Source organism: Variovorax sp. Varisp36 (assembly GCF_047304235.1).
In the GTDB taxonomy this organism is placed as follows: domain Bacteria; phylum Pseudomonadota; class Gammaproteobacteria; order Burkholderiales; family Burkholderiaceae_C; genus Variovorax.
The window spans coordinates 1-50,446 of the sequence record NZ_JBGLYU010000047.1 but is presented as its reverse complement, the minus strand read 5'-3'; the positions used below and the strand labels follow the sequence as shown (position 1 = coordinate 50,446).

The 50,446-nt window shown below is 67.1% G+C and carries 48 protein-coding genes and 1 riboswitch; of the genes, 29 read left to right on the top strand and 19 right to left on the bottom strand.

Going from position 1 to position 50,446, the window contains the following annotated elements:
- Positions 1–113: 113 nt before the first annotated feature.
- The 5 genes from ACCD11_RS23110 to hppD all read right to left on the bottom strand — a co-directional run bounded on the left by ACCD11_RS23110 (position 114) and on the right by hppD (position 5,716).
- The gene (locus tag ACCD11_RS23110; RefSeq protein ID WP_413315586.1) at positions 114–1,046 is read right to left on the bottom strand and encodes an MBL fold metallo-hydrolase; all 933 of its coding nucleotides are present in this window, start codon (positions 1,044–1,046) and stop codon (positions 114–116) included.
- On the bottom strand, positions 1,047–2,738 hold the full coding sequence (locus ACCD11_RS23105; RefSeq protein ID WP_413315585.1) for an AMP-binding protein: 1,692 nt from the start codon (positions 2,736–2,738) through the stop codon (positions 1,047–1,049).
- A 120-nt stretch (positions 2,739–2,858) separates the two neighbouring features.
- Complete coding sequence (phhA, locus tag ACCD11_RS23100) at positions 2,859–3,734, bottom strand: phenylalanine 4-monooxygenase (RefSeq protein ID WP_413315584.1); 876 nt, start codon at positions 3,732–3,734, stop codon at positions 2,859–2,861.
- A 19-nt stretch (positions 3,735–3,753) separates the two neighbouring features.
- Positions 3,754–4,557: a transporter substrate-binding domain-containing protein gene (locus tag ACCD11_RS23095; RefSeq protein ID WP_413315583.1), complete on the bottom strand. Its 804-nt coding sequence runs from the start codon at positions 4,555–4,557 to the stop codon at positions 3,754–3,756.
- Between the two features lie 31 nt (positions 4,558–4,588).
- Positions 4,589–5,716, bottom strand: coding sequence for a 4-hydroxyphenylpyruvate dioxygenase (hppD, locus tag ACCD11_RS23090; RefSeq protein WP_413315582.1), 1,128 nt, complete (start codon positions 5,714–5,716; stop codon positions 4,589–4,591).
- A 142-nt stretch (positions 5,717–5,858) separates the two neighbouring features.
- Here hppD and ACCD11_RS23085 point away from each other — a divergent pair, with 142 nt between their 5' ends.
- The 4 genes from ACCD11_RS23085 to lnt all read left to right on the top strand — a co-directional run bounded on the left by ACCD11_RS23085 (position 5,859) and on the right by lnt (position 9,716).
- Positions 5,859–6,332, top strand: a complete 474-nt coding sequence (locus ACCD11_RS23085) for an Lrp/AsnC family transcriptional regulator (protein WP_007836115.1) — start codon at positions 5,859–5,861, stop codon at positions 6,330–6,332.
- A 109-nt stretch (positions 6,333–6,441) separates the two neighbouring features.
- Positions 6,442–7,170: an N-acetyltransferase family protein gene (locus ACCD11_RS23080; protein WP_413315581.1), complete on the top strand. Its 729-nt coding sequence runs from the start codon at positions 6,442–6,444 to the stop codon at positions 7,168–7,170.
- A 99-nt stretch (positions 7,171–7,269) separates the two neighbouring features.
- Positions 7,270–8,148: an HlyC/CorC family transporter gene (locus ACCD11_RS23075; protein WP_007836122.1), complete on the top strand. Its 879-nt coding sequence runs from the start codon at positions 7,270–7,272 to the stop codon at positions 8,146–8,148.
- Positions 8,148–9,716 carry an apolipoprotein N-acyltransferase gene (gene lnt / locus ACCD11_RS23070; protein ID WP_413315580.1) on the top strand — a complete coding sequence of 523 codons (1,569 nt, stop codon included), beginning with the start codon at positions 8,148–8,150 and terminating at the stop codon, positions 9,714–9,716. The genes ACCD11_RS23075 and lnt overlap by 1 nt, the downstream gene beginning before the upstream one ends.
- 3 nt (positions 9,717–9,719) lie before the next feature.
- Here lnt and ACCD11_RS23065 read toward each other — a convergent pair whose 3' ends face one another.
- The 6 genes from ACCD11_RS23065 to ACCD11_RS23040 all read right to left on the bottom strand — a co-directional run bounded on the left by ACCD11_RS23065 (position 9,720) and on the right by ACCD11_RS23040 (position 15,963).
- Positions 9,720–11,090 (bottom strand): FAD-binding oxidoreductase, encoded by a 1,371-nt coding sequence (locus ACCD11_RS23065; protein ID WP_413315578.1) that lies wholly within the window; start codon positions 11,088–11,090, stop codon positions 9,720–9,722.
- Positions 11,091–11,098: 8 nt separating this feature from the next.
- A complete protein-coding gene (locus tag ACCD11_RS23060) occupies positions 11,099–11,908 on the bottom strand; it encodes an ABC transporter permease (protein WP_007836125.1) in 810 nt (269 codons plus the stop codon).
- Positions 11,905–12,735, bottom strand: coding sequence for an ABC transporter ATP-binding protein (locus ACCD11_RS23055; protein ID WP_413315577.1), 831 nt, complete (start codon positions 12,733–12,735; stop codon positions 11,905–11,907). Before ACCD11_RS23055 ends, ACCD11_RS23060 begins: the two co-directional genes overlap by 4 nt.
- Positions 12,736–12,747: 12 nt before the next feature.
- Complete coding sequence (locus ACCD11_RS23050; protein ID WP_007836129.1) at positions 12,748–13,731, bottom strand: ABC transporter substrate-binding protein; 984 nt, start codon at positions 13,729–13,731, stop codon at positions 12,748–12,750.
- Between the two features lie 71 nt (positions 13,732–13,802).
- Complete coding sequence (locus ACCD11_RS23045) at positions 13,803–14,666, bottom strand: creatininase family protein (RefSeq protein ID WP_413315575.1); 864 nt, start codon at positions 14,664–14,666, stop codon at positions 13,803–13,805.
- 25 nt (positions 14,667–14,691) lie between these two features.
- Positions 14,692–15,963: an amidohydrolase family protein gene (locus tag ACCD11_RS23040; protein WP_413315574.1), complete on the bottom strand. Its 1,272-nt coding sequence runs from the start codon at positions 15,961–15,963 to the stop codon at positions 14,692–14,694.
- Between the two features lie 416 nt (positions 15,964–16,379).
- Here ACCD11_RS23040 and ACCD11_RS23035 point away from each other — a divergent pair, with 416 nt between their 5' ends.
- From ACCD11_RS23035 to ACCD11_RS23010, 6 genes are all read left to right on the top strand, one after another.
- Positions 16,380–17,012, top strand: a complete 633-nt coding sequence (locus ACCD11_RS23035; RefSeq protein WP_056595936.1) for a hypothetical protein — start codon at positions 16,380–16,382, stop codon at positions 17,010–17,012.
- A 67-nt stretch (positions 17,013–17,079) separates the two neighbouring features.
- Entirely contained in the window at positions 17,080–17,715 is a 636-nt protein-coding gene (locus tag ACCD11_RS23030) for a hypothetical protein (RefSeq protein WP_413315573.1), read from the top strand.
- Positions 17,712–18,176 (top strand): hypothetical protein, encoded by a 465-nt coding sequence (locus ACCD11_RS23025; RefSeq protein WP_413315572.1) that lies wholly within the window; start codon positions 17,712–17,714, stop codon positions 18,174–18,176. The genes ACCD11_RS23030 and ACCD11_RS23025 overlap by 4 nt, the downstream gene beginning before the upstream one ends.
- A complete protein-coding gene (locus tag ACCD11_RS23020) occupies positions 18,173–19,000 on the top strand; it encodes a hypothetical protein (RefSeq protein ID WP_413315571.1) in 828 nt (275 codons plus the stop codon). The genes ACCD11_RS23025 and ACCD11_RS23020 overlap by 4 nt, the downstream gene beginning before the upstream one ends.
- Complete coding sequence (locus tag ACCD11_RS23015) at positions 18,997–21,120, top strand: SdrD B-like domain-containing protein (protein WP_413315570.1); 2,124 nt, start codon at positions 18,997–18,999, stop codon at positions 21,118–21,120. Before ACCD11_RS23020 ends, ACCD11_RS23015 begins: the two co-directional genes overlap by 4 nt.
- A gap of 119 nt (positions 21,121–21,239) precedes the next feature.
- Positions 21,240–21,551, top strand: coding sequence for a hypothetical protein (locus tag ACCD11_RS23010; RefSeq protein WP_413315569.1), 312 nt, complete (start codon positions 21,240–21,242; stop codon positions 21,549–21,551).
- 15 nt (positions 21,552–21,566) lie between these two features.
- On the opposite strand, the gene ACCD11_RS23005 is transcribed toward ACCD11_RS23010, so the two are convergent.
- Complete coding sequence (locus ACCD11_RS23005) at positions 21,567–22,244, bottom strand: TetR/AcrR family transcriptional regulator (RefSeq protein ID WP_157609054.1); 678 nt, start codon at positions 22,242–22,244, stop codon at positions 21,567–21,569.
- A gap of 150 nt (positions 22,245–22,394) precedes the next feature.
- On the opposite strand from ACCD11_RS23005, the gene ACCD11_RS23000 reads away from it, so the two are divergent.
- A complete protein-coding gene (locus tag ACCD11_RS23000) occupies positions 22,395–23,465 on the top strand; it encodes an asparaginase (RefSeq protein ID WP_007836147.1) in 1,071 nt (356 codons plus the stop codon).
- A 108-nt stretch (positions 23,466–23,573) separates the two neighbouring features.
- Here ACCD11_RS23000 and ACCD11_RS22995 read toward each other — a convergent pair whose 3' ends face one another.
- Positions 23,574–24,386 (bottom strand): phosphatase PAP2 family protein, encoded by an 813-nt coding sequence (locus ACCD11_RS22995; RefSeq protein WP_413315568.1) that lies wholly within the window; start codon positions 24,384–24,386, stop codon positions 23,574–23,576.
- A gap of 171 nt (positions 24,387–24,557) precedes the next feature.
- On the opposite strand from ACCD11_RS22995, the gene glyQ reads away from it, so the two are divergent.
- The 6 genes from glyQ (at position 24,558) to ACCD11_RS22965 (ending at position 30,648) form a co-directional block, all read left to right on the top strand.
- Positions 24,558–25,466: a glycine--tRNA ligase subunit alpha gene (glyQ, locus tag ACCD11_RS22990; RefSeq protein WP_007836152.1), complete on the top strand. Its 909-nt coding sequence runs from the start codon at positions 24,558–24,560 to the stop codon at positions 25,464–25,466.
- 18 nt (positions 25,467–25,484) lie between these two features.
- Complete coding sequence (locus ACCD11_RS22985) at positions 25,485–26,036, top strand: metal-dependent hydrolase (protein WP_413315567.1); 552 nt, start codon at positions 25,485–25,487, stop codon at positions 26,034–26,036.
- A 95-nt stretch (positions 26,037–26,131) separates the two neighbouring features.
- Positions 26,132–28,264, top strand: coding sequence for a glycine--tRNA ligase subunit beta (gene glyS / locus ACCD11_RS22980; protein ID WP_413315566.1), 2,133 nt, complete (start codon positions 26,132–26,134; stop codon positions 28,262–28,264).
- A gap of 22 nt (positions 28,265–28,286) precedes the next feature.
- The gene (gmhB, locus tag ACCD11_RS22975) at positions 28,287–28,880 is read left to right on the top strand and encodes a D-glycero-beta-D-manno-heptose 1,7-bisphosphate 7-phosphatase (protein ID WP_413315565.1); all 594 of its coding nucleotides are present in this window, start codon (positions 28,287–28,289) and stop codon (positions 28,878–28,880) included.
- A complete protein-coding gene (locus ACCD11_RS22970; protein WP_413315564.1) occupies positions 28,880–29,647 on the top strand; it encodes a lysophospholipid acyltransferase family protein in 768 nt (255 codons plus the stop codon). The genes gmhB and ACCD11_RS22970 overlap by 1 nt, the downstream gene beginning before the upstream one ends.
- 17 nt (positions 29,648–29,664) lie before the next feature.
- Complete coding sequence (locus tag ACCD11_RS22965) at positions 29,665–30,648, top strand: M48 family metallopeptidase (protein WP_413315563.1); 984 nt, start codon at positions 29,665–29,667, stop codon at positions 30,646–30,648.
- A gap of 18 nt (positions 30,649–30,666) precedes the next feature.
- On the opposite strand, the gene ACCD11_RS22960 is transcribed toward ACCD11_RS22965, so the two are convergent.
- The 4 genes from ACCD11_RS22960 to ACCD11_RS22945 form a co-directional block, all read right to left on the bottom strand.
- Positions 30,667–31,437 (bottom strand): SDR family oxidoreductase, encoded by a 771-nt coding sequence (locus tag ACCD11_RS22960; protein ID WP_056515878.1) that lies wholly within the window; start codon positions 31,435–31,437, stop codon positions 30,667–30,669.
- Between the two features lie 74 nt (positions 31,438–31,511).
- Positions 31,512–32,432 (bottom strand): pseudouridine synthase, encoded by a 921-nt coding sequence (locus ACCD11_RS22955; RefSeq protein ID WP_413315562.1) that lies wholly within the window; start codon positions 32,430–32,432, stop codon positions 31,512–31,514.
- A complete protein-coding gene (locus ACCD11_RS22950) occupies positions 32,429–33,733 on the bottom strand; it encodes a leucine-rich repeat-containing protein kinase family protein (protein WP_413315561.1) in 1,305 nt (434 codons plus the stop codon). The genes ACCD11_RS22955 and ACCD11_RS22950 overlap by 4 nt, the downstream gene beginning before the upstream one ends.
- 9 nt (positions 33,734–33,742) lie before the next feature.
- Positions 33,743–34,813 carry an MBL fold metallo-hydrolase gene (locus tag ACCD11_RS22945; RefSeq protein WP_007836164.1) on the bottom strand — a complete coding sequence of 357 codons (1,071 nt, stop codon included), beginning with the start codon at positions 34,811–34,813 and terminating at the stop codon, positions 33,743–33,745.
- Positions 34,814–34,920: 107 nt separating this feature from the next.
- Between ACCD11_RS22945 and ACCD11_RS22940 the strand changes: the two genes are divergently transcribed.
- The 7 genes from ACCD11_RS22940 (at position 34,921) to iaaH (ending at position 43,350) form a co-directional block, all read left to right on the top strand.
- Entirely contained in the window at positions 34,921–35,340 is a 420-nt protein-coding gene (locus ACCD11_RS22940; protein ID WP_007836165.1) for a MerR family transcriptional regulator, read from the top strand.
- 27 nt (positions 35,341–35,367) lie between these two features.
- Complete coding sequence (gene can, locus ACCD11_RS22935) at positions 35,368–36,156, top strand: carbonate dehydratase (RefSeq protein WP_413315560.1); 789 nt, start codon at positions 35,368–35,370, stop codon at positions 36,154–36,156.
- A 29-nt stretch (positions 36,157–36,185) separates the two neighbouring features.
- Positions 36,186–38,006, top strand: a complete 1,821-nt coding sequence (aceK, locus tag ACCD11_RS22930; protein ID WP_007836168.1) for a bifunctional isocitrate dehydrogenase kinase/phosphatase — start codon at positions 36,186–36,188, stop codon at positions 38,004–38,006.
- Between the two features lie 45 nt (positions 38,007–38,051).
- Positions 38,052–39,236, top strand: a complete 1,185-nt coding sequence (locus tag ACCD11_RS22925; RefSeq protein WP_413315559.1) for an acetyl-CoA C-acyltransferase — start codon at positions 38,052–38,054, stop codon at positions 39,234–39,236.
- 88 nt (positions 39,237–39,324) lie between these two features.
- Positions 39,325–40,572 (top strand): glutamate carboxypeptidase, encoded by a 1,248-nt coding sequence (locus ACCD11_RS22920; protein ID WP_413315558.1) that lies wholly within the window; start codon positions 39,325–39,327, stop codon positions 40,570–40,572.
- Positions 40,573–40,608: 36 nt separating this feature from the next.
- Positions 40,609–41,739 carry an acyl-CoA dehydrogenase family protein gene (locus ACCD11_RS22915; protein WP_413315557.1) on the top strand — a complete coding sequence of 377 codons (1,131 nt, stop codon included), beginning with the start codon at positions 40,609–40,611 and terminating at the stop codon, positions 41,737–41,739.
- A gap of 90 nt (positions 41,740–41,829) precedes the next feature.
- Complete coding sequence (gene iaaH, locus ACCD11_RS22910; protein ID WP_413315556.1) at positions 41,830–43,350, top strand: indoleacetamide hydrolase; 1,521 nt, start codon at positions 41,830–41,832, stop codon at positions 43,348–43,350.
- A 10-nt stretch (positions 43,351–43,360) separates the two neighbouring features.
- Here the strand turns inward: iaaH and ACCD11_RS22905 are convergent, their stop codons facing one another.
- Positions 43,361–44,110 carry a response regulator transcription factor gene (locus ACCD11_RS22905; protein ID WP_413315555.1) on the bottom strand — a complete coding sequence of 250 codons (750 nt, stop codon included), beginning with the start codon at positions 44,108–44,110 and terminating at the stop codon, positions 43,361–43,363.
- Positions 44,111–44,407: 297 nt separating this feature from the next.
- On the opposite strand from ACCD11_RS22905, the gene ACCD11_RS22900 reads away from it, so the two are divergent.
- From ACCD11_RS22900 to ACCD11_RS22885, 4 genes are all read left to right on the top strand, one after another.
- Positions 44,408–44,842, top strand: a complete 435-nt coding sequence (locus ACCD11_RS22900; protein ID WP_007827801.1) for a YchJ family protein — start codon at positions 44,408–44,410, stop codon at positions 44,840–44,842.
- Between the two features lie 26 nt (positions 44,843–44,868).
- A riboswitch (TPP riboswitch) is annotated at positions 44,869–44,974 on the top strand.
- Between the two features lie 91 nt (positions 44,975–45,065).
- Positions 45,066–46,952 (top strand): phosphomethylpyrimidine synthase ThiC, encoded by a 1,887-nt coding sequence (thiC, locus tag ACCD11_RS22895; protein ID WP_007827808.1) that lies wholly within the window; start codon positions 45,066–45,068, stop codon positions 46,950–46,952.
- A 53-nt stretch (positions 46,953–47,005) separates the two neighbouring features.
- Entirely contained in the window at positions 47,006–47,698 is a 693-nt protein-coding gene (locus tag ACCD11_RS22890; RefSeq protein ID WP_413315554.1) for an HAD family hydrolase, read from the top strand.
- A 21-nt stretch (positions 47,699–47,719) separates the two neighbouring features.
- Positions 47,720–48,049, top strand: a complete 330-nt coding sequence (locus ACCD11_RS22885) for a thioredoxin family protein (protein WP_413315553.1) — start codon at positions 47,720–47,722, stop codon at positions 48,047–48,049.
- 16 nt (positions 48,050–48,065) lie between these two features.
- On the opposite strand, the gene ACCD11_RS22880 is transcribed toward ACCD11_RS22885, so the two are convergent.
- Positions 48,066–49,094 carry an AraC family transcriptional regulator gene (locus ACCD11_RS22880; protein WP_413315552.1) on the bottom strand — a complete coding sequence of 343 codons (1,029 nt, stop codon included), beginning with the start codon at positions 49,092–49,094 and terminating at the stop codon, positions 48,066–48,068.
- A 139-nt stretch (positions 49,095–49,233) separates the two neighbouring features.
- Between ACCD11_RS22880 and ACCD11_RS22875 the strand changes: the two genes are divergently transcribed.
- On the top strand, positions 49,234–50,406 hold the full coding sequence (locus ACCD11_RS22875; protein ID WP_007827817.1) for an isovaleryl-CoA dehydrogenase: 1,173 nt from the start codon (positions 49,234–49,236) through the stop codon (positions 50,404–50,406).
- Positions 50,407–50,446: the final 40 nt, after the last annotated feature.

Below are 50,446 nucleotides of genomic sequence, written 5' to 3'. Positions count from 1 at the left end.
TTCCCGTGTGAAAGTAGGTCATCGTCAGGCTCTTACAGCCCAAAAAACCCCAGTCAGTGATCTGACTGGGGTTTTTTTGCTTTTTAGGGGCTGGAAGACGAATAAAGAGCGTGCTAGATATTGCGGACGCCAAATGTGCTCATCTCTGCCGCGCCGGCCGCAACCAGCTCCGCCAGGATGTCCCCCGCCAATTGATCCAATTCAATCGCGCTGAAAAAGCGTGATCGGATCACGTCGATGTATGCAGCGCCTCGCAGCCACGCCTGCCAATCCGCAAAAGAGATCGACTGCACCTCCAGCAGCTTGAATTTCATCAGTACCTTGATGGCGTGACGTGCATGCTTCACCGGATCGCGCTGCAAACCGTCGAGCCGGCGACGCGCTACGGACAGAGCTTTGCCGACATCGTCGAATACAGCGCCATGCCCTGGAATCACTTGCCGGGGAGCAAGCGTTTCGATCAGATCCAACGTGGCGCCTACGTCTTCGAACGACGGCTCACCGGACAGTTCGGGGAAAGCGATACCAAATCCGTTCTCCCACAGGGCATCCGCCGAAATCAGTGTCCGTGACGCTGCGTCGAACAGAATGATCGAATGGGGATCGTGGCCAGGCGCCGCATGCACTTGCCACGACCGATCGCCGAGCATGCGTTCCGTCCCGGGCCGCAGCAGCCCCGTAAAACGGAACCTGCGGCACGTCTGCCCCGTCGCCAAGAAACTCAGGCCCCTTTGATCCCAGCGTTCCACCAAGCCAGCTTCGCCGGGCGGGATTTCCGTACGAGCCAACGGATGGCGTTCTTGCAATGCGGCATTCCCACCGCAATGGTCGCTGTGGAGATGCGTATTCAGGATGAGATCGAGTGGCCGTTCCCCCAGCACCGACTCGACCAGCGCCAGCGTCTGTTCAGCATGCGTTGCATACCCCGTGTCGACCACCGCGGTTTCTTCGCTGCCGATGAACAGAACATTGTTCGAAGACAGCCAACCCCGCTCGAATACCACGACATTCGCTGGCAGCCCGGCACTCGCCGACGAATGGCTCATTCAGGCGCCCGCACTGGTGCGCAGTTCGCGGCGCAAGATCTTTCCCACGTTGGTCTTCGGCAGCGATTCCCTGAATTCGATGTGCTTCGGCCGCTTGTAGCCCGTGAGCTGCGAGTGGCAGTACTGCAGCACTGCGTCTTCAGTCAGCGCCGGGTCCCTGCGGACGACGAAGACCTTGATGGCCTCGCCCTGCTTCTCGTCCGGGACGCCCACCGCCGCGCATTCCACGACCCCTGGGCACAGGGAAATCACGTTCTCGAGTTCGTTGGGGAACACGTTGAAGCCGCTCACCAGAATCATGTCCTTCTTGCGGTCGACGATGCGGCTGTAGCCGTCTTCCTGCATCACCGCAATATCGCCGGTGCGCATGAAGCCATCGGCGGTGAAGGCCGCCGCCGTCTCGGCGGGCTGGTTGTAGTAGCCCGCCATCACGTTCGGTCCCTTGATGCAAAGCTCACCCGGCTGGCCTGCCGGCAGCGAATTGCCGTCATCGTCCTTGATTGCGATCTCGATGCTTGGCAAAGGCAAGCCGATCGTCCCGGTGAACTCGGTATTCGACACCGGGTTGTTGGTCCCGATGGCGCAGGTTTCGCTCATCCCCCAGCCTTCGATCATCGGGCAGCCCGTGGCCTCGAACCACTTGCGCGCGGTACCTTCCGATGCCGCCATGCCTCCCGCCTGCGACACGAACAGCGTGGAGAAATCGATCGACTTGAACTCCGGGTGTATCAGCAGTGCATTGAACAGCGTGTTCACTGCCGGCAGCATGTGGAATGGCCGCTTCTTCAGTACCGCGATGAACTTGTTGAAGTCGCGCGGGTTCGGGATCAGCGTCATGTGCGAGCCCTGGCGGATCACCAGCAAGCACAGCGTCAGCGCAAAGATGTGATACAGCGGCAGCGCCGCGATGCTGTTGACCTTCGCCAGATCGCCCGCGCGCGACAGCGCAGGTGTGAACCAGGCCTCCGCCTGCAGAGTGGCCGCAACGATGTTGCGATGGGTCAGCACCGCGCCCTTCGACAGGCCGGTCGTCCCCCCCGTGTACTGCAGGAACGCGATCGAATCGAGCGTGCTCCGGTCGGGCCCCAGCATGCGGCCTCGGCCCTCCGAGATCGCCTGAGTGAACGGAGTGACCGTGCGTCCATCGCTCAGAGGCAGCTTGTACGCCGGCACGATCTTCGCCAGATGACGCACTGCCATCGTGATCCATGCGCCATACAGCCCGCCCAGCAGATCGCCCATCGCCGTCACGACCACATGCTTCACGGGCGTGCGCTCGATCACCTTCTCGAGCGTTGCCGCGAAGTTCTCGAGGATGACGATCGCCGTCGCGCCAGAGTCCTTCAGCTGGTGTTCCAGCTCCCGCGCGGTGTACAGCGGATTGACGTTGACGCACGTATAGCCCGCGCGCAGCACGCCGCACATGGTGACCGCAAACTGCGGAATATTGGGCAGCATGATGGCCACGCGCGCACCCGGCTCCAGTCCGAGCGATTGCAGCCAGGCGCCCAGCGCCTTCGACAGCGTGTCGAGTTCGCCATAGGACATCCAGCGCTCCATGCAGACCGAGAACGGCCTGTCGGCGTAGCGGCCAAAGGCCTCGTCGAACATGTGAGGCAAGGAACGGTACTGCTCGGGATGAATCTCGTGCGGTACGCCGGCCGGATAGTTCTGTCGCGCGGATGTCTGCATGCAAGCTCCTTTGGCGCGGATTGTGGGAGGCAGTGCGCCTTCGCCGCCAGCGGGCTTGTCCTAGGGAGCGGGCGTGCGCTGTCGCGCGCGCGATAGCTGCGCGGCGCAGCCCTCAGAAATTCAGGCCTTGCCCGATTCGCCCGGCAGCAGCACCCCGGCCTCGATGTCGGTCGCAACCTTCAGCGATTCGTACAGCGCCGTGAAGTCGGGCGCCGTAAGGTCGAACAGATGCGCAAAGCTGTCGATCACGAAGTAGTTAGCCTGGTAGGTGTCGATCTTGTAGCGTGTGCGCATGGTGCGCAGCAGGTCCAGCGGCAGCCGGTGCGGCTCATCGCTGAGCACCGCGTGCTTCAGTTCGCCCACCGAGCTCAGAATGCCGGCGCCGTAAGCGCGCAGGCCGTCCGGCTGGCGGATCAGCCCGAACTCCACCGTGTACCAATAAAGCCGCGCGAGCTTCTCGCCGGCGCCCAGTTCGTGCGCCTTGATGCCGCCCGCGCCGTAGCGCTGCACGTAGTCGGCGAAGGTCGGGTCGAACAGCATCGGCACGTGGCCGAACAGGTCATGGAACACGTCGGGCTCGACGATGTAGTCGAACTCCTCTGGCTTGCGGATCCAGTCGGTCACCGGGAACTTGCGGTTCGCCAGCAGCGTGAAGAACGGCAGCTCCGGAATCAGCCCCGGCACCGCGACGATCTCCCAACCGGTCGCGCGATGCAGCCGCTCGTTGAGCTCCTCGAAGCGCGGAATGCGGTCCTTCACGCCGAGCGATGGCAGCGACTCGATGAAGGCGTCGCAGGCCAGCCCCGGCAACTGCGCGGCCTGGCGCTCGTAGAGCCGGCGATAGGTGTCGTGGTCGGCCGGCGTGTAGCTGGCCCAGTCCTGCGGGCAGGTGTAGTCGGCCATCACCTTGCCGCCGCGCGAATAGTCGCCCCGAGGCGGGCGGTCGGAAGCGCCGTAGACGGCGGGGGTGACAACGGCGGCGGCAGGAGTGTCCATGAGAAACGATTCTTGAGAGTTACTTGAGCCAGCGGTCCATCGTGCGCTGGAAGTCGCCGCCGGCCTGCTGCAGATGCAGCCACTGGTCGACGTATGACTTGAAGGCAACGTCGTCGCGCGGGAGCATCCAGGCCATTTCGCCGTACTGCAGCGGTTTGTCGGGATTGACCGCACACAGGCCCGGCTTGAGCTTCTGCTGCGTGATGGCCTCGGCCGCTTCGGTCACGAACACGTCCGCGCGGTTGGCGAGGATCTCGTCGAAGATCGTCACGTTCTCGCCGTGCAGCGTGAGCTTGGCCTGCTTGAAATTGGCCCGGGCGAAGCGCTCGTTGCTGCCGCCCGGGTTGAAGATGACGCGCACCGAAGGCTTGTCGATGGCGGCCACGCTCTGGTACTTGGCCACGTCGGCGCAGCGCGCGATGGGCGTCTTGCCGTTGACCATGTAGGGCGTGCTGAAGAAGGCCCGCTTCTGCCGGTCGGTGGTGACCGACACGCCGCCCACGGCGATGTCGCACTTGCCGGCGTTCAGGTCGGGCAGCAGGTTGGCCCAGGTGGTCTTGACCCACTCGGGCTTCGCGCCGAGGCTGGCGCTGAAGCCCGTCATCAGGTCGACGTCGATGCCCTCGAAGGCGCCGTCAGCCTTCTGGAAGCTGAAGGGCTTGTAGTCGCCCGGCGTGCAGATGCGCAGCACCGCCGCCTTCTGCACGGCATCGAGGTGCGAGCCGGCCGCCGGCGTGCTCGCCGGCGCCATGGCGCAACCCGAGAGAACGGCGGCTGCCGCCGCGATGAAGGTCAAACCGATCGAAGACATGCAACTGCGCATACCGGGCTCCTGGGCAATAAGAAAGAAGCCCTTATTTTGCGGCGCTCAGCACGCCGCGGCGCATCTGGTCGAGCTCGATGCTCTCGAACAGCGCCTTGAAGTTGCCGTTGCCGAAACCGTCGTCGCCCTTGCGCTGGATGAACTCGAAGAAGATCGGGCCCAGCTGGTTCTCGCTGAAAATCTGCAGCAGCAGCGCGTCCTTCTTGCCGTCGATCAGGATCTTGCGCTTCTTCAGTTCGGCCACGCTTTCGCCGTGCCCGGGAATACGCTTGTCGATCAGCTCGTAGTACGTGTCGATGGTGTCCAGCAGCGTCACGCCGTTGGCGCGCAGCGCGTCGACGCTTTCGTACAGGTTGTCCGAACCCATGGCGATGTGCTGGATGCCCTCGCCCTTGTACATGTCCAGGTACTCCTGGATCTGGCCGGCCTGTTCCTTGCCTTCTTCGTTGATCGGGATGCGGATCTTGCCGCAGGGGCTGGTCATGGCCTTGCTCTTCACACCCGTCACCTGGCCTTCGATGTCGAAGTACTTCACCTCGCGGAAGTTGAAGAGCTTCTCGTAGAAGTTGGCCCATACGTCCATGCGGCCGCGGTACACGTTGTGCGTCAGGTGGTCGATGTAGGTCAGGCCGTTGCCCTTGCGCGCCAGCGCGTCTTGCGACGACACGCCCGGCAGCGCCTCGAAGTCCACGTCGTAGAAGCCGATGTTGCCGATGTCGCCGGGCTTCGCCCCATTCTTGCCGGGCCAGCGGTCCACCAGGTAGATCAGGCTGTCGCCGATGCCCTTGATGGCTGGGATGTTCAGCTCTCCGGGGCCGGCCTTGTCGGCGAAGCCCCATGCGCCGAGTGATGTGGCGCGCTCGTAGGCTTGCTTGGCGTCCTGCACGCGGAAGGCGATGGCGCAGACGCTCGGGCCATGTTCGCGCGCGAACTTCTGCGCGAAGGAATCGGGCTCCGCGTTCAGAATGAAGTTGATGGTGCCCTGGCGGTACAGCAGCACGTTCTTGTGGCGGTGCTTCGCCACCGCCTTGAAGCCCATGCGCTCGAACACCTTGCCCATGGCGGCCGGATCGGGTGCCGCGTACTCGATGAATTCGAAGCCGTCGGTGCCCATGGGGTTCTCCCAGGGCGTGAAGGCGGGTGCGTCGGCATGGCTCATGTGCGGTCTCCGGTAGGTGGGGCTGGATGAATAAGGCGCGAAATCGGCCGGTCATGCAATGTAGGGCGGATGCCTCTCAGGTTTTCTGCGTTTCCGGGCGCTCGGGATGGCCATTGCGCAATAAAACTGCAAGAATGGCGATATGGAAGCACTGGACAAGATCGATAGGCTGATTTTGCGCACGCTGCAAGCAGATGGGCGTGCCACCTACGACCAGATCGCGGAGCAGGTCAGCCTGTCGCCCAGCGCCGTGCTGCGGCGGGTCAAGCGGCTCGAAGAGCACAAGGTGATCGACCGCTACGTCGCGCTGGTCCAGCCCGAAGCCATCGGCCTGGGGCTGACCGCTTATCTCAATGTGCGACTCGAAAAGCACACCGAGAGCCACAAGCGCAACCCGATGGACCTGTTCCGCGCAAGCGTGCAGACATGGCCCGAGGTGGTCGAATGCGCGGCTCTCACCGGCGACATGGACTACCTGTTGCGGGTGGTCGTGGCCGACATGGCCCACTACAGCCGCTTCATCATGGACACACTGCTGAAGCATCCGAGCGTGGAGGACTGCAAGACCAGCTTCGTGCTCGACCGTGTCAAGGCCACCACAGCTGTGCCGGTTTAGCCACATTGCGGTTGCGCCAGCGCCACGCAGCTTGGTACTAGGACACAAATGTGTCCCGTGATTGACCCTGTGGACTTGTTGTTTAAGGGAAAACCCTTACATTCGAGCCATGCTTACCGCCAAGACCCTTCTCAAAGCGTCTCTCGGCCTCGGCTCTTTCCTGAAAGCGCCGATGGTTGAGGCGCAACCACGCGCAGTCAGCGCGCCTCAACCCGTCATGGTGCCGATCCGCTCGATCGGCCCGCGCGAACGCGAGCGCATCGCTCGCCACCTGCTCGAACTCTCCCCGCACGACCGCTATTTGCGCTTCGGCTATGCGGCGGGCGACGAGCAGGTCCAGAGCTACGTCGACGGTCTCGACTTCGAGCGCGATGAACTCTTCGGCATCTACAACCGCCGCCTCGACCTGATCGCGATGGCGCACCTGGCCTTCGCGCCCGGCGACCAGCACAGCGACTGCGCCGAATTCGGCGTGTCGGTCTCGGCGCATGCTCGCGGCCGGGGCTACGGCGCCCGCCTGTTCGAGCGCGCCGTGGTCGTGGCCCGCAACGAAGGCGTGGGCATGCTCTTCATCCATGCGCTCAGCGAAAACGCCGCCATGCTGAAAATCGCCCGCAACGCCGGCGCGACGGTGGTGCGCAGCGGCTCGGAGGCCGAGGCCCACCTCGAACTGCCCAGCGCCACCTTCGACAGCCGCATGAGCGAGATCGCCCTGGAGCACTACGCCGCGGTCGACTTCGCGCTCAAGAGCCGTGCCAAGCAGTTCTGGGCCTTCCTGGTGAGCGTGCAGGAAGTGCGCAGCGGCATGCGTGATGCCCGCAAGAAGTCCGCCCCCTGAGGCCTGGCGGCGGGCCCAACGGCTGGCGGGGGGTCATGCGGTAGAGCGTGTCACACGCAATCCGGTATCCTTGCCTTTCCTCAACTAAGCCCTCCCGCAGTGGCCGACCCTCACCCTGAACGCGCTCCCGTCGAACGGGAAGACAAGCGCGGCTTTCTCCAGAAGCTCGCCGAATTCATCCACCCCGGTCCCGACTCGCGCGACGAGCTGATCGAAACCCTGGCCGATGCCGAGGACAACGAGGTGATCGGTGCCGAATCGCGCGTGATGCTCGAAGGCGTGCTGCGCATGGCCGACATGACCGCGGGCGACGTGATGGTTGCCGCGCCGCGCATGGACCTGGTGAACATCGACGCACCGTTCGACGCGCTGCTGCACCTCATCATCGACACCGCGCACTCGCGCTTCCCGGTGTACGAGGGCGAAAAAGAAAACATCATCGGCATCCTGCTCGCGAAGGATCTGCTCAAGCTGCAGCGCGCGCCGGGCCTCAACATCCGCGCATTGCTGCGCCCGGCCACCTTCGTGCCCGAGAGCAAGGGCCTGAACGACCTGCTGCGCGAGTTCCGCGGCAACCGCAACCACCTGGCGATCGTGATCGACGAGTTCGGCCGCGTGGCCGGCCTCATCACCATCGAGGACGTGCTCGAGCAGATCGTCGGCGAGATCGAGGACGAGTTCGACATCGCCGAGGACGAAGGCGACATCTTCGGCCTGGCCGACCACACCTACCGCGTCTCGGGCGACACGCCCATCGAGCGCGTGGCCGAGGCCTTCGGCATCGTGTTCGACGAAGAACAGCTGAGCGAAGACTTCGACACCATCGGCGGCCTGATCGCGCACGAGATGGGCCACGTGCCCAAGCGCGGCGAGCACCACGCCATCGGCGGCTTCGACTTCGTGGTGCTGCACACCAAGGGCGGCGCGGTGCGCTGGTTCAAGGTGTCCCCGGCCCGCGGCGGCGACGCGGCCGACTGATGCGCGGCGCGCCGGCTTCTCCTTCCGCCAACCTGTTCCGCCTGCTCGGCTTCGGTGCCACCGGGCTCGCGCAGGCGCTTTCGATGGCCTCGCCCGTGGGCGGCAAGCCGCTGTGGTGGCTGCAGCTGCTGTCGCTCGGTGCGTTCGTGTGGCTGCTCGACGGCCTGCGCGCGCAGGGCGCGGGCTGGCGTCGCGCCGGCCTGCATGGCTGGCTGTTCTCGACCGCCTGGCTCACCGGCAGCTTCTGGTGGCTCTTCATTTCGATGCACACCTATGGCGGGCTGCCGGCGCCGCTCGCGGCCATCGCCGTGCTGGCACTGGCCGCGGCGCTCGGGCTGTACTACGCGGTCGCGGCTGCGTGGTTCGTTGTTCGCGGACCGCAGGGGCGGGTGACAGGCGCGCTCGTCTTCGCGGCGCTGTGGACGCTGGCCGAGCTCGTGCGCGGCAGCTGGTTCACGGGTTTCCCGTGGGGCGCCGGCGGCTATGCGCATGTCGAAGGTCCGCTGGCCGCGCTGGCGCCGTGGGTCGGTGTCTACGGCATCGGTGCCGCAGCGGCGCTGGTCGTTGCGCTGGTCGTGCTGCATCGGCCGCCGCGCGTCGCCGAGCTCGTGCAAGGCCTGGTGCTGATCGCGCTCGTGTTCGCCGCGCCGCAACTGGTTGCGCCGCTGCGCAGTGACGTACAAGGCATCAAGGGCTCGGCCGGCAATCTTCAGCTCGCGCTCCTGCAAGGCAACATCCCGCAGGACGAGAAATTCATTCCCGGCGGCGGCATCGAAACCGCGCTGCGCTGGTACGGCGAGCAATTGCGCGACGCCAAGGCATCGCTCGTCGTGACGCCCGAGACTGCCTTGCCGCTCCTGCCGCAGCAGTTGCCGGCCGGCTATCTCGAAATGATCGAGGCGCGCTACAGCCAGGGCACGCAGGCCGCCATCGTCGGCCTGCCGATGGGAGGGCAGGGCACGTACAGCAATGCAGTGCTCGGCTTCCAGCCTGGCGCCGCGCGGCCCTACGTCTACAGCAAGCACCACCTGGTGCCCTTCGGCGAATTCATTCCCCCGGGCTTCCGCTGGTTCATCCAGATGATGAACATCCCGCTCGGCGACTTCGCACGCGGCGGGCTCGCGCAGGCGCCATTCGTCTGGCAGGGCCAGCGCATCGCACCGAACATCTGCTACGAAGACTTGTTCGGCGACGAGATCGGGGCGAACTTCACGGACGAGGCCACGGCCCCCACCATCCTGCTCAACGTGAGCAACATCGCATGGTTCGGCGACACGGTGGCCATCGACGAACACCTGTCGATCTCGCGCATGCGCGCGCTCGAATTCGCGCGGCCGATGGTGCGCTCCACCAATACCGGTGCGACCGTGGTGATCGATGCCGACGGCCGCGTGACGCACGAACTGCCGCGCCTCACGCGCGGCGTGCTCGAAGCCAGCGTCGAAGGCCGGCGTGGCCTCACGCCGTATGCGCGCTGGGTCGCGCCTTTCGGTCTGTGGCCGCTGTGGCTGCTGGCGATGGCCATCGTGGCCGCAGCCTTTGTGCTGCGCCGCCGCCGCCGCGATTGAGCCTCAGGCGACCCGTGCGCCCTTCACCGGCCAGTCGCGCAGCTTGCCGGGATTCAGCAGCCCCATCGGATCGAAGCGTTTCTTCACCGCGATGACCTCGGGCGGCAGCGGCCCGCCGGCCTTGCCGTCTTCCACGATGTTCACATGCGGGTTGTTGATGTGCACGTTGTGCTCGCGGTGGATGCGCATGATCTCCTGCAGCCGCTCCTCGGTGCTGAAGCGCACCAGCTGCAGTCCGCTGCAGGTCATGAGGCCCGCAACGTTGCGGATGAACTCCAGGTGCATCATCACCTCGCCGCTCAGCAGCTTTTCCATCTCGATCACCTGCTCGACATGCCGGCCCGGCACGAAGCCGCTCTGCAGGTAGGTCAGCGTCGGATCGATCTTGAGCGCGTGCAGCGTCGTGTGGTTCCAGGTGAACTCCATCAGCGTGCGGTTGCTCTTCTGCACCTCGGCCGCCGTCTTGCGGTAGCTCACCGTGCCGCCGTGCGCCTCGGCCAGTTGCAGCAGCGCGGGCTCGCACGATTCCGCCACCAGCGACAGCACCGTGTGGCAGCCATTCGGCAGGTGCGCCGCGAGTTGCGCCAGGTGGTCCGAGATGGGCGCGGCGAAGAACGCCACTTCGCGCTTCACGATGCCCGGCGCGTTCGCGAGCTTGTCGGCGAAGTGCAGTGCGCCCTCGAAGCTGTCGAAAGTGACCAGCGTCTCCAGCCATGGATGCGCGGGTGCCAGGGCAATTTCCAGCTCCAGCACCAGTCCGTTGGTGCCCCACAGGTGGTGCATGCGCATTGCCTCGGCGCCGCGCAGCTCGACCACCTGCGGCTCCGCCTCGATGCTCATCGCGCGGATGCCGAGCACGTTGCCCGGTGCGCCCAGCGGCCCGTAGTTGATCGAGCCCACGCCGCCGAAGCCGCCGCCGAAAAGGCCGCCCAGCGTCGCGCTGCGATAGGTCGACGGCACGCAGCGCAGCTCCTGGCCCGTGGGCTTGGCCTGCTTTTCCAACTCGCCCAGGCGAATGCCGGCCTGCGCGCGCGCCACGCCGGGCCGTACCCACAGGCAGCTGTTGTAGCCCGTCATGTCGAGCACCACGCCGCCGGCCAGCGGCGTCGTCTGGCCGTAGTTGCCGGTGCCGCTGCCGCGGATGGTGATCGGCACGCCGCGGCGCGCGCAGGCGCCCACCACGGTGCGGATCTCTTCCTCGGTGCGCGGGCGCACGACCACGTCGGCGCGCTTGTCCTTGAGCTGGCGGTTGAGCACGGGGCTGAACCAGGAAAAGTCTTGCGACAGCCGCGTCACGCGGCTCTCATCGCTGATCCAGTCGAGGTCGGGCAGTTCGAGCAGCAATTGCTCGATAGCGGAAACGGGAGCATTCATGGTCAAGTTCAATCCTGGGAAAGTTCGCTCGCATGCCAGGAGCCCAGCGCCACCTTGGTGAGCCAGGCCATCAGCACGAAGAGCGCGACACCGGTGAGGGAAATGAGCAGCAGCGCGGCGAACATGCGCGGGATGTTCAGCTGGAAGCCCGCCTGCAGGATCTGGTAGGCCAGCCCCGCGCCGGAGCCGCCCGTGCCCGCGACGAACTCCGCCACCACCGCGCCGATCAGCGCGAGGCCGCTGGAGATGCGCAGCCCGCCAAAGAAATACGGCAGCGCGCTCGGAATGCGCAGCCGCACCAGCTGCTGCCAGCGCGTGGCGCGGTTCAGCTTGAAATAGCTCTGCAGGTCGGGGTCGATGCTGCGCAGGCCGAGCGTGGTGTTGCTGATGATGGGGAACAGCGCCACCAGCGCCGCGCACACCGTCATGGCGGCCACCGGGTTCTTCACCCAGATGATGATCAGCGGCGCGACCGCCACGATGGGCGTCACCTGCAGCAGCACCGCGTACGGAAAGAGCGCGGTCTCGATGCGCTTGCTCTGCACGAACAGGAACGAGACCAGCACGCCCGCCACCGTGGCCAGCAGGAACGACAGCACCGTGATCTTCAGCGTGACCAGCAGCGCATTGCCCAGCGGCGCCCAGTCGGTCACCAGCGTCTGCATCATCAGGTAGGGCGAGGGCACGAGGTAGGGCGGCAGCTCCATCGCCACCACCATCCACTGCCACAGCGCGACCAGCACCACGCCGATCAGCACCGGGTAGAGCACGCGCTGCACGCGCGGCTGGCTCAGCAGAGGTTTGACTGTCTTCTTCATCGCGCGGTCTCCTCATCGGCACTGCTGGCGCGCAGCAGGCTGTCCTGCAGCTGCTTCGCGTAGCGTGCGAATTCGGGCGTCACCATGAAATCGGCGCTGCGCGGATAGGGCTCGTCGATGCGGAGCTCTTCCACCACCCGACCCGGCCGCGCCGCCATCATCACCACGCGGCTCGACAGGAACACCGCCTCGTGGATCGAGTGCGTCACGAAGATCACCGTGAGCTTCTTCTTGCGCCACAGCTCCAGCAGATCGGCATCGAGCTTGTGGCGAGTGATCTCGTCGAGCGCGCCGAAGGGCTCGTCCATCAGCAGCAGGTCGGGCTGCGTGACGAGGCCGCGCGCGATCGACACGCGCATCTGCATACCGCCCGAGAGCGCGCGCGGCAGCGCATCGGCAAACTTTTCGAGCCCCACCAGCGCGAGCGATTCCGTCACCCGCGCATCGGCTTCCTTGCGCGGCACGCCGGCCAGGTCCAGCGGCAGGCGCACGTTGGTCTGCACGCTCGCCCACGGCATCAGCGTGGGCGACTGGAACACGAACGACAGCTTGTGCGGGCAGCTGTGGATCTGCGCCACCGGCTTGCGCCACACCAGCAGCCGGCCGTCGCTGGGTTCGAGCATGCCTGCCACCATCTTCAGCAGCGTGCTCTTGCCGCAGCCCGAGGGACCGAGCAGCGTGACGAATTCGCCTTCGGCGATGGACAGGTCCACCGGCAGCAGCGCGTGCGTGCCGTTGGGGTAGGTCTTCTCCGCCGAGAGCACTTCCACCGCGGGCACGGCAGGCTCCGCTGGCGGCGCGAGGGTGTTGGGTTCGATGCGATTCATGAAGCGGAAGACTCAGGGCAGAACCTTGGCGTCCTTGACGAACTCGGTCGTGTAGGTCTTGGCGAGTTCGACCTTGGCGGGGTCGAGCAGCTTCGCGCTCACCAGGAAGTCGTAGCTGGCCTTCGCACGCGCATCCGTCATCACGCCGATGCCGAGCTTGGCCGCGTCGCCGCCGGTGACCATGCCCATCTCCTTGAGCTTGGCCACGCTGTAGGCCAGCTGATCGTCGGTCATGTTGGGGTTGTCCTTCTTGATGAGGGCGTTGGCGGGCGCCGGGTCGGCGAGGTAGCTCTTCCAACCCTCGGCCGAGGCCTTCACGAAGGCGGCGACCTGCTTGCTGCGGTCCTTCACCGTCTTCTCCATGCACGACACGGTGGTCGCGTAGGCCGGGAAGCCGTGGTCGCTGAACATCAGCACGGTGCTCTTCACGCCGGCCTTCTGGATGGCGTAGGGCTCCGAGGTCAGGTAGCCCTGCTGCGCGCTGTTCTTGTCGGCCACGAAGGGCTGGATGTTGAAGGTGTAGGGGCGGGTCTGCTCGTCGGTGAAGCCGAACTTGGCCTTCAGCCACGGCCAGTAGCCGCGCTGGGCCTGCGCGCCGATCAGCAGCGTCTTGCCCTTCAGGTCCTCGAACTTCTTGACGTCGTCGTGCGCGATCAGCACCTGCGGGTCCTTCTGGAAGAAGGCCGCCACGTTGACCACCGGCACGCCGCCTTCGCGCACCTGCATCATCTGGATGTCGCTCGAGCCCATGATGCAGTCGGCCTGGCCGGCGGCCATCATCTGCGTGATGTTGACCTGCGGGCCGCCCATCTTGATGGTCACGTCGAGGCCGTACTTCTTGTAGATGCCCAGCGCCTGCGCCTGGTAGAAGCCGCCGTGCTCGGCCTGCGCGTACCAGTTGGTCATGTAGGTGAACTTGTCCTCGGCCTGCGCGGGCGCGGTGGCGAGAAAAGCGATGGCGGCGGCGCCGGCGACGGACAGTGCGAAGGAGCGCATGGTGGGAACCTCTCGAAGGCTGGGGAGTTGAAGAAGCGAGAAAAGCGAAGGGGCAGTTGCAAGAAACAGGCTCAGGCGGCCTCGAAGCTCTGCTGGATGAAGCCCTGCTGGTGCCCACGCTCCCAGGTGGCTTCTTCGCGCACCACCCAACGCAGCGCATGCAGTTCGGTCAGCGCCTGTGCCCAGCTGTCGGAGAGCGTGTCGAGGATCTCTTTGCCCTGTTCGCGCGTGGCGGTGGTGGGGTCGCCGATCACGCCGCTCGGGCCGAAGTCGCGGGAGGTCCAGGCGCAGGCCGGGCGGCCGTCGGCCGACAGCAGCTTGATCGGGAAGGGCGGCGGAAAGTTGGCGACCGCGTGCTCCATGTGCACTGTCTCGGGCGCGAGCGCGAGCATCAGCGCGGTCTCGGAATGGCCGGCGTGCATCGCGAGCTTCTTCTCCTGCTCGCTCACCTGCTTGCTGGCCGCGCTCGGCAGGCGCGACACGCCGTGCGGCACCACCACGAAGTCGCCATGACGCAGGCGCAGTTCGCGCGCTGCCATCTCGAGCACCTGCGGCTGGCCGCCGTGGCCGTTGGCGAACAACAGCTTGCGAAAGCCTGAGCGGTAGACCGACTCGCCGATCTCGATCACGGTCGAAAGCAGCGTGGTGCCGGTCAGCGTCATCGTGCCGGGGAAGTGCAGGTGCTCCTCCGACTTGCCGTAGGTGATGGTCGGCAGCGCGAAGGCTCGCACCTCGGCGGGGAGCTTTTCGAGCGCCTTGCCCATCACGCCCGAGCAGATCACGCTGTCGACCGAGCAGGGCAGGTGCGGCCCGTGCTGCTCGATCGCGCCGCAGGGCAGCACGATGACGGTGTTCTCGCGGTCGGGCAGCGCGGCGATTTCGGTCCAGCTCAGGTAGGGCAGGAAGCGGTGGGGCGGGATGTAGCCGTGGAGCATGGAAGAGTCCTTGTGGAGGGAGTCGTTATTGGGGAACGAAGGGCGCCGGGTCGCCGTGCGTGACGCGGCCTTCCCGCAGCACCACGCGGCCGGCGGTGCGCGAGGGCCAGCCGTGGCGGTCGGCCTGGGTGAAGAGCACGAGGTCGGCTCCCTGGCCCACCAGCGTGGGTTCGGCGTCCGGGGCTTCGCGCCGCAGCCAGTCGCCGCGGCACAGCGCCTGCGACCATTCGTCGAAAGGCTCGTCGAGCTGCGCCACCAGCGCGGCCGTGCCCAGCGCTTCGACGGGGTCGAAGCTGCCGACGCGGCAGAACGGGTCCTGCACGTTGTCGCTGGCGAAGAGCAGCGGAATGCCGCGCTCGCGTGCTTCCTTCACCAGCGTGATGCCGCGCAGGCGCGGCGTGCGGCCGGTGACGGCGTCCTGCAGCAGCAGGTTGGTGGCGGGCAGCGACACCACCGTGATCGGCGCGCGCGCCACCGCATCGAGCGTGGCGAAGGCCTGCGCCTCGGGCTGTGCCGCGAGCGCGCAGATGTGGCCGCAGACCACGCGGCCTTCGTAGCCGATCTCGCGCAGGATGCGGGCCGTGGTCTGCAGGCCGACCGCCGAGGCGTTGAGCTCTTCGTCGACATGCAGGTCGATGTCGAGGTCGCAGGCCTGCGCCGACACCAGCAGGTTGCGCAGCGCGCTCTCGCTCCAGTTGGTGGAGTGCACGAAGCCGCCGAGCAGCGCGTGCGGCCCGGTGGCCTTGACCTGCTTCGCGAGCCGCATCGCCTGCGCCGCGTCTTCGAACAGCGGCAGCTTGATGAGGCTCACCTGTTCCAGCCGCAGCTTGCCAGCCCATTCCTGCGCCAACTCGGCCATCACCGGCCAGGCCATCGGCACGGTATCGGGCTCCCACCAGTCGACGTGCGTACGCAGGTGTGTGGTGCCGCATTCCCAAGCCCACTGCAGGCCGCGCGCGGCGCGTTCGCGCACGTCGGCGGGCGTCCAGTGCACACGGTCGCTCAGCATCGCGTCGATGGCACCTAGCAGGCCGGGCTGCACCTGCTTCATGCGCGGCAGGGTGAAGGCCTTGTCGAGGTGCGTGTGGGCGTCGACGAAGCCGGGCAGCGCCAGCGTGCCGGCGAGATTCCAGCCCGTTGCCGGGGCGTCGATCCCCATCGCAGGGCGCACCGACTGCACGCGCCCGGCCTCGATCGCGATGCGCGCCAGCACAGGCACACCGTCGCCTTGCGGCCAGTTCACCGGCAGCAGCCAGCGCGGCAGACGCACGTTGTCGAGCAGGGCGGGAGCGTTCATGCCACCTCGTGCGCGGCGGCGCGCAAATTCAGCACCTCTTGGTGCGGCGCAGCATGGAAGCTGGTTTCGACCGGATGGTCGCAGGCGAAGAGCACGTACATGATGTTTGACCGCTTAATCAGAGCAAGTGGTCAGGTAATGCAAGCGACGTGCCAGTGCGGGCGCACCGGTTTGGTTCTAGAGCGGTCGAGTTGCGCGATGGCCTCAGAAACCGCTTTCACCTCCGTTGTGTTTCGTAACAGAAGTCACAGAAATTCGTGAAAACGCAACGGACTGGCCGGCGATCCCGAGTCTTTACGTAACATCGGCGCACCTTTTTTATAAATTGTTAACTAAAATCCACATTTCCAAAAATGTGAACTTTGGACCTCAGTTTCGTTTTCTTTATCAACCATTCGATTCACCGAGAGCTCATCTTGAAAAAACTACTCCTGGTTGCAGCCATCGCAGGCGCCCTTCCTTTCGCTGCGCAAGCAGAGTCCAATTTCGTGAGCGCGGCATCGGGCACGCTGACCGCCACGGCGCGCCTCAACTTCACGGTGACGATTCCGCGCGTGATGTATCTGCAGGTCGGTACCGGTACCAACTTCAGCACCGTGGGCACGGTCGATAACCTGGCCTTCACGGTGCCGGGCGCATCGGTCGGCGCGGGCGGCACCATCGCCGGCACGGGCGGTGATCTGGGTGCGGGCGCGGTTACGGTTCGCGTGCTTGGCAATGCCGGCGACCTGTCGCTCAAATCCGGCGTGACCGGCCAGCTGAGCAACGGCAGCAGCACCATCCCCTGGAGCGCCATCACCGTGACGGCGGCGCCGCTCACCGCCGGCATGACCACCGGCTTCACCAACGCAGCCATCACCCACCCGGCCTTCAGCACGACCTCGGGCGCGGGTCCGACCGCCACGACCTTCACTTCGGTGAACACGGTGGTGCGCCAGGAAAGCAAGTGGACCTTCGCGTACGACAATACCGGCGTCTACGCGCCCGGTACGTACGGTGCCACGGTGGCCAACAACGGCGTCGTGACCTACACGCTCACCTCGCCCTGATCCTGCGCCGTCGCCAAGGGAAGAAGGCGGCCTGGCGCCGCCTTTTTTCCAGCCTCGGGAGAACCCCTTGACATTGCGCCGTCCCTCCTTCGCACAGCTCCGTCTCGCGGCATGCCTCGTGGCCGCCTTCGGCGCGCTGATGCCTGCGCACGCTTACACGGTGGGCATTGCCTCCGCATCGCGCTCGCTGTACCTGCAAGTCGGCGCAGGCAACATGGCTCAGGGCAATCCCAACTCCGCCGGCAACAACTCGACGCAGAACAACGTGACCGCGACCGTGCCTGTGGCGGCACTGTTCACCAGCGGCGCCGCGCAGACGATGAACACCGACAGCACCGTCATGAACAGCCCGATCGACGGCGCAGCCTACTGCACCCCGGCCGGCAAGGTCTATGTCGGCAGCTTCTTTCGCACCACCGGTTCTTCCAACAACAGCGCGACGCTGACCGTGAGCACGCCGGCGAACCTGTCCAGCGGCAGCGCCACCATTCCATTCAGCACCATCTCCTGGACCGGCACCGGCAGCGGCCAGTACGACTCGGAGATTCCGAGCGGTTCGTTCAGCAGCACCCTGCTCACGCTGGTCTCCGTGGCCAAGAACACCTGGTCCGAAAGCTGCCTGCTGTTCACTTACACCAATCCCGGCATGGTGCCGTCCGGCACCTTCACCGGCACCGCAACCTACACGTTGACGGCCCCATGAAGAACGCATGCCGCGCGCTCGCCGCCGCCCTGCTGGCGCTGCTCGCCGCACAGGCCGGCGCTGCCACCTACCGCGTCGACGACACCGGCACGGTGGTCGGTCAGCCGGTCACGCCGATGCGCTGGCGCCAGCCCGTGCCCGGTCGCGTTGCGGACAACACCGTCGAGGGACAGGTCTCCGTCGCACTGCGCCTGAACCTGTCGCAGTGGATGATGCGCCAAGCCCGCATCTACATGCTGCTGGCTCCCACCGAGAACGAACGGCTGGTCGCCACCTGGCGCACCCAGGGCCGGCTGCTGCCGGGCTCCATGCGCGGCGGCGACCGCGTGCTGGTCTTCGAGGGCATGGTGCGCGAACCCTTCCTGCAGGAAACCATCCTGCTGAATCTCACGGCCGACGGACGCGCGCTCGAGCGCGCCCAGTCGCTGCAATTCAACTTCGAGATCGAGATGACGCCATGATGCGCGCGATCGGCTTTTCTTCCCGCCTCCTGCGCGTACTGGCGCTGGTGGCATTCCCCGCCTCGGCCGCCTTCGTGGGCACCGGCGCGCAGGCCCAGTTCGCGCTGGCCGTCTCGCCCCCCCGCTTCGAATTGAGCGGCAAGCCCGGCGAGCGCGTGCGCGACGTGATCGAGCTCAGCCACTCGGACGCTCGACAGGGCGAATACACCTTCAAGACCGCCGACTGGACGCTCAAGCCCGACGGCTCGGTCGACTTCAGCGACGAATTGGCGCCGGGCAGCTGCCGGCCCTGGGTGGCCATCGAGCGCCGCGAACTCAGCATCGCCGCGGGCAAACCCTATCGCTACCGTTTCGAGGTCACGCCGCCGGCCGGTACGCCGCCGGTGGAGTGCCGCTTCGCCGTGCTGATCGAAGGCAAGGAGCACACCAACGCGCCCGGCACGCCGGTGGCGATGGCCGCGCGCATCGGCGTGATCGCCTACGTGGCGATCGGCGATGTTCAGCCCGTGCTCGACATCGCCGGCACTGCCGTGAAGACCGTGAACGGCAAGGACCTGCCGGTGCTGCGCATCCGCAACACCGGCACGGCGCACGGCCGGCTCGCGGGCTTCCTCAACGGCACCGATGCCAGCGGCGCGCGGCTCGAATTCCAGCCTGCCACCACGCCGGTCATGCCGGGCGAGACACGCGAGATTGCGCTCACCGCGACCCGGCCTGGCGACACGGATGCGGCCGTCACGGTGCGCTTTCCGGTCACCGTGACCGGTTCGCTCGAATGGGGCAAGAGCGGCTCATTCAAAGTCAACGAACGCTTCGGTCAATGAAGAAGCGGGCCCTGCAAACCGCGCTAGGACTCTGCGGCGCGGGCACCGCCCTGGCCGGCGCGGGGGCGTGGGCCCAGGTGCCGGCAACGGCGGGCAACCCGCCTCCGGCCGTCGCCGCCGCGTATGTCGATCGCGTGCTCGAAGAGGGTCCCGTCGTGCCCGAGGCCCCGCAGGCCGAAGAACCCAGCACCGGCTGGCCGCGCGGCTGGAGCGCAGAGCTGCAATCCAACCGGCAGAGCAACAGCGCCGTCAAGACGCAGAGCCAGACGCTGACCTTCTCCGGTTTCCTCGACACGCCCAACTACGGCGCCTTTTCCGCCAACCTCAACCTGAACCGCAACCCGGCACCGGTGTACGGCTACGGCGTGTTCGGCAGCAGCGGCTCGCCGTACAGCGTGGTGCCCTTCACCGCACGCAACGGCAGCACCTGGCGCGTCGATCAGCGCGCGATGCCCTTCGACGGCGGCTGGTTCGGCAACAGTTCGGTCGGCAACATCAACATGGGCAGCACGCCGCTGGCACGCGGCATCGGCCGGGTGTTCCTGCCGAGCCTGCCGATCGAGGGCGCGTCCGTGAGCATCGAGCAGCCGGGCCGCACGCAGTTCAATGCCTCGGCCGGGCGGCTCGGCTACTTCGACGGGCTGGCCTTCCAAGGCTTCTCGGCCGGCCGCGGTACGGCTGCCAGTGTCGGCGCGCAGACGCAGATCGCTGGCGGCGACGGCCCCATGGCTCTGGGGCGCACCGACGCAGCGGTGCAGTTCGTCGAGGCGCGCAACGTCAACACCAGCGGCCTGACCGGATACGCGCGGGATACCCGCACGCTGTGGAGCGCAGTCTCGTGGCAGGGCCTCGCGCCCTGGGCCGACACGATCGGCAGCGGCACCGGTGGTATCGGCGACCGCATCGGTGGCATGCGCGTGCAGGCCAACCTCGTGCACAGCGCGGGGCGGCCGTCGGACGCGTCTTCGCAAGCGCCCTTCGACTCGGCCACAGGCGGCTGGCTCGACGCGGCCTGGCGCACCGACTGGCTGCAGCAGAGCGCCTCGATGTTCTATTTCCAGCCTTCGCTGCGCTGGGGCTCGGACACGCTGCCCAACAATCTGCGCGGCGCCTCGTGGCGCGGCGACATCTCCACCCGCCAATGGCAACTGGGCGGCAATGTCGAACTGAGCGACAGCGTGAGCGGCACTCAGCGCCGCTCGCTCTACGCCAACATGTTCGGCCGCTACCGCTTCGATTCGCGCGATGCGGTCTCGGGCAACGTGGCCGCACGCAGCGGCTCCTTCGCCGCGCAGTCGGCGCAGGTGACGTGGGAGCACCAGTCCGACTGGGGCTATACACAATGGCGTACCGACGCGGCCCACGGCGTCGACCTGCGCGTCCTGCGCACCGGCATCGACCACGCCTGGCGCGTCGGGGAGGCGCAGACGTTCTCGACTTCGCTGGCCGTCGAGCAATCGAACCGATCGGGCGGGAGCCTGCGCACCGTGCACTGGGGCGTGCTCGGCACGACTCCGCTGGTGGCCGGTGCGAGGCTCGACCTGAGCTTGCGCGGCAGCAACGGTCTCGGCGGCAACAGCACGCGCTTTCTCAGCGCCAACGCGCGGCTGGCTTGGCCGTTGGGCCGCGGCTGGTCGTTCATCACCCAGGCCACCGCGTCGCGCGGACAGGAGGCGCTCGACCCTGCGGTGGTCTCGGCCCTCACGGCCGCCACGCTGCAGCCGACGCTGATCGTGCCTTCCACCCGCTCGTTCATGCTGGTGCTGCGCTACGAAGGCCGCGCCGGCTCGGCCAGCGCCCCCATCGGCGGCGCGCCAGGCCTCGGCGACGGCCGGCTCGAAGGCCGCGTGTTCTTCGACCAGAACAACAACGGCCGGCGCGAAGCCAACGAGGGCGGTGTGGGCGGCGTCACCGTGCGCATCGATCGCCGCTACGTGACCCAGACCGATGCGCAGGGCTTCTACAGCTTCCCGTCGGTGGCCGGCGGCAGCCACGAGGTCGAACTGGTCCAGGACACCCTGCCCCTGCCCTGGAGCAGCCCGGGTTCGTCCACGCAGCGCGTCGACATCCGCGTGCGCGGCACCGCCGTGTCCGATTTCGCTATCCAGAAGGACCGCTAGCAAAGACCCAAGCAAGAAAGCCGTTCCCGGCCTATATTTCCTCCCGTTGCTGCCGATATCCGGAGATCGGGCGCCCATGCAGCGCCCGACCCCCATGTTCTTACGAGGGATCGGGCCTTATGACGGGAAGCTGGCTTCACTCGGGGCGCGGCGCGCTGGCCGCCTTGCTGCTCGCGCCAATGCTGTGCGTGGCTGACAACGGCTCTGGGAGCAATGCCGCGACGGCGCGGTTGCGCATCACCGTGACCGTGCCGCCCGTGTTCCGCGTGCTGCAGGTCACGCCGACCGCCGAGGGCTACCAATACCGCGTCTGGACCAACATGAAGTCGATCATGCTCGGCGGGCGCGAGTACCGTTTTTCCAATCTCGGTGAGAACACGCTGAGCCTGCGCAACCCGGCGGCGGGCGCGTGGATTGTTCACGGGCTGTAGAAATGGGCGGTCCGCTCAGCCCTCGATGCCGCAACCGTTCAACACGAAGGCCACGAGTTCCCGTGCGATCGGCTCGCGATCGATCGGCGCGTCGGGCGGCAGGCCGAGCATCACGCGCGTCTGGATCGCGTAGTCGGCATAGCTCTGGGTCATGGCCCAGATGTGCATCAGCAGGATGCGCGCGTCGAGCGGGCGCATTTGCCCGCGCGCGATCCAGCCGTTGATCACGTCGATCTTCTTCTGCGTCCAGGCCCGTGCGTTGGGCCAGTAGCGGTCGAGGTTGCGGCCGCCGTCGAGGATCTCGCGCGTGAAGATGCGCGACATCTCGGGGCTGTCGAAGGCGTGGTCGAGCTTCTTGCGGATGTAGCCGCCGAGCACCGTGGCCGGGTCGCTCGCGTCCTCGAAGGAGAACACCACCTTCCACGCATGCAGCACCTGCATCAGCAGCTCTTCGTAGAGCTCTTCCTTGCCGGCGATGTAGTAGTGCAGCTGGGGCTTGGTGAGGCCGGCGCGCGCTGCGATGGCCTGGGTCGAGGTGCCTTTCAGCCCGTGCAGGCTGAACTCGGTGACCGCCGCGGCGCGGATCGCCGCCATGATGCGTTCGCGCCCGGGCCGCGCGCGCGACAGCGGGCCGTCGGGGGCGGGCATTTCCTGGGCGGTCGAAACGGGGAGGGCGGCTGGATCGGCGGTCATGATGGCGGGAAGGCGCGGTGCGCGCGGCCGATGGTAATCCCTCGCGCATGACCACATGCCATGCCGGCATGAACGCGCAGGGCATGCCGGCACGATTCATGTATCTTCCTCGCCGCCTCGAAAGATTCCACCTCAACACAGGAGTTCTCCATGTACCTTTCTCCCCGTTTCCGTGCCTTCGCGGCCGGCGCCGCAATGCTGGCGGCCAGCGCGCTCGCGCAGGCGCAGCAGGCACTGCCCAACGTGGTGATCCTCGCCACCGGCGGCACCATCGCCGGGGCCGGCGCCTCGGCCGTCAACAGCGCCACCTACGCGGCCGCCAAGGTCGGCGTCGAGAAGCTGATCGCCGGCCTGCCGGAGCTCTCCAAGGTGGCCAACGTGCGCGGCGAACAGGTGTTCCAGGTCGCATCGGAAAGCCTCACCAACGACAACCTGCTGACGCTGGCCAAGCGCGTGTCGGCGCTGTCGAAGCAAGCCGACGTGGACGGCATCGTCATCACGCACGGCACCGACACGCTCGAAGAAACCGCCTACTTCCTGACGCTGACGGTGCACACCAGCAAGCCGATCATCGTCGTCGGCTCGATGCGTCCGGGCACGGCGCTGTCGGCCGACGGCGCGCTCAACCTGTACAACGCGGTGAACGTGGCGGGCAGCAAGGACGCGATGGGCAAGGGCGTGCTGGTGACGATGAACGACAACATCGACAGCGGCCGCGACGTGAGCAAGAACGTCAACATCAAGACCAACGCCTTCTCCAGCCAGTGGGGTCCGCTGGGCATGATCGTCGAGGGCAGGAACTACTGGTTCCGCGCACCGGTCAAGCGCCACACCATGAACTCGGAGTTCGACATCGACAGCATCAACGCGCTGCCGCCGGTCGAGATCGCGATGGGCTACGAAGGCGTGTCGTCGGTGGCCATCGACGCGATCGCCAAGAGCGGCGCCAAGGCGCTGATCCATGGCGGCACGGGCAATGGCTCGGTGGCCGACCGCATCGTGCCGAACCTGCAGAAGGCGCGCGCCGACGGCGTGATCGTGATCCGCAGCGCCCGCGTGCCCGACGGCTTCGTGATCCGCAATGCCGAGCAGCCCGACGACAAGTACGACTGGGTGGTGGCGCACGACTTGCGTCCGCAGAAGGCGCGCATCCTGGCGATGGTCGCGTTGACCAAGACGAACAACACCAAGGAACTGCAGCGCATCTTCTGGGAGTATTGAGCCCCCCGGCTTTTCACGCCGCTTCGCGGCGTGTAATTCGCCACCCCCCGAGGGGGAGGCGCGGCTCGCCTTGGGGCGGCCCGGCGGCGGCCGCCTCCGCCAGCTCCTCTATTGCTTGCCGCGATGGTGCCGTGCGTACTCGATGCTCGCGATGCAGATCGCCAGCCAGGCACCGCCCGAGCACAGCCCCGCGAGCACGTCGCTAGGAAAGTGCGCCCGCACGAAGATACGGCTGCAGGCCACGGTGACGACCACTGCCGTTGCCGCCATCACCGACGGCACCCGCCAGCGCGGCGGCAGCATGCGCAGCCCCAAGTAGCCCAGCATGCCGTAGAGCACCATCGAGCCCGAGCTGTGGCCGCTCGGAAAGGAATAGCCCGACACCTGCGCGAAGCCGAAGTCGTGCACCGGCCGAGCGCGCTCGAAGATGAGCTTGAGCACGTGGTTCAGCACCCCGTTGCCGGCGATGGCCGCGACCCAGCCAGCCGCGAAACCGCGGTGCCCGCGAAGCCACAGCGCCACCGCCACGCCGGCGCACACCAGCACCGCGACGATCGGGTCGGCCATGTGGGTGAGCCATGAGAACGCCTCCCTCACGACCGGCGGCGTGTGCGCGCCCACGGCACGGCTGATCGTCTCGTCCAGCAGGCCCATGGGCCGACCGTCGCCGAGGCCTTCCGCCACTTCGGCGAACAGCCAAGCCAGCGCGATCACAGACGCCGCGCCAATGGCCAGCCCGCCGAACAGCAGTCCGGCGCCCGGCTCGGGCTGCGCCGCATGCCGGCGCCGCAGGTGCTCGAAGCCCCACGCCGCGAGGCCGGCGGCCACGGTCAGCATCACCAGAAGAACCAGGAATCCGGGCCAGGCCTGGGCGCCGAGGCGCACTCCCAAAGCGATCAATGCGGCATCTTCAACGGACATGGGCGGGGCGGGCGGACGGCAGGCGCAGGCGAATCACGGCGTGTCGGCAGGGGTTTCAAAGGGGAGGTCGAGCATAGCGGGCCGCTCCTGACCGCCCACTGCCTCGTAAAATAGCCGGTTCGTTGCGCCGCGGGTCCTTCTCCCGCCGGGCGGCCGCCTTCACGCAGAGCCATGCTGACCTTCCAACAAATCATTCTCAAACTGCAGTCGTACTGGGCCGACAAGGGCTGCGCGCTGCTGCAACCGTACGACATGGAAGTGGGCGCGGGCACCTCGCACACCGCCACCTTCCTGCGCGCGCTCGGCCCCGAACCCTGGAAGGCCGCCTACGTGCAGCCCAGCCGCCGCCCCAAGGACGGCCGCTACGGCGAGAACCCCAACCGCCTGCAGCACTACTACCAGTACCAGGTGGTGCTCAAGCCGGCGCCAAGCAACATCCTCGAGCTCTACCTGGGCAGTCTCGAAGCGCTGGGCTTCGACCTGAAGAAGAACGACATCCGCTTCGTGGAAGACGACTGGGAGAACCCCACGCTCGGCGCCTGGGGCCTGGGCTGGGAGGTGTGGCTCAACGGCATGGAGGTGACGCAGTTCACCTACTTCCAGCAGGTCGGCGGCATCGACTGCAAGCCGATCACCGGCGAAATCACCTACGGCCTGGAGCGCCTGGCGATGTACCTGCAGGGCGTGGACAACGTCTACAACCTCACGTGGACGGATGGTCTCAGCTATGGCGACGTCTACAAGCAGAACGAGGTCGAGCAGTCGACCTACAACTTCGAGCACAGCGACGCCGAGTTCCTGTTCACCGCCTTCGCCGCGCACGAGAAGCAGGCCAAGAACCTCATGACCGAGCAGCTCGCGCTGCCGGCCTACGAGCAGGTGCTCAAGGCTGCCCACAGCTTCAACCTGCTGGACGCGCGCGGCGCCATCAGCGTGACGGAGCGCGCGGCCTACATCGGCCGCATCCGCAACCTCGCGCGCAGCGTGGCGCAGAGCTACTACGACAGCCGCGAGCGCCTTGGTTTCCCGATGGCGCCGCGCGAATGGGTCGCGCAGATGCCGCCCAGGAAGCCGGCCTGATACACCACAGCACGCCCGATGCCCACCGTCTTCACCCACGTCGCCGTACCTGTCTGCGCAGCCATTGCGCTGGGCACGCGGCGCGTGCCGGTGCCGGCGCTGCTCGCGGGCATGCTGGCGTCCCTCGCGCCCGACTTCGACGGCCTGGCCTTCAAGCTCGGCATCGCCTACGGCGGCATGGCGGGCCACCGCGGCTTCACGCACACGCTGGTGTTCGCGCTGCTGCTGGGCCTTGCGGGCTGGTGGCTCGCGCCGCGCTGGGGCATGCGCCGGGCGGCGGGCTGGGCGTGGATTGCGCTGTGCACCGTGTCGCATCCGCTGCTGGACATGCTGACCAACGGCGGCATCGGCATCGCCTTCTTCTGGCCGTTCAGCGACGTGCGCTATTTCAGTCCATGGCGGCCCATCGAGGTGTCGCCGATCGCCCTGAAAAAGTTCTTCTCGCCGCGCGGTGCGCAGGTGCTGTTCAACGAGATGGCCACCGTGTGGGCGCCGCTGCTGGCGGCCGCGGTGCTCGCGCTGGTTGCGCGTCGATCCGTGGAGCGGCGCCACAGCGCCATTGCCGCATGAATTCGGTCTTTTCTTCTTTCCCTTCCACGGTGCCGCTTCGCTGCGTGCCCGTGACCGGTGCCGCTCGCGGCCCATTTCCAACAACGCTCTGAGCCATGTCGTCTGCCAGCCTTCTTGTCGAACTGTTTGTCGAGGAATTGCCGCCCAAGGCGCTGAAGAAGCTCGGTGATGCCTTTGCCGGCGTGCTGCGCGACCAGCTCGTGGCGCAAGGGCTCGCCGCATCCGGCGCCGTGCTCACCGCCTATGCCTCGCCGCGCCGCCTGGCTGCGCACCTCACGCACGTGGCCGAGCGCGCCGCCGACAAGGCCGTGTCGCAAAAGCTCATGCCCGTGGCCGTGGGCCTCGATGCTTCGGGCCAGCCTACGCCCGCGCTGCTCAAGCGCCTGGGCGCATTGGGCGCCGATGCTTCCGCCGTGCCCGGCCTGAAGCGCGCCATGGACGGCAAGGCCGAAGCCCTGTTCTACGAAAGCACCGCCAAGGGCGCCACGCTGGCCGAGGGCCTGCAGAAGGCGCTGGCCGAAGCCATTGCCAGGTTGCCGATTCCCAAGGTCATGAGCTACCAGCTCGAAGAAGGCAGCGAGCTGCCCGGCTGGACCAGCGTGAGCTTCGTGCGCCCGGCGCACGGCCTCGTCGCGCTGCACGGCGACACCGTGGTGGCCATCGAGGCGCTGGGCCTGAAGGCCGGCCGCGAGACGCACGGCCATCGCTTCGAGGCGGCGGTCGATCCGGTCGCGCTGCGCGATGCCAACAGCTATGCGCTGCAGATGCAGGAAGACGGCGCCGTCATCGCGAGCTTCGAGGCGCGCCGCGCCGAAATCGCGCGCCAGCTGGCCGCGGCGGCAGTGGAGGTCGGCGGCGGCTCGGTGCCCATCCACGACGACGCGCTGCTCGACGAAGTGACCGCGCTGGTCGAGCGCCCCAACGTGCTGGTCTGCAGCTTCGAGCGCGAGTTCCTCGAAGTGCCGCAGGAATGCCTGATCCTCACGATGAAGGCCAACCAGAAATACTTTCCGCTGCTCGATGCGTCGAGCAAGCTCACCAACAAGTTCCTGGTGGTCAGCAACATCAGCCCCGACGATGCGAGCGCGGTCGTCGAAGGCAACGAGCGCGTCGTGCGCCCGCGCCTGGCCGACGCCAAATTCTTCTTCGACCAGGACCGCAAGAAGTCGCTGGCCTCGCGGGTCGAGTCGCTGGGCAAGGTGGTCTACCACAACAAGCTTGGCACGCAGGGCGAGCGCGTGCAGCGCGTGATGCACATCGCGCGCGGCATCGCAGAGAAGCTCGGCGATGTATCGCTGGCCGCGCACGCCACGCAGGCCGCTCAACTCGCCAAGGCCGATCTCGTGACCGACATGGTTGGCGAGTTCCCCGAGCTGCAGGGCACCATGGGCCGCTACTACGCGCTGCACGACGGCCTGGACGCCTCGGTGGCCGACGCCATCGAAGACCACTACAAGCCGCGCTTCGCAGGCGACGAGCTGCCGCGCAACAGCGTGGGCCTCGTGGTCGCGCTGGCCGACAAGCTCGAGACGCTGGTCGGCATGTTCGGCATCGGCAACCTGCCGACCGGCGACCGCGACCCGTTCGCGCTGCGCCGCCATGCGCTGGGCGTGCTGCGCATGCTGATCGAGAAAGACCTTGCGCTGGGGCTCGACGCCCTGCTGCAGGACGCCGCCGCGCAGTTCAAGGCCATCGACGGTTTCGACGGCGGCAAGGCCACGGTCGAGCTGCAGGACTTCATCCTCGACCGTCTCGCCGGCAGCCTGCGCGAGCAGGGCGCCAGCGCGCAGGAAGTCGAAGCCGTGCTGGCGCCACGCCCGCAGCGCCTGGGCGAAGTGCCCAAGCTGCTGGCGGCCGTGCGCGCCTTTGCCGCCTTGCCCGCCGCCGCCGCGCTGGCGGCTGCGAACAAGCGCATCGGCAACATCCTCAAGAAGGCCCCCGAGGCCGACGCGCACGTCAGCGAACTGCTGCTGCACGAACCGGCCGAGAAGGCGCTGCATGCGGCCATGGCGCAGGTCGTGCCCGCCGCCAACGCGCAATTCGAGGCCGGCGACTACACCGCCTCGCTGCAGACGCTGGCCGCGCTGCGCGAGCCGGTCGACGCCTTCTTCGACGGCGTGATGGTCAACGCCGAGCAGGCCGACCTGCGGCTCAACCGGCTGGGCCTGCTGATGTCGCTGCACGCTGCGATGAACCGCGTGGCGCAGCTCGAGCGGCTGGCCGTCTGAACATTCCTACGGCAACACCACCATGGGCGGCACCGCCATGAAACTCGTCATCCTCGACCGCAACGGCACGATCAACGTGCACCGCGAAGACTTCGTGAAGAGCGACATCGAGTGGACGCCGCTGCCTGGTGCGCTCGAGGCTGTGGCGCGGCTCAACCATGCGGGCTGGCACGTGGTCGTGGCTTCCAACCAGTCGGGCCTGGGCCGCGGCCTGTTCGACATGGCCTCGCTCAATGCGATGCACGCCAAGATGCACAAGATGCTCGCGGCGGTGGGCGGCAAGGTCGATGCGGTGTTCTATTGCCCGCACAGCCCCGACGAGGACTGCGACTGCCGCAAGCCCAAGCCGGGCCTGTTCCTGCAGATCGGCGACCGCTACGGCATCGACCTCAAGGGCATCCCGACCTGCGGCGACAGCCTGCGCGACCTGCAGGCGGGCGCGGCCGCCGGTTGCGAGCCGCACCTGCTGCTCACGGGCATGGGAGCGGCCTGCCGCGGCATCGATCCGCTGCCTTCCGAATACCCGGCGAACACGTTGGTCCACGACGATCTCGCCGCTTTTGTTGATTTTTTGCTTGCGCGCGAAGCGCGGGCTGCACTGCAGGTGACTGTCTGATGGCGTTTTTTCGTTCCGTTCTCCACGCACTGTGGATGCTCGTCACCGTGATCCCCTGGGGCATCATCATGTGCGTCAGCTCGCTGTGGAAGCGTGGCATTCCGCTCTACTGGATGGCGGAGCGCTGGCTCGGCTGGGCCATCGGCGGCGCGCGCGTGCTGCTGGGCATCAAGACGCGCGTGAGCGGCATGGAAAACCTGCCGACCGACAAGCTCGCGGGCGCGGTGCTGCTGGTGAAGCACCAATCCACGCTCGAGACCTTCCTGATGCCCACGCTGATGCCGCATCCGCTGGCCTACGTGTTCAAGAAGGAGCTGATCTACGTGCCCTTCTTCGGCTGGGCGATGGCGCGGCTGGACATGATCCACATCGACCGCAGCCAGCGCGCGCAGGCCTTCAACAAGGTGGTGAACCAGGGCCGCAAGCTGCTTGCGCAGGGCATCTGGATCATCATGTTCCCCGAGGGCACGCGCATCCCGCGCGGGCAGAAGGGCACCTACAAGAGCGGCGGCACGCGGCTCGCCTGCGAGACCGGCGTACCGGTGATTCCCGTTGCGGTGACGTCGGCCAAGGTGTGGCCGCGCAAGGCCTTCATCAAGCGCCCGGGCGTGGTCGACGTGTCCATCGGCCCGGCCATTTCGAGCGTGGGCCGCAAGCCCGACGAGCTGATGCGCGAGGTCGAGGCCTGGATCGAGGCCGAGATGCGCCGCCTCGATCCCGAGGCTTATGTCGACAGCCCGCAGGCTGCGCGAGAAGCGGTGAGCTGAGGAACAGAGAGCCCGGCATGGGGGGACTGCTTCAGTTCACGATGGACCTGTTCGAAGGGCTTGGCAGCGAGTTCGCGTCGCCGGCACCCGTCCCGGCGCGGCCGCGCAGGGCGAAGAAGCCGAAGCCTGCGGCACCGCCGGCGACTCTTCTTGCTCCTCACTCCATGGCGCCTTCGGCGCCGGACGATGAACACGCCGTGCCCTCGCCGCCGGCGGTTCCGCTTGCCGAGACGCTGGCGCTCGCGAACTTCGCGCACCCTCAAGCCACGCGCGAAGTGGTGCTCGGCTCCGCGCGCGTGGCCTATGAATTCAAGCGCGGCAAGCGCAAGACCATCGGCTTTCTCGTCGGTGCCGAAGGCCTGTCGGTGCGCGCGCCGCGATGGGTGGCGCTGCGCGATGTCGATGTGGCCATCCACGAGAAGTCCGACTGGATCCTGCGCAAGCTCGCTGAAACGCAGCAGCGTCATGCGCGCGTCGAAGCCACGCGCATCGAGTGGAGGGATGGGGCCGGGTTTCCGTTCCTCGGCGAGCCGGTGGTGATCCAGCTCGACCCGAAGCACGGCTTCGCCAGCGTCGGCGGCACGCTCGATGCCGGTGACGGCACGGGGCCGCGCATCCTGCGGCTGGCGGTGGCGCAGAATGCTGCGCCTTCGCAGATCCGCGATGCGGCACAGGCCTGGCTCATGCGGCAGGCGCGGCGCCTGTTCATCGAGCGGCTCGATCATTTCGCGCCGCTGCTCGGTGTGCGCTGGCAGAAGCTGTCGCTGTCGAACGCGGCCACGCGCTGGGGCAGCGCAAGCGCGGACGGGTCGATCCGGCTCAACTGGCGGCTCATTCATTTCCGCATGCCCGTGATCGACTATGTGGTCGCGCACGAACTGGCCCACCTGCGCGTGATGGACCATTCGCACCGCTTCTGGGAAACGGTCGGGAGCGTGATGCCTGACTACGACCTGCTGCGCCAGCAGCTCAAGGACGAAGCGGTTCCCCGCTGGTCCTGAGGCATTTCTCGGGCGCGCTCAGCGCGCGTGCGTAACGCCCCCGTCCACCACCAGCGTCGACCCCATCACATAGTCCCCAGCCCGAGAGGCAAGGTAGATGGCCGCGCCCGCCATGTCTTCCGGTGTACCGATGCGCCCCGCGGGGATGCGGCCCTTGACCTCGTCCCCGTGGTCGCGAGCGTCCTTGTTCATGTCGGAGGCGAATGCGCCGGGTGCAATCGCGCTTACCGCGATGCGGTCCTGTGCCAGCCGCAACGCCATGCGGCGCGTCAGCTGGATCAGCCCCGCCTTGCTCGCCGCATACGAGTACGTCTCCTGCGGATTCACGGAAATCCCGTCGATCGATGCGATGTTGATCACCTTCGCCAGGTGATCCGTGGCCGCCTTCTTCAGCATTGGCGTCAACGCCTTCGTCAGGAAGAACGGCGTCTTCAGGTTCAGGTCCACCACCTTGTCCCAGCCGCTCTCGGGAAACTCTTCATATGGCGCGCCCCAGGCGGCCCCGGCGTTGTTCACCAGGATGTCCAGCGAGCCTTCGTGCTTCGCATAGGCATCGACCAGCGCCTGCGCGCCCTCGAGCGTCGACACGTCCGCCGGCAGCGACACGCAATGCCCGAACGCCGACAGCTCCTTCGCCGTCTGGTCGCAGGCCGCGGCCTTGCGCGCCGAGATGTACACGCGCGCGCCCTGGGCCAGGTAGCCCTCGGCGATCATGCGGCCGATGCCGCGCGAGCCGCCGGTGATCAGCGCCGTGCGGCCCTTCAGCGAGAAGAGTTGGGTGGTGTCCATGGTGCGGGTGTCTCCTGAATGAATGAGCGATCGGTCCAGGAAACGAGCTTAGTGCGCGCCGCGCCCCGCGGGCGTCACCTCGGTGTCAGCGTCAGGCTTCGGGGGCTCGTGAAGCTGCGCAGGTCGCCGCTCACCGGGTCGAGGAACGCGACCGACCTGGCCAGCAGCTGCAAGGGCTTGCCGAAGTCGTCGGCGCCTTCGGGCAGCAGCACGGGATAGATCGGATCGTTCACGATCGGCATGCCCAGCGCCATGCAGTGCACGCGCAATTGGTGCTTTCGGCCCGTCACGGGCGAGAGCTTCAGCAGCGCGTGGCCGTCGCGCACCTCTTGCACCTCGATGCGGGTTTCGGAGTTGGGCTCGCCGGGTTCTTCGCGCACGCGCATGAAGTGGTGGTCGTCGACCAGCCGGCTGCGGTAGGTGGCGGGCACCGACGATACGCCTTCGTGCCACGGCACCACGGCCTCGTAGTGCTTGGCGATGCGGCGCTCCGGAAACATCTGCTGATAGGCGCCGCGCGTGGCGGGCCGCACCGAGAACAGCACCAGCCCCGAGGTGCTGCGGTCGATGCGGTGCAGCGGCACGAGGTCGTCGAGCGCCAGCTTGCGCTTGAGCCGCACCAGCAGGCTCTCCTGCAGGTACTTGCCGGTGGGCGTGACGGGTACGAAGGGGGGCTTGTCGACCACCAGCAGTTCGTCGTCCCGGAACACGACCTGCTCTTCGAACGGGATGCGCGCTTCGTTGTCGAGCGTGCGGTAGTAGTACACGCGCAGCGGCGATTGATAACGGCGCGCCACCGTCACGGGCACGCCGTGCTCGTCGATGACGTCGTTCGCCTCGATGCGTTCGAGCCAGGCCTCGCGCGTGATCGCGGGAAAGCGCTCGATCAGGAATTCGGCAATGGTCGGCCAGGGGCCGTGGACCAGGCCCACACAGCTCGGTCCGACGCCGTCGCGCGTGGGCAGCGGCAATTGGGGTGGTCGGCGCCGGGTCATTGCGGCAGTGCTCGCCGCAGCACGGACAGGGCTTCGGCGAACGAAGGCCGCGACGCCGCGTCGGGCTGCAGGCAGCGGTCTTTCAACGTCGCCACGGCCTGCGGCGGTGCGTCGTTGCAGCGTTCGAGCAGCTCTTCCAGCAGGCAGCCGAAGGCACGCATCTCCAGGCCTTGGAACGCACGCGCCTGCGCCGAATCGAGCGCACCCGTCATCCACGCCGCACCGAAGTCACCGAGCCGGCCGCCATCTTCCGGATGCCAGAGGATGTTGTGCGCATAGAGATCGCCGTGAAGAATTCCTTGCGCATGCAGGTGCTGCATGGCCGACGCGATGTCGCGTGCGATGCGCAGCGCCACGGCGGATGTCCACCGCGCTTCTTCGGCATAGACATCGCGCGTACACGACGCAAGGCTCGGCGGCCCGGCGAGCGTGGCGAACGATGGATCGACCAGCGCCATCACCAGGCCTTCGATGCCTTCGGGGTGGCCGTCGATGCGACTCTGCGCGGCGATCAGCGTGGGATGCGCGCCGGCGGCGATGCAGGCGGCCATCTCGCTGTGCGGCCAGCCGTCGCTGGTGACCGCGCCCTTGAAAAGCTTGACCGCGACCTGCTGCGATGCGCCGAGGGTGGCTCGATGGATCACGCCCGATGCGCCTTCACCGAGCTTCCTGCCCAGCGCCAGTTCACGCCAGTCGATGTGCGGCACCGACTGCGCGGTGATCGCCGCGTCCTCGGCCTGCGTATCGAAGGGGTTGCCCGCGCAGGCGAGCCACGACAGGCGCGGCAGCGAAGGCAGCCATGCGGGCAGCGTCTCGAAGCGGTTGGCCGAGATGCGCAGCAGTTCGAGCTGCCCGAGGCCGGCCATCGACGGCGGCAGCGCGCGCAGGCGGTTGCCCGCGAGCATCAGCTTCTGCATCCGCGTGCAATTGCCGAGCGAGCCGGGCAGTTCTTCGATCTGGTTGTCCGTGAGGATCAGCCACCGCAGCGAGGACGGCAGCGAGGCCGACGGCACGGTGCGGATCCGGTTGGCCTTGAAGCCGACGATGTCGAGGCCATGGCACTGGCCGATGGCTTCAGGCAGCGTGGTGAACCGGTTGTCCGAACAGAACAGCACGCGCAGCTTGTGAAGGCGATGGAGGTCGTCGGGCAGCGTGTCGAGCGCATTGCCCGACAGGTTCAGCACCTCGAGCGAATCGGCGAGTGCGAAGACCTCTCGCGGGAACTCGGTGAGTCCGCTCGAGAGATCGATTCTTCTTGCGCCTGCCAGCCGGCCCGCGCGCAGCTGAGCCAGCGTGTCCATCCGGCGAGTCTAAGCCGTCGCGGCCTTGGGTCCGAAGCGATAGATGCCGTCTTTGCCGAGTTCGCGCTTCACCTGGCCGGCGAACCACAGCAGGTGCAGGTGGGCCACCGTTTCGCCCATGGCGAAGGTCATCTGGTGCAGGTCGAGTTCGCGCTTGAACAGGATCGGCAGGCCTTCGGCGGCGGTCAGGGCACGCGCCGTGCAGGCTTCGAGCAATTCGGCCAGCCGGTCGCGGTGGTGCTCCTGCAGCTGGTCGACGCGGCGGTGGATGCCGCGGAACGGCTTGCCGTGCGAGGGCAGGCCCAGCGTGTCGGCCGGCAGTGCCTTGAACTTGTCGATGCTGTCGAGAAACAGGCGCAGCGAGTTCGCCTCGGGCTCGCCCGCGTGCACGCTCACGTTGGTGGAAATGCGCGGCAGCATCATGTCGCCGCCCAGCAGAAGCTTGAGTTCGTCGCAGTACAGCGCGATGTGCTCGGGCGCATGTCCGTAGCCGCTGATGCAGCGCCAGGCGTGACCGCCGATCACGACGTCGTCGCCGTCGAGCATGCGAACGAAGCGGTCGGGCACCGAGGGCACCATGTTCGCGTAGTAGTTGGTGCGTGCGCGGATCTTGGCGAGCGACTCGGCGTCGGTCAGGCCGTGCGAGCCGAAGAAGGCCGCGGCCGCATCGCCGCCCGCCAGGGTGTCGCCATTGGTGCTGAGCACGCGGGCCACGTGGTAGTCGGTGGAACTGATCCATAGAGGCGCGTTCCAGCGCGAGCAGAGCCACTCGGCCAGGCCGATGTGGTCGGGGTGCATGTGGGTGACGATGACGCGCAGGATCGGCATGCCCTGCAACTGCGTTTCGAAAATCTGCTCCCACTGCGCGCGCGCTTCGTCGTGCGCGATGCAGCAGTCGACCACTGTCCAGCCCTCGACGCCGTCGAGGCTGTCGCGCAGCAGCCAGAGGTTGATGTGGTCGAGCGCAAAGGGCAGCCGCATGCGGATCCAGCGCACGCCGGGCGCCACTTCCAGGGCTTCGCCGGGCTCGGGGAGCGTGTCGCCGAGGGGGTAGTGGAGTTCACGTTCGAGGAGGTTCATGTAAGATTGACGTTTACGTAAACGTCATGGGTTGATGGCACCATTGTAGGGATCGCCGCGCAAACCTGCTGTCGCCCCCGTAACGCCCTTTCGCCACCACCGCCGCCATGCCTGCGCAAACCTTCACCATCAGCCAGCTCGCGAAGGAGTTCGACCTCACGACGCGGGCCATCCGCTTCTACGAGGACATGGGCCTGCTCACGCCCGAGCGCGCCGGCCTGCAGCGCGTGTACAGCGCGCGCGACCGCGCGCGGCTCACGCTCACGCTGCGCGCCAAGCGCCTCGGCCTGAGCCTGACGGAGGCGAAGGAAATCCTCGACATGTACGACAGCCCGCGAGACACCGTGCCGCAGCTGGAAAGATTCCTCGGCGTGCTGGGCACCCACCGGGCCCAGCTCGAAGCGCAGCTGACCGAATTGCAGGCCAATCTCGCGGAGGTGCGGGAGCACGAGAAAAAGGGACGGGCCACCCTGGCCAAGGCACAAAAGGCGAACAAGGCAGCCAAGTCCGCGGAAGCCAAGGCCTGAAACACGACTCATCGACAATAGCCGACTATGCCCGACAACACCGATAACCTCGACGACCTCTTTGCCCACAACCGTGCCTGGTCCGCGCAGATGGAGCGCGACCGGCCCGGTTTCTTCACCAGCCTGGTCAAGCAGCAGACGCCGCGCTACATGTGGATCGGCTGCTCCGACAGCCGCGTGCCAGCCAACCAGATCACCGGCCTGGAGCCGGGCGAAGTGTTCGTGCACCGCAACGTGGCCAACATCGTGGTGCACTCCGACCTCAACGCGCTCTCGGCGATCCAGTTCGCGGTCGAGCACCTGAAGGTCGAGCACATCATGGTCGTGGGCCACTACGGCTGCGCCGGCGTGAAGGCCGCACTCAGCGGTGCGCGCATCGGCCTGGCCGACAACTGGATCCGCCACATCCAGGACGTGCGCGACCGCCACGCCGTGATGCTCGAGAGCCTGCCCGAAGATGCGCGCGTCGACGCGCTGTGCGAACTCAACGTCGCCGAGCAGGTGGTCAACGTGGCCGTCAGCACCGTCATGGTCGACGCCTGGGCGCGCGGCCAGAAGGTCCGAATACACGGCTGGACCTTCGGCGTGCACGATGGCCTGCTGCAGGACCTCGGCCTGAGCGTCGACGGCGCCAAGCCGCTCGATGCGGTCTACAAGGCCGCGGTGCAGCGCATCCGCTACAAGTGGAGCAAGCCCGGCGAAGTGATCCAGTCGCTGACGCTGCAAGGCACGCAGGTGAACCAGGCGGTGCAGGAGGCGCAGGCCATGACGCCGCAGCCCGAGGCCAACGGCACGGCCGACCCCGCCGCGGCCTGAGCGGCCGTCCTCCATCGGCTCGCGTCGCCATGTTTCCGCAGCGCCTCGACTCGCCGCTGGCCTATGACATCGCGAAGGCGATGATGGACGGCTTCAACCGGCACTACCGGTTGTTCCGCGCCGAATCGGCACGCGCCAAGCACCGTTTCGAAACCGCCGACTGGCACGGCCAGCAGCGCGCACAGCGCGAACGCATCGAGTTCTACGACCTGCGCGTGAGCGAGGCCGTGGCCCGGCTCGAAAAGGAGTTCAAGGCCGGCGAACAGCCGATGGACGTATGGCACCAGGTCAAGCTGCACTACATCGGCCTGCTGGTGGACCATCACCAGCCCGAGCTGGCCGAGACCTTCTTCAACTCGGTGACCACGAAGATCCTGCACCGCGCGTACTTCCAGAACGACTTCATCTTCGTGCGCCCGGCCATCAGCACCGAGTACATCGAGCCGCGCGGTGCACCCACCTACCGCCCGTACTACCCCAAGCCCGACACGCTGGCCGACACCATCGAGCAGATGCTCGACGACTTCGCGCTGCTCGGCAGCTATGCCAACAAGCGGCGCGATGCGCAGCGCGTGGCGCACGTCATCCTCAACCGCTTCCACCAGGTCAAGCTGCGCGCCAACTTCCAGCTGCAGGTGCTGTCGGGCCTGTTCTTTCGCAACAAGGGCGCGTACGTGGTCGGAAAGATCATGAACGGCTTCACCGAGATTGCGTTCTCGCTGCCGATCCTGCACGACAGCCACGGCAAGTTCTACATCGACGCGGCGCTGTTCGGCGAGGACGACATGCAGATGCTGTTCAGCTTTGCACGCGCCTATTTCATGGTCGACATGGAAGTGCCCTCGGCCTGGGTGCAGTTTTTGCGCTCGCTCATGCCGCGCAAGCCGCGCGCCGAAATCTACAACGCGCTCGGCCTCGCCAAGCAGGGCAAGACGCTGTTCTACCGCGACTTCCTCTCGCACCTGAACTATTCGAGCGACCGCTTCCGCATTGCGCCCGGCATCAAGGGCATGGTCATGCTGGTGTTCGACCTGCCGTCGTTCCCGTTCGTGTTCAAGGTCATCAAGGACTTCTATCCGCCGCAGAAGGACACCACGCGCGAGCAGATCAAGGGCAAGTATCTGCTCGTGAAGCAGCACGACCGCGTGGGCCGCATGGCCGACACGCTGGAGTACAGCGACGTGGGTTTCCCGCTCGACCGCTTCGAGCCCGAGCTGATCGAGGAGATCAGGAAGTTCGCGCCCAGCCAGCTCGAGCTCGGCGACCGCGACAGCAACGGGGAAATGGAGGTCGTGCTCAAGCACGTCTACATCGAGCGGCGCATGATCCCGCTGAACATCTACCTGCAGGAAGCCTTCGACACGCTGGCCAGCCCCGAGAGCCCGGCACATGCCAAGCGCGCGAAGGATCAGCTCGAGCGCGCGGTGGTCGAGTACGGCAACGCCATCAAGGACATGGTCGCCGCCAACATCTTTCCGGGCGACATGCTGTGGAAGAACTTCGGCGTCACGCGCGGCGGCAAGGTCGTGTTCTACGACTACGACGAGATCGAATACGTCACCGACTGCAAGTTCCGCAAGGTGCCCACACCGCGCAACGAGGAGGACGAGATGAGCGGCGAGGTCTGGTACTCCGTGGGTCCGAAGGACGTGTTCCCCGAAACCTTCGAGCCCTTCCTGCTCGGCAACGACGACGTGCGCGCCGCCTTCATGGCGCACCACGCCGACCTGCTCGACGCCGCCTTCTGGCAGCACCACAAGGAACGCATCCAGGCCGGGCAGATGCTCGACGTGTTTCCGTACGAAGAGTCGCAACGCTTCCAGCACGAGGGGCACGCGACGCATTTTTGACCGATCGTTTTTGATTCCGCTTTCACATCCCTGAAGGAGACCTCCATGTCCGAATCCATCGTCATCGTCGGCGCCGCCCGCACTCCCATGGGGAGCTTCCAGGGCGACTTCTCTTCCCTTGCCGCGCACGACCTCGGCGGCGCCGCCATCAAGGCCGCTGTCGAGCGCGCCGGCATCGCGCCCGACAGCGTGGGCGAAGTGCTGTTCGGCAACTGCCTGATGGCCGGCCAAGGCCAGGCGCCGGCGCGCCAGGCAGCCTACAAGGGCGGCCTGCCCGACAGCGCGGGCGCCGTCACGCTCAGCAAGATGTGCGGCTCGGCCATGAAGGCCGCGATGCTCGCGCACGACCTGCTGCTGGCGGGCACGCACGATGTGATGGTGGCGGGCGGCATGGAAAGCATGACCAACGCGCCCTACCTCATGCTCAAGGGCCGCGGCGGCTACCGCATGGGCCACGACCGCATCTTCGACCACATGATGCTCGACGGCCTCGAAGACGCCTACCAGCCGGGCCGCTCGATGGGCACCTTCGGCGAGGACTGCGCGGCCAAGTACAAGTTCACGCGCGAGCAGCAGGACGCGTTTGCCATCGCCAGCGTCGAGCGCGCCAAGGCCGCCACCGAGTCCGGGGCGTTCAAGGACGAGATCACGCCCGTCACTGTCAAGGGCCGCGGCGGCGACACCGTCATCTCCATCGACGAGGGTCCGGGCAAGGTCAAGCTCGACAAGATCCCCACCCTCAAGCCCGCGTTCAAGAAGGAGAACGGCACCATCACCGCCGCATCGAGCTCGTCGATCAACGACGGCGCGGCCGCGCTGGTGATGATGACCGAGTCGCACGCGAAGAAGATCGGCGCCAGGCCCATCGCCCGCCTCGTCGGCCATGCCACGCATGCCCAGCAGCCCGAATGGTTCTCCACCGCGCCCGTTGGCGCCGTCGCCAAGCTGTTCAAGAAGACCGGCTGGACCGTGAAGGACGTCGACCTGTGGGAGGTGAACGAAGCCTTCGCCGTGGTGCCGATGGCGCTGATGCACGAACTCGACGTGTCGCACGAGATCGTCAACGTGAACGGCGGCGCCTGCGCGCTGGGCCATCCGATCGGCGCCAGCGGCGCGCGCATCATGGTCACGCTGATCCATGCGCTGAAGGCGCGCGGCAAGAAGCGCGGCGTGGCCACGCTGTGCATCGGCGGCGGTGAAGGCACCGCCGTGGCACTCGAGTTGCTATAAGGGCAACGGCCGGCAAGCGCCCGGGGGACGGGCGCTTGCCGGCTTTTTCGTTCGGATACTTCAAACAATGCGTAGAGCAGGAGATTTCATGCGCCCATCCATCCACCGTACCGCCATTGCCGCCGTGCTGGCCACCGCTTTCGTGGCGAGCGCCGCCTGGGCGCAGAAGCGCGACAACGTGCTGTTCCAGGCCGCCACCGACGAGCAGCCCGCAGTGATCAAGACGCTGGAAAAGCTCGTCAACATCGAGACCGGCACCGGTGACGCCGAAGGCATCGCCGCCGCCGGCAACTACCTCGAGGGCGAACTCAAGAACCTGGGCTTCACGGTCACGCGCAGCAAGTCGGCCGGCCTCGTGGTGGGCGACAACATCGTGGGCAAGCTCAAGGGCCGCGGCGGCAAGAACCTGCTGCTGATGTCGCACATGGACACCGTGTACCTGAAGGGCACGCTCGCGAAGGCGCCGTTCAAGATCGAAGGCGACAAGGCCTACGGCCCCGGCATCGCCGACGACAAGGGCGGCAACGCCGTCATCCTGCACACGCTCAAGCTGCTGAAGGACTACGGCGTGCGCGACTACGGCACCATCACCGTGCTGTTCAACACCGACGAGGAAAAGGGCTCCTTCGGCTCGCGCGACCTGATCCAGGAAGAAGCCAAGCTGGCCGACTACGTGCTGTCCTTCGAACCCACCAGCGCCGGCGACGAGAAGCTCTCGTTGGGCACCTCGGGCATCGCCTACGTGCAGGTCAACATCACGGGCAAGGCCTCGCACGCCGGCGCCGCGCCCGAGCTGGGCGTGAACGCGCTGGTCGAGGCGTCGGACCTCGTGCTGCGCACCATGAACATCGACGACAAGGCGAAGAACCTGCGCTTCAACTGGACCATCGCCAAGGCCGGCAACGTGTCGAACATCATCCCGGCCAGCGCCACGCTGAACGCCGACGTGCGCTATGCACGCAACGAAGACTTCGACGCCGCCATGAAGACGCTGGAAGAGCGCGCGCAGCAGAAGAAGCTGCCCGAGGCCGACGTCAAGGTGGTCGTCACGCGCGGCCGTCCGGCCTTCAACGCCGGCGAAGGCGGCAAGAAACTGGTCGACAAGGCTGTGGGCTTCTACAAGGAGGCCGGCGGCAACCTCGGCGTGGAAGAGCGCACCGGCGGCGGCACGGACGCGGCCTATGCGGCGCTGTCGGGCAAGCCGGTGATCGAGAGCCTGGGCCTGCCGGGCTTCGGCTACCACAGCGACAAGGCCGAGTACGTGGACATCAGTGCCATTCCGCGCCGCCTGTACATGGCGGCGCGCCTGATCATGGACCTGGGCGCCGGCAAGTAAGCACGACTCGAAAAAAGACAGACAGGAGACAACGCCATGCTGCTCAGCCCCGACCAGGAGGCCATCCGCGACGCGGTGCGCGACTTCTCGCAAGCCGAACTGTGGCCCAACGCCCCGAAGTGGGATCGCGAGCACAGCTTTCCCAAGGAGGCTCACCAAGGCCTTGCGGCACTGGGTGCCTACGGCATCTGCGTACCCGAGGAAGACGGCGGCGCGGGCCTCGACTACCTCACGCTCGCGCTGGTGCTCGAAGAAATCGCGGCCGGCGACGGCGGCACCAGCACCGCCATCAGCGTGACCAACTGCCCGGTCAACGCCATCCTCATGCGCTATGGCAATGCGCAGCAGAAAAAGAAGTGGCTCGAGCCGCTGGCGCAGGGCCGGATGCTCGGCGCCTTCTGCCTCACCGAGCCGCAGGCCGGCAGCGATGCATCGAGCCTGCGCACCACGGCGCGCAAGGACGGCGATGCGTACGTGATCGACGGCGTGAAGCAGTTCATCACCAGCGGCAAGAACGGCCAGGTGGCCATCGTCATCGCGGTGACCGACAAGGGCGCGGGCAAGCGCGGCATGAGCGCTTTCATCGTGCCGACCGACACACCGGGCTACAACGTCGCGCGCCTGGAAGACAAGCTGGGCCAGCACAGCAGCGACACCGCGCAGATCAACTTCGACGGCTGCCGCATTCCGCGCGAGAACCTGATCGGCGCGGAGGGCGAGGGCTACAAGATCGCGCTCGGCGCGCTGGAGGGCGGGCGCATCGGCATTGCCGCGCAGAGCGTGGGCATGGCGCGCAGCGCCTTCGACGTGGCGCTGGCCTATGCCAAGGAGCGCCAGGCCTTTGGCGGCTCGATCTTCGACCAGCAGGCTGTGGGCTTTCGCCTGGCCGAATGCGCCACGCAGCTCGAAGCCGCGCGCCAGCTGATCTGGCATGCCGCCAGCCTGCGCGATGCGGGGCGGCCGTGCCTGAAGGAAGCCGCCATGGCCAAGCTGTTCGCGAGCGAGATGGCCGAGCGCGTATGCAGCGCCGCCATCCAGACGCTGGGCGGCTACGGCTACGTGAACGACTTTCCGCTGGAGCGCATCTACCGCGACGTGCGCGTGTGCCAGATCTACGAAGGTACGTCGGACATCCAGAAGCTGTTGATCCAACGCGCACTCGCGTGAGCGACGCCGCCTGTCTGTCATCGGTTTGGATGACAGACAGGCGCCCCGCGCCGGCGCACCATGGCTGCCTCTTTCACGGAGTGCCTTGCCATGACTTCTGCCACCCCCGTCTCCCGCGCCGCATGGCTTGCGGCATTGCCGCTCGCCGCTGCGCTCGGCCCCTGCGCCAATGCCCAGCCTGCCGTCCCCGATATCGCCACGCTGACCGCGACCGAAGCCGTGCGGCAGTTGTGCGCCGGCGCCGTCACCAGCGAGCAATTGGTGTCGGCCTACCTCGCGCAGGCCAAGGCCAAGGCGAACCTCAACGCCTTCGTCACGCTCGACGAAGCCGGCGCCCTGGCGGCCGCGCGCGCCGCCGATGCACTGCGCAAGCGCGGCGGCGCGTGCACGCCGCTGGCCGGGCTGCCGGTGGCCATCAAGGACAACATCCAGGTGCGGGGCCTGCCCGCGACAGCCGGCACGCCCGCGCTCAAGGGTTTCGTGCCGACCGCCGACGCGCCGGTGGTCGCCAGGCTGCGCGCGGCCGGCGCCGTCGTGCTCGGCAAGACGAACATGCACGAGCTGGCCTTCGGCGTCACCGGCTACAACCCCGCGTTCCAGACCGGCCCCGAGGTGGGCGTGCGCAATGCCTACGACCCGAGCCGCATCGCGGGCGGCTCGTCGTCGGGCAATGGCGCCGCGCTGGGCGCGCGCATGGCGCCGGCCGCGCTGGGCACCGACACGGGCGGGTCGGTGCGCATTCCGTGCGCGTTCAACGGCTGCGCGTCGCTGCGCCCCACGGTGGGGCGCTATCCGCAGCAAGGCATTGCGCCGATCTCGCACACGCGCGACACCGCAGGGCCGATGGCGCAATCGATGGCCGACGTGGCGCTGCTCGACAGCATCATTGCCGGCGGCGCTCCGCTGAAGCCGGCCGATCTGAAGCGGGTGCGGCTCGGCGTGGTGCCCGCCTTCCAGGCCGGCCTCGACACCGACACGCGCGCCGCCACCGACGCCGCTTTCGCGAAACTGCGCGCGGCCGGCGCCACGCTGGTGGACGTGGACATGCCGGGGCTGATGGAGCTCAACGGCGCGGTCGGCTTCCCGCTCGCGCTCTACGAGGCGTACGACGACATGGCGGCCTACCTCGCGAAGTACCGCACGGGCATCGACATCGCGCAGCTCACGGCCGGCATTGCGAGCCCCGACGTCAAGGGCACCTTCGAGGCCTTCGTTGTCCCGCGCAAGCTGCCCGCCGCCAGCGGCGTGGTCGACGCCAGGCCGGCCTACGAGCACGCGATGCGCGTCGCTCGCCCCGCGCTGCGCAAGCTCTACCGCGACACCTTCGCGAAGCACAGGCTCGATGCGCTGGTGTTCCCGACGGTGCCCGGCGTGGCGCTGGCCGCGGCGCCCGAAGCCAGCAGCCCCGAGAACTTCGGCGCGCTGATCCGGAACACCGACCCCGGCAGCAACGCCGGCATTCCGGGCGTGCAGCTGCCCTCCGGCCTTGGCGCCACCAGCGGCCTGCCCGTGGGCCTGGAGCTGGACGGGCCGGCCGGCAGCGACCGCAGGCTGCTGGCCGTGGGCCTCGCGGTGGAAAAAGTACTGGGCCGCCTGCCGGCGCCGAAGTAAGCGCGCCGGGTCAGCGCGCGGGCGGCGCCACCCAGCCTGCCAGCGCCGAGCGGCGCTCGATGCCCAGCTTGTCGAAGATGCGCCGCAGGTAGGTCCGCACGGTGGGCACGCCTACTGCGAGGCGACGCGCGATCTCCTTGTCGGTGAGCCCTTCGCGCACGCAGCGGGCCACTTCCTGCTCGCGTGCACTGAGCAAAGTCCATCCGGCGGGCGCGGGCACTGCCGCGGCCGAAGCCGCCGCGCGCTGCGCCCGTTGCAGGGCGCCCGCGAACGCCGGCTCGATCAGGTTCAGCAGCGCCTTCTCGTGATCGCCGAAATCGCCGCGGCCCTTGCGGCGCCAGATGCGCAGGTCGCCCAGTGCGCGCCCGCCCTCGAAGGCGTGCAGGTTCATGCCCCAGTGCAGCCCGTCGCGCGCGAGAAAGTCGTTGAAGAAGGGGGTGCGCATCAGTTCGCGCTGGGGCATCACCTCCGTCACGCGCGTGGCGCGGCGGCGCGACTGCAGCACGAAGGTGATCGGGTCGTGGTGCTGATGCCATTGCGCGTAGCGGTCGAGGTTGGCAGGGTCCATGTGCAGCGCCACGCGCGCGCCGAAGCTGCCGCTCCCGGCATCCCACACGAAGGAGGCGAACTGGTCCGCGTGCAGCAGGTTGAGCAGGGCACGGCCCAGATGCTCGCGAATCTCCCGCTCGCCGTGGTCGTCTTCCGCCAGCAGCGCGAAAACGCCGCGCAGGGCATGCTGTTCAGTGCCTGTGAGGTACATCGCCGGTTTTCTCGATGGGGTCGTTGCAACGCTAGGGTCTGTCATCAATCAAACGCCCTCGCCCGGAGGGAACCCCTGCGCGGCGCATTGCGGCGTTCAGGGCGCCTTGCACTGCACCGCGCAGCAGGGGTTCGCGAGGGCATTTGATTGATGACAGACCCTAGCGTCCAGCAAGCGCCGCGCCAAGGGTGAATGCCCGCAGGAACCCCTCGCGGCAGCGCAAACGCGCCCGATCGACCCGTTTCGGGGCTTGCCCTGTCGGCACCCGGGCCGCGAGGTGTTCCAATAGCGGTCTCCATGAGCGCCATCGATCCCACCACCGGACCTTGCCCCTGCGGCCGCACCGACCGCCGCGACAAGCCCATCGGCTACGCCCTGTGCTGCGGCCGCTACCTCGACGATTTCCAGAATACGCCCGCGCCCGACGCTGAATCGCTGATGCGCTCGCGCTATTCGGCCTTCGTGCTGGAGCGCGGCGACTACCTGCTCGCCACCTGGCATGCGTCGAAGCGGCCGGCCTCGATCGAGTTCGAGCCGGGCGTCAAATGGCTGGGGCTGGACATCCGCTCGCGCTCGGTGCTCGACGCGGACCATGCCGAGATCGAATTCGTCGCGCGCCAGCGCAGCGCGGCCACGGGCGCCGCCACGCGCCTGCACGAGCGCAGCCGCTTCGTGCGCGAGGACGGGCGCTGGTACTACCTGGACGGCGACCTGCAGCAGCCCCTGGGTTGACGCGCCGGGCGCAGGCCCGCACAATCGGCCCCGCTCCGGGGTGTACGCATGTGGCGTGCTGAGATGGCAAAGCAGCCGACCCGCGAACTTGATCCGGGTCATACCGGCGTAAGAAGAGCTGCACTCCCTGGCTTCGGTCCGTCACTCCCCCTTCCGTGACGGGTTTCTCCAAAGCCCACCGAGCGATTGCGGAGCACCCTTTCCTCAACAAGGAGTGCCTGCCATGAATGCCCCCGACAAGTTCACCTCGCTGCTTTCGCTCACGCGCGAGCCCTTTCCCGCGTCGCACAAGTGCCTGATCCCGGGCAGCCGGCCCGACCTGAACGTGCCCGTGCGCGACGTGCTGCTGACCAACGGCGAGACCGTATCGCTCTACGACACCTCCGGCCCGTACACCGATGCCAAGGTCGAGATCGACGTGCGCCGCGGCCTGCCTGGCGTGCGCGATGCATGGATCGCCGAGCGCAACGACACCGAGATCTACGAAGGCCGTTCGCACCAGGCGCTCGACGAAGGCCTGAAGCATGCGCATGACCACGACGCCCAGCGCCTGGCCGAACTGCGCGCCGGAGCTTCCGCATTGCAGCGCACGCCGCGCCGCGCCAAGTCGGGTGCCAATGTCACGCAGATGCACTACGCGCGCCGCGGCATCGTCACGCCCGAGATGGAATACGTGGCATTGCGCGAGAACGGCAAGCGCGAGTGGATGGCCGAATACCTCGCCAACGAGGCGCGCGCGAAGCGCGTGGCCGGCAACCCGATGGGCGCGCAGATTCCGCGCATCATCACGCCCGAGTTCGTGCGCGACGAGGTGGCGCGCGGCCGCGCCATCATTCCGGCCAACATCAACCACCCCGAAGTCGAGCCGATGGCCATCGGCCGCAACTTCAAGGTCAAGATCAACGCCAACATCGGCAACTCCGCCGTCACGTCGAGCATCGAGGAAGAGGTCGAGAAGCTCGTGTGGGCGATCCGCTGGGGCGCCGACAACGTGATGGATCTTTCGACCGGCAAGAACATCCACACCACGCGCGACTGGATCGTGCGCAACTCGCCGGTGCCCATCGGCACCGTGCCGATCTACCAGGCGCTCGAGAAGGTGGGCGGCGTGGCCGAGGACCTGACCTGGGAGATCTTCCGCGACACGCTGATCGAGCAGGCGGAGCAGGGCATCGACTACTTCACCATCCACGCGGGCGTGCGGCTGCCATTCATCCACCTGACGGCCGACCGCATGACCGGCATCGTCTCGCGCGGCGGTTCGATCATGGCCAAGTGGTGCATCGCGCACCACAAGGAGAGCTTCCTGTACGAGCGCTTCGAGGACATCTGCGACATCATGAAGGCGTACGACGTGAGCTTCTCGCTGGGCGACGGACTGCGGCCGGGCTCGGGCGCCGATGCCAACGACGAAGCGCAGTTCGCCGAGCTGCGTACGCTGGGCGAGCTCACGCAGGTCGCATGGAAGCACGACGTGCAGACCATGATCGAAGGCCCGGGCCACGTGCCGATGCACATGATCCAGGCCAACATGGACGAGCAGATCAAGCATTGCCACGAGGCGCCGTTCTATACGCTCGGCCCGCTGACCATCGACATCGCGCCGGGCTACGACCACATCTCGAGCGCCATCGGCGCCGCGATGATCGGCTGGGCCGGCACCGCGATGCTTTGCTACGTGACGCCCAAGGAACACCTGGGCCTGCCCGACCGCGACGACGTGAAGCAGGGGATCATTGCGTACAAGATCGCCGCGCATGCGGCCGACGTGGCAAAGGGCCATCCGGGCGCACGCTCGCGCGACGACGCGCTGAGCAAGGCGCGCTTCGAGTTCCGCTGGCAGGACCAGTTCAACCTGGGCCTCGATCCGGACACGGCGCGCGAATTCCATGACGAGACGCTGCCGAAGGACTCCAGCAAGGTCGCTCACTTCTGCTCGATGTGCGGCCCGAAGTTCTGCTCGATGAAGATCACGCAGGAGGTCCGAGAGTACGCCGCGAAGAAAGGCGTGGCCGAGGCCGAGGCCCTGGCCGACGGGATGGAGCAGAAGTCCAGGGAATTCATGGCGGGCGGGGGCGAAATCTACATCCCGATCAAGCCGGCGGCCTGAGCGCGCCCGGGGTCGTTGCTACCATGGGGAACTCCCCCGAACCCTGCAGCGCAATGACCCCCTTCCCCTTCTCCGCAGTTCTCTTCGACTGCGACGGCGTTCTCGTCGATTCCGAACCCATCACCAACCGCGTGCTCGCAGAAATGCTCGGCGAGCTCGGTTGGCACATCACCACCGAAGAGTCGATGAACACCTTCACCGGCAAGGCCGTGAAGGACGAAGCCGCCCTCATCGAATCGAAGACGGGCTTCGCCATCACCGCCGAGTGGCTGAAGGCGTTCCGCGCGCGCCGCAACGAAGCCCTCGAACGCACTCTCACGGCGATACCCAACGCCCCTGCGGCCATCCGGGACATCCATGCGAGGCTCAAGGGCCGCATTGCCTGTGCCTCGGGTGCCGACCGCCACAAGGTCGAGCTGCAGCTGGCCAAGGTCGGCCTGCTCGACTGTTTCGAGGGCCGCATCTTCAGCGGCCACGAGATGCCGCGCTCCAAGCCGCATCCCGATGTCTACCTCGCCGCCGCTGAAGCCCTCGGGGTCGATCCGAAGCGCTGCGCCATCGTCGAAGACACCGTCACCGGTGCGATGGCGGGCGTGGCCGCCGGTGCCACGGTGTTCGGCTACAGCACGGGCGAATCGGGCCACAGCGGCCCCGGCCCGTTGCTGAGCGTGGGCGCGGTCAAGGTGTTCAGCGACATGGCCGAACTGCCGGCGCTGCTTTCGGGCTATGGCCTGCAGGCGGCCTGAGTTTCTGGTGGAATGAAGGGCATGAATTCCGAATACAAGACCGAGCAGCCCGATCGCAGCGAAATCGATGCACTCAGCGGCCCCGCCGTGGTCGAGTTCGGCACCAACTGGTGCGGCATCTGCAAGGCCGCGCAGCCGAACATCGCCGAGGCCTTTGCCAAGTACCCGGGCGTGCGCCGCATCAAGGTGGAAGACGGAAGCGGCCGCCCGCTGGGCCGCTCGTTCAACGTGCGGCTCTGGCCCACGCTGGTGTTCATGCGTGACGGCAAGGAAGTCGCGAAGCTGGTGCGTCCGGAAGACAGCCAGTCGATTGCCGACGCACTCGCGCGGATCGACGCCCCAGCCGCCTGAGCACGGCAGGGGCCGCCTACAGCCCCTGCTGCCGGAAGTCGCGCGGCGCGTGCCCTGTCCATTGCAGGAATGCGCGCGAAAAACTCTTCTCGTTGCGAAACCCCACCGCCAGCGCCACCTGCTTGATGGGGCGCGTCGTGCGCCGCAACTGTTCCACGGCGACCTCGTGGCGCACCTCGTTCTTGAGCACCTGCAGCGACGTGCCTTCCTCGTGCAGCTGCCGGTGCAGCGTGCGGCTCGACACGTTGAGCAGCGCAGCCAGCGCCTCGGCCGTGGTGGCCTCGCTCGCACGCGAACGCAGCAGCTCGCGCACGCGCTGGCCCAGCAGGCGGTCGCGCCGGTACTGCAGGATGGTCAGTGGCAGCGCCCGCTTGAGCATGGTGCGCAGCGCGCGTTCGTCGCGCTGCAGCGGCAGGGCGAGGTAGCGTTCGTCGAAGCTGATGCCGGCCTTGGGCGCGTCGAAGCGAACCTCGGGCGTGAACATCGGCGCGTAGGCGTCGCGGTGCGGCGGCGCGGCAAATGGAAAGGTCGCGCTGCGCAGCGAGATGCGCGAGTCGATGGCCCAGCACATGTAGCCGTGCATGAAGCGCAGGCTGGTCACGAGGCAGAACTCGCGGAAGGCATCGTCGAGCGGGCGGTTCTCGGTGATGCGCAAGGTGGCCACGCCGCCCGCCACCTCGAGCGCCAGGCCGATGTCCTCGGTCAGCAGCCGGTGGTGGCGGCACCAGCGCTTGATGGCCACGCCCAGGTCGGGCGAGGTCAGCGAGGCACGGCACAGCATGCCGTAGCTGCCCCAGGGCAGGCGCCGCGAGAACCAGCCCAGCGCCTCGTCGTCGAGCTCCTGCATGGCATGGCCCGACAGCGCCTCGAACTGCGCGGCCGTGACCCGCGCGCCCGGGCGGGCCAGATCGCGCGGCGTGATCTGTGCCGCTTTCAGGGCCTCGGCCGGGTCCTTGCCGTAGCGCTCGTAGCCCTGCACGATGGCTCGCACGAAGGCCATCGGCGTGACGGCGCGGGCAGGTCTCAGGAAGGACGGGGACGACATGGATATGCGGATCGGGCGTGGCGCAATTTGCAACCATTGTGGCGCCAATTGCGAAACAGCGAGGCGTAAGCTGCGATCTTTCGCAAGCGCCATCCAGCGCGGGTAGCACTGCGCAGACCCTTCAGAGGAGACAAGACACATGCACGATCCCGGCCTGAACTTCGACCTGGGCGAGGACATCGACTCGCTGCGCAGCGCGATCCAGGACTTCGCCGCCCACGAGATCGCACCCCGCGCCGCCGCCATCGACCGCGACAACCTGTTCCCGCACGACCTCTGGCAGAAGCTCGGCGAGCTCGGCCTGCACGGCATGACGGTGAAGGAAGAGTACGGCGGCACCGAGCTGGGCTACCTGGCGCACATCGTGGCGATGGAAGAGGTCTCGCGCGCCTCGGCCTCGGTGGGCCTGTCGTACGGCGCGCACTCCAACCTGTGCGTGAACCAGATCCACCGCAACGGCAGCGAGGCGCAGAAGAAAAAGTACCTGCCCAGGCTGGTGAGCGGCGAGCACGTCGGCGCGCTGGCCATGAGCGAGCCCAACGCCGGCTCCGACGTGGTGAGCATGAAGCTCAAGGCCGAGAAGAAAAACGGCTACTACGTGCTCAACGGCGGCAAGATGTGGATCACCAACGGCGGCGACGCCGACACGCTGGTCATCTACGCCAAGACCGAACCCGAGATGGGCGCGCGCGGCATGACGGCCTTCATCGTCGAAAAGAACTTCAAAGGTTTTTCGGCCGGCACCAAGCTCGACAAGCTCGGCATGCGCGGCTCCAACACCTTCCCGCTGTTCTTCGACAACTGCGAAGTGCCCGAAGAGAACGTGCTCGGCGGCGAAGGCATGGGCGCCAAGGTGCTGATGAGCGGCCTCGACTATGAGCGCGCAGTGCTCTCGGGCGGCCCGCTGGGCATCATGGCCGCGTGCATGGATGCGGTGCTGCCCTTCATCCACGAGCGCAAGCAGTTCGGCCAGAGCATCGGCGAGTTCCAGCTGATGCAGGGCAAGCTCGCGGACATGTACTCGACCTGGCAAGCCACGCGCGCTTACGTGTACGCCGTGGGCAAGGCCTGCGACCGCAACGACCATGCGCGCACCTTCCGCAAGGACGCGGCCGGCGCCATCCTGTACTCGGCCGAGAAGGCCACGTGGATGGCCGGCGAGGCGATCCAGGCGCTGGGCGGCGTGGGATACACGAAGGAGTTTCCGGTGGAACGGCTGTGGCGCGATGCCAAGCTGTACGAGATCGGGGCCGGCACCAGCGAGATCCGACGCATGCTGATCGGGCGCGAGCTGTTTTCGGAAACGGCCTAGGATGTTTTTCTCCCTCCCCCTCTGGGGGAGGGAGAAAAAC

Excerpts from the sequence above, each read along its gene's own strand:
- ACCD11_RS23110 (WP_413315586.1), bottom strand. The coding sequence starts at position 1,046 with ATGAGCCATTCGTCGGCGAGTGCCGGGCTGCCAGCGAATGTCGTGGTA.
- ACCD11_RS23105 (WP_413315585.1), bottom strand. The coding sequence starts at position 2,738 with ATGCAGACATCCGCGCGACAGAACTATCCGGCCGGCGTACCGCACGAG.
- phhA (WP_413315584.1), bottom strand. The coding sequence starts at position 3,734 with ATGGACACTCCTGCCGCCGCCGTTGTCACCCCCGCCGTCTACGGCGCT.
- ACCD11_RS23095 (WP_413315583.1), bottom strand. The coding sequence starts at position 4,557 with ATGCGCAGTTGCATGTCTTCGATCGGTTTGACCTTCATCGCGGCGGCA.
- hppD (WP_413315582.1), bottom strand. The coding sequence starts at position 5,716 with ATGAGCCATGCCGACGCACCCGCCTTCACGCCCTGGGAGAACCCCATG.
- ACCD11_RS23085 (WP_007836115.1), top strand. The coding sequence starts at position 5,859 with ATGGAAGCACTGGACAAGATCGATAGGCTGATTTTGCGCACGCTGCAA.
- ACCD11_RS23080 (WP_413315581.1), top strand. The coding sequence starts at position 6,442 with ATGCTTACCGCCAAGACCCTTCTCAAAGCGTCTCTCGGCCTCGGCTCT.
- lnt (WP_413315580.1), top strand. The coding sequence starts at position 8,148 with ATGCGCGGCGCGCCGGCTTCTCCTTCCGCCAACCTGTTCCGCCTGCTC.
- ACCD11_RS23065 (WP_413315578.1), bottom strand. The coding sequence starts at position 11,090 with ATGAATGCTCCCGTTTCCGCTATCGAGCAATTGCTGCTCGAACTGCCC.
- ACCD11_RS23060 (WP_007836125.1), bottom strand. The coding sequence starts at position 11,908 with ATGAAGAAGACAGTCAAACCTCTGCTGAGCCAGCCGCGCGTGCAGCGC.
- ACCD11_RS23055 (WP_413315577.1), bottom strand. The coding sequence starts at position 12,735 with ATGAATCGCATCGAACCCAACACCCTCGCGCCGCCAGCGGAGCCTGCC.
- ACCD11_RS23050 (WP_007836129.1), bottom strand. The coding sequence starts at position 13,731 with ATGCGCTCCTTCGCACTGTCCGTCGCCGGCGCCGCCGCCATCGCTTTT.
- ACCD11_RS23045 (WP_413315575.1), bottom strand. The coding sequence starts at position 14,666 with ATGCTCCACGGCTACATCCCGCCCCACCGCTTCCTGCCCTACCTGAGC.
- ACCD11_RS23040 (WP_413315574.1), bottom strand. The coding sequence starts at position 15,963 with ATGAACGCTCCCGCCCTGCTCGACAACGTGCGTCTGCCGCGCTGGCTG.
- ACCD11_RS23025 (WP_413315572.1), top strand. The coding sequence starts at position 17,712 with ATGAAGAACGCATGCCGCGCGCTCGCCGCCGCCCTGCTGGCGCTGCTC.
- ACCD11_RS23020 (WP_413315571.1), top strand. The coding sequence starts at position 18,173 with ATGATGCGCGCGATCGGCTTTTCTTCCCGCCTCCTGCGCGTACTGGCG.
- ACCD11_RS23015 (WP_413315570.1), top strand. The coding sequence starts at position 18,997 with ATGAAGAAGCGGGCCCTGCAAACCGCGCTAGGACTCTGCGGCGCGGGC.
- ACCD11_RS23010 (WP_413315569.1), top strand. The coding sequence starts at position 21,240 with ATGACGGGAAGCTGGCTTCACTCGGGGCGCGGCGCGCTGGCCGCCTTG.
- ACCD11_RS23005 (WP_157609054.1), bottom strand. The coding sequence starts at position 22,244 with ATGACCGCCGATCCAGCCGCCCTCCCCGTTTCGACCGCCCAGGAAATG.
- ACCD11_RS23000 (WP_007836147.1), top strand. The coding sequence starts at position 22,395 with ATGTACCTTTCTCCCCGTTTCCGTGCCTTCGCGGCCGGCGCCGCAATG.
- ACCD11_RS22995 (WP_413315568.1), bottom strand. The coding sequence starts at position 24,386 with ATGTCCGTTGAAGATGCCGCATTGATCGCTTTGGGAGTGCGCCTCGGC.
- glyQ (WP_007836152.1), top strand. The coding sequence starts at position 24,558 with ATGCTGACCTTCCAACAAATCATTCTCAAACTGCAGTCGTACTGGGCC.
- ACCD11_RS22985 (WP_413315567.1), top strand. The coding sequence starts at position 25,485 with ATGCCCACCGTCTTCACCCACGTCGCCGTACCTGTCTGCGCAGCCATT.
- glyS (WP_413315566.1), top strand. The coding sequence starts at position 26,132 with ATGTCGTCTGCCAGCCTTCTTGTCGAACTGTTTGTCGAGGAATTGCCG.
- gmhB (WP_413315565.1), top strand. The coding sequence starts at position 28,287 with ATGGGCGGCACCGCCATGAAACTCGTCATCCTCGACCGCAACGGCACG.
- ACCD11_RS22970 (WP_413315564.1), top strand. The coding sequence starts at position 28,880 with ATGGCGTTTTTTCGTTCCGTTCTCCACGCACTGTGGATGCTCGTCACC.
- ACCD11_RS22965 (WP_413315563.1), top strand. The coding sequence starts at position 29,665 with ATGGGGGGACTGCTTCAGTTCACGATGGACCTGTTCGAAGGGCTTGGC.
- ACCD11_RS22960 (WP_056515878.1), bottom strand. The coding sequence starts at position 31,437 with ATGGACACCACCCAACTCTTCTCGCTGAAGGGCCGCACGGCGCTGATC.
- ACCD11_RS22955 (WP_413315562.1), bottom strand. The coding sequence starts at position 32,432 with ATGACCCGGCGCCGACCACCCCAATTGCCGCTGCCCACGCGCGACGGC.
- ACCD11_RS22950 (WP_413315561.1), bottom strand. The coding sequence starts at position 33,733 with ATGGACACGCTGGCTCAGCTGCGCGCGGGCCGGCTGGCAGGCGCAAGA.
- ACCD11_RS22945 (WP_007836164.1), bottom strand. The coding sequence starts at position 34,813 with ATGAACCTCCTCGAACGTGAACTCCACTACCCCCTCGGCGACACGCTC.
- ACCD11_RS22940 (WP_007836165.1), top strand. The coding sequence starts at position 34,921 with ATGCCTGCGCAAACCTTCACCATCAGCCAGCTCGCGAAGGAGTTCGAC.
- can (WP_413315560.1), top strand. The coding sequence starts at position 35,368 with ATGCCCGACAACACCGATAACCTCGACGACCTCTTTGCCCACAACCGT.
- aceK (WP_007836168.1), top strand. The coding sequence starts at position 36,186 with ATGTTTCCGCAGCGCCTCGACTCGCCGCTGGCCTATGACATCGCGAAG.
- ACCD11_RS22925 (WP_413315559.1), top strand. The coding sequence starts at position 38,052 with ATGTCCGAATCCATCGTCATCGTCGGCGCCGCCCGCACTCCCATGGGG.
- ACCD11_RS22920 (WP_413315558.1), top strand. The coding sequence starts at position 39,325 with ATGCGCCCATCCATCCACCGTACCGCCATTGCCGCCGTGCTGGCCACC.
- ACCD11_RS22915 (WP_413315557.1), top strand. The coding sequence starts at position 40,609 with ATGCTGCTCAGCCCCGACCAGGAGGCCATCCGCGACGCGGTGCGCGAC.
- iaaH (WP_413315556.1), top strand. The coding sequence starts at position 41,830 with ATGACTTCTGCCACCCCCGTCTCCCGCGCCGCATGGCTTGCGGCATTG.
- ACCD11_RS22905 (WP_413315555.1), bottom strand. The coding sequence starts at position 44,110 with ATGTACCTCACAGGCACTGAACAGCATGCCCTGCGCGGCGTTTTCGCG.
- ACCD11_RS22900 (WP_007827801.1), top strand. The coding sequence starts at position 44,408 with ATGAGCGCCATCGATCCCACCACCGGACCTTGCCCCTGCGGCCGCACC.
- thiC (WP_007827808.1), top strand. The coding sequence starts at position 45,066 with ATGAATGCCCCCGACAAGTTCACCTCGCTGCTTTCGCTCACGCGCGAG.
- ACCD11_RS22890 (WP_413315554.1), top strand. The coding sequence starts at position 47,006 with ATGACCCCCTTCCCCTTCTCCGCAGTTCTCTTCGACTGCGACGGCGTT.
- ACCD11_RS22885 (WP_413315553.1), top strand. The coding sequence starts at position 47,720 with ATGAATTCCGAATACAAGACCGAGCAGCCCGATCGCAGCGAAATCGAT.
- ACCD11_RS22880 (WP_413315552.1), bottom strand. The coding sequence starts at position 49,094 with ATGTCGTCCCCGTCCTTCCTGAGACCTGCCCGCGCCGTCACGCCGATG.
- ACCD11_RS22875 (WP_007827817.1), top strand. The coding sequence starts at position 49,234 with ATGCACGATCCCGGCCTGAACTTCGACCTGGGCGAGGACATCGACTCG.